We start from the raw sequence: 55,592 nt of genomic DNA, 5'->3' as shown, positions 1-55,592 counted from the left end.
GAGTCGCTCCTCCGCCCGGGCGGCGGCCTCGCCGGGCGATCCTCCGGGCGGCCGGCGCGCGATGGCGGTGTGGGGCATCGGCGTCTCGGTGTACTTCGTCGCCGTCATCTTCCGCACGTCGCTGGGGGTGGCCGGCCTCGACGCCGCCGACCGCTTCCACGTGGGCGCCTCGGCCCTGTCCACCTTCTCGATCCTGCAGCTGCTGGTGTACGCGGGCATGCAGATACCCGTCGGCCTGCTCGTGGACCGGCTCGGCACGAAGAAGGTGCTGGCCATCGGGGCCGTGCTGTTCACGGCCGGGCAGCTCGGCTTCGCGTTCTCCCCGTCGTACGGCATGGCGCTGGCCTCGCGGGCGCTGCTCGGGTGCGGTGACGCGATGACGTTCATCAGCGTGCTGCGGCTGGGCGGCCGGTGGTTCCCGGCCCGGCGCGGCCCGCTCGTCGCGCAGCTCGCGGGTCTGGTGGGCATGACGGGCAACCTGGTCTCCACCCTGGTCCTGGCCCGGCTGCTGCACGGCGTCGGCTGGACGGCGGCGTTCGCGGGCAGCGCGTTCGCGGGCGTCGTGGTGCTCGTGCTGGTGCTGCTGTTCCTGAAGGACCACCCCGAGGGGCACGAGCCGGAGCCCCTGCCGCACCGGGGAGCGGCGTACGTACGCCGTCAGATCGCCGCGGCCTGGCGGGAGCCGGGGACCCGGCTCGGCCTGTGGGTGCACTTCACCACCCAGTTCCCGGCGATGGTGTTCCTGCTGCTGTGGGGGCTGCCGTTCCTGGTCCAGGCGCAGGGACTGTCGCGGGCGGCGGCCGGCGAACTGCTCACCCTGGTGGTGCTGTCCAACATGGCCGTCGGCCTGGTCTACGGCCAGCTCGTCGCCCGCCACCACGGGGCCCGGCTGCCGCTGGCCCTGGGCACGGTGGGCACGACCGCGCTGCTGTGGGCGGCCACGCTCTTCTACCCCGCCCAGCACGCGCCGGGGTGGCTGCTGATCGTGCTGTGCGCGGTGCTGGGCGCGTGCGGACCCGCCTCGATGCTCGGCTTCGACTTCGCCCGCCCGGCGAACCCGCCCGAGCGCCAGGGCACCGCCTCCGGCATCACCAACATGGGCGGCTTCGTCGCCTCCATGACGACCCTGTTCGCGGTGGGTGTGCTGCTGGACGCGACCGGCGACGACTACACGGTCGCCTTCTCGGCCGTGTTCGTGCTGCAGGCCCTGGGTGTCAGCCAGATCCTGCGGCTGCGCAGGCGGGCGGCCCGCCGGGAGCGGGAGCGGCTGGTGGCGAGCCGGGTGGAGACGGTGCACGTGCCGGCCTGACCGCGTACAACCCTGCACGCTCCTCGTGCGTCTTCTGAGCGCCTCCCCCCGCTCATTTTCCGCAGGTGCCTCGGAAGGCATCGCGCACACTCGGAGCGTTCATAGTGACAACCGGCATCAAGGGCGTACGGATCCGCAGAGCCGCAGCCGTGGCGGCCATCACCGGCGCGCTGGTCGCGGGCGGCGCCCTGGCGGCGCCCGCGCAGGCCGCGACCGCGCCCTCGGTCAGCGCCAAGGGCGCGTTCCTGCTCAACAGCGCGACGGGAGCCACGCTGTACAGCAAGTACGCCGACTACAAGCGGCCCATGGCGAGCACCACCAAGATCATGACGGCCCGGGTCGTGCTGAGCACCCCGGACCTCAACCTCGACCGGAAGATCACCATCAAGCAGGCCTACCGGGACTACGTCGCCGCCAAGGGCGCGTCCACCGCGGACCTGAGGACCGGTGACAAGGTCACCGTCCGTCAGCTGCTGCACGCGATGCTGCTGCCGTCCGGCTGCGACGCGGCGATGGCCCTCGCGGACACCTTCGGCTCGGGGACGACCATCTCGGCACGCACCAAGTCGTTCATCAGCAAGATGAACACCAAGGCCGCCGACCTGGGCCTGACGAACACGCACTTCGACACGTTCGACGGCATCTCGACGCAGAACACGAACTACACGACGCCGCGCGACCTGGCCAAGCTCACCCGCAGCGCGATGAAGTACTCGACGTTCGCGGGCATCGTGAAGAAGCAGAAGACGGTGCAGTACGCGACGACCAGCACGGGCGGCACCCGCACCTACACCTGGTACAACACCAACAAGCTGCTGGGCTCCTACAGCGGCGCGATCGGCGTGAAGACCGGCACCAACACCCCGGCCGGCCCCTGTCTGGTGTTCGCCGCGACCCGTAACGACAAGACGGTGATCGGCGTCCTGCTCAACGACCAGTACCGCTACACCGACGCCGCCAAGCTGCTCGACTACGCCTTCGGCACGAGCTCGGCGAGCACGATGCAGCTGCGTACGCTCCCGGCCGGGGCGCAGCGGGACTGACCCTCACCTGTGGATCAGGGTTTCTGACCCGTCCTCCACACGCCGGAGCCGCGCGTCCCGGTCGGGACGCGCGGCTCCTTCGCGTCAAGGTCCGCTGTTGTGGACAGGCGGAGCCTAGGCCCAAGTGATCAGCCGCTTGGGCTGCTCCAGGATCGCCGCCACATCCGCGAGGACCTTGGAGCCCAGCTCCCCGTCCACCAGACGGTGGTCGAAGGACAGGGCCAGGGTCATCACCTGGCGGGGTTTCACCTTGCCCTTGTGGACCCACGGCTGGAGCTTGATCTGGCCGACCGCGAGGATCGCCGACTCGCCGGGGTTGAGGATCGGCGTGCCGGTGTCGACGCCGAAGACGCCGACGTTGGTGATGGTGATGGTGCCGCCCTGCATCGCGGCCGGGGAGGTCTTGCCCTCCCGGGCCGTCGAGACCAGCTCGCCCAGCGCCTCGGCCAGCTGCGGAAGCGTCTTGGCGTGGGCGTCCTTGATGTTCGGCACGATCAGACCGCGCGGGGTCGCCGCCGCGATGCCCAGGTTCACGTAGTGCTTGACCACGATCTCCTGCGCCGCCTCGTCCCAGGACGCGTTGATGTCCGGGTTGCGCTTGATCGCCACCAGCAGGGCCTTGGCGATGAGCAGGAGCGGGTTGACGCGCAGGCCCGCGAACTCCTTGTCCTGCTTCAGCTCCTCGACCAGCTTCATGGTGCGCGTCACGTCCACCGTCACGAACTCCGTGACGTGCGGCGCGGTGAACGCCGAGCCGACCATCGCCGCCGCCGTCGCCTTGCGCACGCCCTTGATCGGGACGCGGGTCTCGCGGGCGGTGTCGTACGACACCGGCGCCGGGGCCGCCTGGGCGGGTGCGGCCGGGGCCGCCGCCTCGGGCCCGGGGGCCTGCGCCGGGGCCGCCGCCGCGTGGACGTCCTCGCGGGTGATGATGCCGTCCGGGCCGGTCGGGGTGACCGTCGCCAGGTCGACGCCGAGGTCCTTGGCCAGCTTGCGCACCGGCGGCTTGGCCAGCGGGCGCGGCTGGGCGAGAGCCGCGGCGGCTCCGTGGCCGTTCAGCTCGGACTGGACCGCCTGCGTCGCCGGGGCCTGGGCGGCCGGGGCGGGCTCGGCGCCCTTGCGGGGGCGGCGCCGGGTCGAGGTCGTCGCCACCCCGTATCCGACCAGGACCGGCTGGCGGCCCGAGCCCTCCGCCTTCGGCGCCTCGGCCTCGGCGGTCTCTGCGGCCTCCGGTGCCGGTGCGGCGGGCGCCTCGGGCGCCGCCCCGCCGCTCACGTCGACCGCGATGATCGGCGTGCCCACGTCCACCGTGGTGCCCTCGGGGAAGTGGAGCTCCCGCACGACACCGTCGTACGGGATGGGCAGCTCCACGGCCGCCTTCGCCGTCTCGACCTCGCAGACCACCTGGCCGTCGGTGACCGTGTCACCCGGCTGGACGTACCACTTGAGGATCTCGGCCTCGGTGAGTCCCTCGCCCACGTCGGGCATCTTGAACTCGCGTACGGACGCGTCCGTCATCGTCGTCACGACCCTCCCTCCTCAGTACGCCAGCGAGCGGTCGACGGCATCCAGCACCCGGTCCAGGTCCGGGAGGTAGGACTCCTCCAGCCGGGCCGGCGGGTACGGCGCGTGGTAGCCGCCCACCCGCAGCACCGGGGCCTCCAGGTGGTAGAAGCAGCGCTCCGTGATCCGGGCGGCGATCTCCGCGCCCGAGCCGAAGAACACCGGGGCCTCGTGGACGACGACCAGACGGCCGGTCTTCTCCACCGAGGTCTGGATCGAGTCGAAGTCCAGGGGGGAGACCGAGCGCAGGTCCAGCACCTCCAGGGACTTGCCCTCCTCGGCCGCCGCGTCCGCGACCTCCTGGCAGAGCTTGACCATCGGGCCGTAGGCGGCCAGCGTCAGGTCCGTGCCCGGGCGGACGACCTGGGCCTTGTGCAGCGGGCCCGGGATCGCCTCGGTGTTGACCTCGGCCCGGTCCCAGTAGCGCCGCTTGGGCTCGAAGAAGATCACCGGGTCGTCGCTCTGGATGGCCTGCTGCATCATCCAGTACGCGTCCGACGCGTTGGACGGGCTGACGATCTTCAGGCCCGCCACGTGCGCGAAGAGCGCCTCGGGCGACTCCGAGTGGTGCTCCACCGCGCCGATGCCGCCGCCGTAGGGGATGCGCACCACGACCGGCAGCTTGACCTTGCCCAGCGAGCGGGCGTGCATCTTCGCCAGCTGCGTGACGATCTGGTCGTACGCCGGGAAGACGAAACCGTCGAACTGGATCTCCACCACCGGCCGGTAGCCGCGCAGGGCCAGGCCGATCGCGGTGCCGACGATGCCGGACTCCGCGAGCGGGGTGTCGATGACCCGGCTCTCGCCGAAGTCCTTCTGCAGGCCGTCGGTCACCCGGAAGACGCCGCCGAGCTTGCCGACGTCCTCGCCCATGATGATGACCTTGGGGTCCGCCTCCAGGGCGCGGCGCAGCGACTCGTTGATCGCCTTGGCCAGAGCCAGCTTCTCCACCGCCATGATCAGACCCCCTCGTCCGCGAACGACGCCTGGTAGGCGGCGAACTGTGCCCGCTCCTCGTCGACGAGCGCGTGTCCGTCCGCGTACGCGTTCTCGAAGATGGCGAACCGGTCCGGGTCGGGCATGGCCCGGACCGCTTCGCGTACTCGCCTGCCCAACGCCTCGGACTCGTCCTCGAGTTCCGCGAAGAATCGCTCGTCCGCGTGGTCCGAGGCCTCCAGGTACCGGCGCAGGCGCAGGATCGGGTCCTTGGCCTCCCAGGCCAGCCGCTCCTCGTCACCGCGGTAGCGGGTGGGGTCGTCGGAGGTGGTGTGGGCGCCCATGCGGTACGTGAACGCCTCGATGAGGGTCGGACCCTCACCGCCGCGCGCCCGCTCCAGCGCCCACTTGGTGACCGCCAGGCACGCCAGGACGTCGTTGCCGTCGACCCGCACCCCGGGGAAGCCGAAGCCCTGCGCGCGCTGGTACAGCGGCACGCGGGACTGCTTCTCGGTGGGCTCGGAGATGGCCCACTGGTTGTTCTGGCAGAAGAACACCACCGGGGCGTTGTAGACCGCGGAGAAGGTGAAGGCCTCCGCCACGTCGCCCTGGCTGGAGGCCCCGTCGCCGAAGTACGCGATCACCGCGCTGTCCGCGCCGTCCTTGGCCACGCCCATCGCGTAGCCGGTGGCGTGCAGCGTCTGCGAGCCGATGACGATCGTGTACAGGTGGAAGTTGTTGCCGTTGGGGTCCCAGCCGCCGTTGTTCACGCCGCGGAACATGCCGAGCAGGTTGGTCGGGTCCACCCCGCGGCACCAGGCGACGCCGTGCTCGCGGTAGGTCGGGAAGACGTAGTCGTCGTCGCGCAGGGCCCGGCCGGAGCCGATCTGGGCGGCCTCCTGGCCGAGCAGCGAGGCCCACAGGCCCAGCTCGCCCTGGCGCTGCAGGGAGGTGGCCTCGGCGTCGAAACGACGGGTGAGCACCATGTCGCGGTACAGGCCGCGCAGCTCTTCGGCCGTGATGCCGGAGACGTACGGGTCGAACGCGGCGCTGTCTGCGTTCTTGACGCGCTTGCCCTCGGGCGTCAGCAGCTGGACGAGGGCGGGCTCGGCGCTCTTCTTCGCGCCGGTGGTCTTGCGGGTGGTGCGCTGGGTGCCGGTGGTGCCGGCCTTGCTTCCGGCGCTGCGTCGCGGTGTGCGCGCGGCAGTGCTCTCCACGGTCACGTGTGCTCCTCCGTCGGTCCGGCCCCGGGGTTGCCGGTAGGCCAGTGCGGCTCACCTGAACTCGACCACCGGGCACGGGGTGGGTGCCACTCGGCCGGGAACAGGCGTGACAGGTGCCCCGGCGAGCGCCCTGCACCCAGCACGTTACCCAGTGCTCCACATATCTGTGAAACCCCCTCTGACCTGCGTTTTTGCTTGGATATCCAAGTAAATCGGAGAGGTCGGGAAGGTGCGCTGGTCACAGCCTTGCAGGAGGCCGGAGCAACGGCACGTTATCCCGGGCACCCCGGGCACGGGAAGAGTTTCGCGACGCCCGTTCGGCCGCATGCCGGCCCGGCGACCAGCGGATGCCGGGCGGTGGAGCGGCACGCGCGCGTGGGGCCGTGCAAGGCCCCACGCGCGCGTGGCGGGTCGACGGGGTGTGGGGGCGTGGCGGCGTGGCTCGGCCCCGGCCGCCGGGCGCGGGGCGTGAGGCGCGTGGGCCGTGGGCTCAGCCCTGGCCGCCGTCGGCGCCGCTGATCGTGCCGCCGTCGACGCCGCCGTTGCCCGCGCCGCCGTTGTCGGTGCCGCCGTCGGACGTACCGCCGTCGGTGGTGTCCGTCGGCTGGCCGGTCGGTTCACCGGTCGGCACGCCCGTCGGCTGGGTCTGGGTCGGCTGGTTCGTGGGCTGGCCCGTCGGGTCGTCGGTCACGCTCGGCGACGGCGTGTACGACGGCCTGTAGGACGGCGTCCAGTGGGAGCCGCCGGTGCCCGCACCGCCACTGGTGTTCGTCTCCGTCCCGGAGGGCTGGTCCGTCTCCTCCTGGCTCGGCGACTCGCTGGGCTTCTTGTCCTCGGTGCTCTGCGAGGCGCTCGGCGACTTGGTGGGCTTCTCCGAGCCTCCGCCGCCGCCGCCGTTCTGCAGCGCCAGCGCCACACCGGCCGCTATGGCGATGACCGCGAGCACGGCCAGCACCCACAGCTTGCCCCGGCCGCTGCCCCGGTTGCCGTGCCCCTCGAAGCCGCCGTCGTCGCCGCCCCCGTACCCGGCGGGCAGGATCGGCTGCGGGATCTGCGTGGTGCCGGAGGCGTCGCCGCCCGGGTGCGGCAGCACCGCCGTACCGGCCAGGCCCGCGGCCGGGGTGTGCCGGCCCTCGTGCATGTCGACCGGGCCGGTGTTCCAGGTGCCGGTGTGGCCGCCCTGGTCGTACAGCATCTGCAGCGCGTACTGGACCAGCCCGCGCATCTCCTCCGCGGTCTGGAAGCGGTCGTCGGGCTCCTTGGCCAGCGCGCGCATGACCAGGCCGTCCAGCTCCGGCGGACAGGAGTCGGAGGTCACGGACGGGGGCGTGGGGATGTCCTGGACGTGCTGGTAGACCACCGACAGCGGGGTCTCGCCGGTGAAGGGGGGCCGCAGCGCGAGGAGTTCGTACAGCAGGCAGCCGGTCGCGTACAGGTCGGAGCGGTGGTCGACGGCCTTGCCGAGCGCCTGCTCCGGGGAGAGGTACTGCGGGGTGCCCATGACCATGCCGGTCTGCGTCATGGTCGTCGACGCCCCGTGCAGGGCGCGGGCGATGCCGAAGTCCATCACCTTCACGGCGCCGTTGTCGGTGATGATGACGTTGGCCGGCTTGATGTCGCGGTGCACGATGCCGTGCTGGTGCGAGTAGGCCAAGGCCTCCAGGACGCCCGAGACGATGATCAGCGCCTGCTCCGGGCCCGGGGCCTCGGCGTTCATCAGCAGGTCGCGGATGGTACGGCCCTCGACCAGCTCCATGACGATGTACGGCACGGACTGGCCGCCCACGACGTCTTCACCGGAGTCGTACACGGCGACGATCGCGTGGTGGTTGAGGCCGGCGACGGACTGCGCCTCGCGCGTGAAGCGGGCCTTGGAGACGGGGTCCTCGGCGAGGTCGGCGCGCAGCAGCTTGACGGCGACGGTGCGCCCGAGGCGGACGTCCTCGGCGGCGAACACCTCGGCCATGCCGCCCCGGCCGAGTCTGTGGGTCAGCCGGTACCGGCCGTCCCCGACCAGCCCGCCGTTGCCCCAGGACTCCGGCGCGTCCGACATACCGCCGCCAGTCGCCTCGGGGTCGGACGGGCCCTGAGCGCGCTGCTGCTGTGCCATCAGTCCTCGCCGTCGTTTCTGCCCGCGGTGCGCGCGGTGTTGTTACGGTCTCCGTCGGCCACGCTACAGCCTCCGCGCAAACCTCCGGTCCGCAACGGGTGCCACGACCGGCACGAGACGGACCGGCCATCCAACCCCGGGCGCACGCTGTCGTGCAACTTCTGTGTACCGGCCGTACGCCCGCTGTAACGCTTCCGCGACGCTTCTTTCGCGTACGGTCACGGAACGGGCACCGCGCTTGACGTGTCAGTGCCCTGGGGCAGACTTGGCCGGGAATAGCTCTTTGGATCAACGGTAATCGTCGGCGCCGGAAAGGCTACGGGGGACGCGGAAGATGAGCCAGGACGGCGCACAGGGCCAGTACACGGGGCGGGCGCTCGCCGGCGGGCGGTATCAGCTGCGCGACCTCCTCGGCCAGGGCGGCATGGCCTCGGTGCACCTCGCCTACGACACCGTGCTCGACCGGCAGGTCGCGATCAAGACGCTGCACACCGAACTCGGCCGGGAGCAGGCCTTCCGCGAGCGGTTCCGCCGCGAGGCCCAGGCCGTGGCCAAGCTCACGCACACCAACATCGTCTCCGTCTTCGACACCGGCGAGGACGAGATGGACGGCATGACGACGCCGTACATCGTCATGGAGTACGTCGAGGGCCGGCCGCTCGGCTCGGTGCTCGACGAGGACGTACGGCAGCACGGGGCGATGCCCGCCGACAAGGCGCTGAAGGTCACCGCGGACGTGCTCGCGGCGCTGGAGATCAGCCACGAGATGGGGCTGGTGCACCGGGACATCAAGCCCGGCAACGTGATGGTGACCAAGCGCGGTGTGGTCAAGGTGATGGACTTCGGCATCGCCCGGGCCATGCAGTCCGGTGTGACGTCGATGACGCAGACCGGCATGGTCGTCGGCACCCCGCAGTACCTCTCGCCGGAGCAGGCGCTCGGCCGGGGCGTGGACGCCCGCTCCGACCTGTACTCGGTCGGCATCATGCTGTTCCAGCTGGTGACCGGGCGGCTGCCGTTCGACGCGGACTCGCCGCTGGCGATCGCGTACGCGCACGTGCAGGAGGAGCCGCCGGTCCCGTCCTCGATCAACCGGTCGCTGCCGCCGGCGGTGGACGCGCTGATCGCCCGCGCGCTGAAGAAGAACCCGAACGAGCGTTTCCCCAGCGCGGAGGCCATGCGCGGGGAGTGCCTGCGGGTGGCAGCGTCCTTCCAGCCGGCCCCGCCGAGCATCGTGCCCGGCGCGCGGACGCCGAGCGGCCAGGGCGTCGGCTCCGCCGTCTTCCCGCCGGTCGACCAGGCCACCCCGGCGCCCACGGGCCCCGTCCAGACGCCGTACCAGCCGGCCCCGGCCCCGACGCCGAACCCGTACGGCACGCCCACGCCGTCCCCGGCGTACGGCTATCCGCAGCAGGGCGGCTACCAGACGCCGGGCCCGGCCGGGTACGCGCCGCAGCAGGGTCCGTCGACGCCGCCGCCGTACCACCTCACGCCGCAGACCGCGACCGGCGGGCCGGGAGGCCCCGGCGGGTCCGGCGGCGGCAAGAGCAACAGGCCGGTGATCATCGGCTCGATCGTGGTGGCCCTGGTGGCGGTCGGCGGGCTGATCGCGGCACTGACGCTGAGCGGCGGCGGTGAGGACGAGGGCGGGGGCGGCGGTACGAGCGCGTCCGCGTCGGCTTCGGCGTCCAAGAAGCCCGGCTACCGCGGGCCGGACACGAACAGGACGATCGAGACGAGCGAGTGCACCGAGCCTCAGGAGTCGTACAACGACCCTGACAAGATCGAGGTCCCGAACTTCAAGTTCAAGTACATCAAGTCGGTCAAGGAGTGCTTCCAGGCCGCCGGCTGGCAGCTGAAGGTGGTGCCCGTCGACGAGAACACCTACGGCGACGGCACCGTCATGGACCAGTTCCCGACCGCCGGCACGGATGTCGACCCCAAGGACATGCCGGAGATCCAGCTGAAGGTGTCCACGGGCAACCCGCCGGCCTGACCGGTTGTCCTGCGTCCTGCTGTCCTGCTGTCCTGCGCGAAGGGCCCGGCGGAGCGTGCTGCCGCCGGGCCCTTCCCCTGCGGAGCCCTACAGGTAGGGGCCGCCCGAACGGCCGCCCGTGCCCCGCTCGTCCTGGCCGTCGTGGGCCAGACCCGGCGGCAGGGCGCGGCGCATCTGCTCCAGCTGGGCGCGTGCCGCCATCTGCTGGGCGAACAGCGTCGTCTGGATACCGTGGAAGAGGCCCTCCAGCCAGCCCACCAGCTGCGCCTGCGCGATCCGCAGTTCGGCGTCGCTGGGGGTCGCCTCGTCCGTGAAGGGCAGGGAGAGCCGCTCCAGTTCCTCCACCAGCTCCGGCGCCAGACCGTCCTCCAGCTCCTTCACCGAGCTGGCGTGGATCTCCTTGAGCCGGACCCGGCTGGCCTCGTCGAGGGGAGCGGCGCGCACCTCCTCCAGCAGCTGCTTGATCATGCTGCCGATCCGCATGACCTTGGCGGGCTGCTCCACCTGCTCCGTGACCGGGGTCTCTCGGGAGTCCTCGTCTCCGTTGCCGCCGCTGAGCGCCATGCCGTCCTGGCCGACGACCAGGATCTGCGGGTTCTCCGACGACCGTTCGTTCCTCGGCATCTCCATGCCGCCATTCTCTCGCACCCGTACGCCTCTCCTGCGTGGTGCCCCCGGCGGAGGCTGATCCACCGTGTACGACGAGGAGGGGGCGGGTGGAGTTCCTCGTGGTCTGCCGGGCCCGGGTGGGCGTCGGGTGCCGCGGCTCAGGGAGGTTCCCGGCCGTCTGCCGGGTGCTGGCGGGCCAGGGGGCGGCGCAGCAGCCGGGCCTCGCAGTGGTCGAGCCAGCGGACCTCGGCCTCGGCGTGGAAGACCAGTTGCTCCAGGACGAGCAGCCGGGCCATCTCCTCCGGGTGCTCCGGTGCCCGGGACAGCGCCTCGGCCCGGTGCCGTACATGGTCGTGCAGGGCCTGTGTGACGTGCCGGCGCTGTGCCTCGACGACCTCCCGTACGTCGATGTCGTCCGCCCCGGCCGCCAGCACCAGTTTGATCGCCAGCTCGTCGCGCGGCGGACTGGCCCGCTGCACGGGCCGTGCGTACCAGGAGCGCAGCTCGGCCCGGCCCGTGTCGGTGAGCGCGTACAGCACCCGGCCCGCCTCGTCCGCGCCGGCCTGGACGACCATGCCGTCCCGTTCCAGGCGGCCGAGGGTCGTGTAGACCTGCCCGATGTTCAGCGGCCAGGTGCCGCCGGTGCGGGCCTCGAACTCGGTGCGCAGCCGCGAGCCGTAGCGGGGACCGCCCGCCAGCAGCGCCAGCAGCCCGTGACGTATCGACATAACCGGATTGTGCAGCCGTTCCATCGGCCGGCCGAATCCGGAATGCCGGAAAGGGGGGCCGGTGTGAGCCTGAGGGGGTCCATCCGACCGAGGGTGCCGGGTCGGCCCGGCCGGCCGGGCCGGGCACCGGGAAGGGTCACCGACGTGACTCCATGGCTATGCATCCCGCGCTCGACGGGGGTGGTGACGGGACTGTGCGCCGCCGTGCTGACGTGCGGCCTCCTCGTCCCGTACGACGCCGAGGCCGCCCCGGCCGCCTCCCCCACGCCCTCCGTCTCGGACACCGGGCCCGACCGGGCCGGGAGCCTGGCGGGCGAGGGGCGGCAGCGGCCCGGGCGGCACGAGCCGCCGTGGCTGCGGGACCGCGGGGACCGGGGGGACGGCGGCCCCCGTCGTGCGGGGGACCGTCACGAGGACAGCCCAGAGGGCGAGGACAGTGCGGCCGGCGACGACGGCGTCGTCGCCCCGGAGACCTCACCGGCCCCGCAGCGCACCGCCGCCTCGTCCTCCGAGCCCCTGCCGCAGCCGGTACGGCGGCCCGCCGGGCAGGCCACCGAGCCGGTGCTGCGACTGCTGCCGCTGGGCAGCGGGTTGGTCCTCATCGGTCTCGGCCTGGCCCTGGCCTTCGCCGCGCTGCGCCTGCGCCGGGGCCTGACCTGAGTGCCGCCGCGCGCCAGGGAGCGCTCAGCCCGGCGTGACGAGCAGCACCTTGCCGACGTGGCCGCTGTCCTCCACCAGCCGGTGGGCTGCGGCCGCGTCCGGCATCGGGAACTCCCGGTCCACGACGGGCCGTACGTGGCCGCCGGCGACCAGCGGCCAGACGTGTTCCCGCACGGCCGCCACGATGGCCGCCTTCTCCTCCAGGGGACGGGCGCGCAGCGAGGTCGCGCTGATGGCGGCGCGCTTGCTCAGCAGGGCGCCGATGTTCAGCTCGCCCTTGACCCCGCCCTGCATGCCGATGATCGCGAGCCGGCCGTTGACGGCGAGGGCGCGGACGTTGCGGTCCAGGTACTTGGCGCCCATGTTGTCGAGGATGACGTCGGCACCGGCACCGTCGGTGGCCTTCTTCACCTCGTCGACGAAGTCCTGCTCGCGGTAGTTGACCAGGATGTCGGCGCCCAGCTCGGCGCACCGCCGGAGCTTCTCGGCGCTGCCCGCGGTGACGGCCACCCGGGCCCCGACGGCCTTGGCCAGCTGGATCGCCATGGTGCCGATGCCGCTGGCTCCGCCGTGCACGAGCAGGGTCTCGCCGGGCCGCAGGTGGGCGATCATGAAGACGTTCGACCAGACGGTGCAGACCACCTCGGGCAGCGCCGCCGCCTGCCTGACGTCCAGGCCCTCGGGGACGGGCAGCAGCTGCCCCGCCGGGACCGCGACCTTCTCGGCGTAGCCGCCGCCCGACAGCAGCGCGCACACCTCGTCGCCGACGGCCCAGCCGGACACTCCCGTACCGAGCGCGGCGATACGGCCGGAGCACTCCAGGCCGGGGTAGGGGGACGCCCCGGGCGGCGGATCGTAGAAGCCCTGGCGCTGGAGGATGTCGGCCCGGTTGACGGCGCCGGCCGCCACCTCGACCAGGACCTCGCCCTCGCCGGGCACGGGATCGGGGACCTCGTTCCAGAGCAGCGCCTCGGGTCCACCGGGTTCGGGAATCGTGATCGCATGCATGCAGGGACGCTACCCCTCACCGCGAGCCGTACGGCCGGTCGGCCGGCGGCCTCGGGCACGTGCGCAGGCCCACGTCCGCTTTCCCCGGGCCGGCTAGGTGCGTGCGCCGGACTCCCGGCCGGGGCGCGCCCCGGTCCTCCGCGCAGGTCAGCCCGCCGCGCGCCTGGGTCCCCGGTCGCGGGCGCCACGGTCCCTGGGCAGATCCCGGGGACATGCGCGGTGCGGGAGCGATGAGTTTGCGCGACCGCAAAGGTCTCCCCATGCGTAGCCCACGCATGCGGAAGGACCCCAGCATGAGCACGCAGACGTCCGGCCTGGCGATCGAGACCGCGGGCCTGGTGAAGACGTTCGGCGAGACCCGGGCCGTCGACGGAGTCGATCTCGCCGTGCCGGCCGGCACGGTCTACGGCGTCCTCGGCCCGAACGGCGCCGGGAAGACGACCACCGTGAAGATGCTCGCCACACTGCTGCGGCCGGACGGCGGACAGGCCCATGTCTTCGGGCACGACGTCGTCCGCGAGGCCGACACGGTGCGCGGCCGGGTCAGCCTGACCGGGCAGTACGCGTCGGTGGACGAGGACCTCACGGGCACCGAGAACCTGGTCCTGCTGGGCCGGCTCCTCGGGCACCACAAGAAGGCCGCCCGGGAGCGTGCCGCGCAGCTGCTGGAGGCCTTCGGCCTCACCGAGGCGGCCGGGAAGCAGGTCAAGCACTACTCGGGCGGGATGCGGCGCCGGATCGACATCGCCGCGTCCATCCTCAACACGCCCGACCTGCTGTTCCTCGACGAGCCGACCACCGGGCTCGACCCGCGCAGCCGCAACCAGGTCTGGGACATCGTGCGGGCGGTGGTCGGGCAGGGCACCACGGTGCTGCTGACCACGCAGTACCTGGACGAGGCCGACCAGCTGGCGTCCCGGATCGCCGTCATCGACCGCGGCAAGGTGATCGCCGAGGGCACCAAGGGCGAATTGAAGGCGTCGGTCGGCGCCGGCTCCGTGCACCTGCGGCTGCGGGACGCCGACCAGCGCTCCCTCGCGGCGCAGCTGCTGCACCGGGCGCTCGGCGCGGACGTGCAGCCGGAGCCCGATCCGGTCGCGCTGACCGCCCGGCTCGGGAGGGCCGCCAGTGACGACACCGCCGCCGAGCAGGCCGCCCGCGCGCTGAACGAACTCGCCCGCGCCGGCGTCACGGTCGACAACTTCTCGCTGGGCCAGCCCAGCCTGGACGAGGTGTTCCTCGCCCTCACCGGACACGACACGCACGACGCGCAGGACGCCCGCGGCGTGCACGACCCGAAGGACGAGGTGGCGGTATGAGCACCGCGACGACCACCGACAGCAGGGAACTCGCCCCGGTCAGCACCGAGTCGCTCGCCGCGCTGCTGATCGCCAGGGAGCGGCCGCCGCGGCCCAGCGCCTGGTCGGCGTCGCTGACCTTCGGCTGGCGGGCCGTGCTGAAGATCAAGCATGTGCCGGAGCAGCTCTTCGACGTCACGGCGTTCCCGATCATGATGGTGCTGATGTACACGTACCTGTTCGGGGGTGCGCTGGCCGGGTCGCCGAAGGAGTACATCCAGTTCCTGCTGCCCGGCATCCTGGTGATGTCGGTCGTGATGATCACGATGTACACCGGCGTCTCGGTCAACACCGACATCGAGAAGGGCGTCTTCGACCGGTTCCGCAGTCTGCCCGTCTGGCGGCCGTCGACCATGGTCGGCTACCTGCTCGGCGACGCCCTGCGCTACACCATCGCCTCCGTGGTGATGCTCACCGTCGGCCTGATCCTCGGCTACCGGCCGGACGGCGGGGTCGGCGGCGTCGCCGCCGGAGTCGCGCTGCTGGTGGTTTTCTCGTTCGCGTTCTCGTGGATCTGGACGATGTTCGGGCTGATGCTGCGCACCGAGAAGTCGGTGATGGGCGTCAGCATGATGGTGATCTTCCCGCTGACCTTCCTGTCCAACGTGTTCGTGGACCCGAGGACCATGCCGGGCTGGCTCCAGGCATTCGTCAACAACAGCCCCATCACCCACCTGTCGTCGGCGGTGCGCGGACTGATGGCGGGTGACTGGCCGGCGGACGAGGTCGCCTGGTCGCTGGGCTGGGCGGCCCTGCTCGTGGTGGTCTTCGGGCCGGTCACGATGCGGCTGTACAACCGCAAGTAAGCCGGCCACGAGGCCACGAGCGGGCCGGGTCACGGAGGTGTGAGGCCGGGGCGGTTGCGGGGCAGCGGGCGGACGTCGGGCGCGACCTGGTTGCCCGGCGTCGCCCGCACGATCGTGATGAGCCGGTCCGTCAGCTGCAGCGTCCCGACGGCCTGATCGTCGTACCCGAGCACCCGGTGCCCCCGTATGACGCTGACGACCAGGTCGTCGACCTCGCGCGGAGTCCTGCCGACCTCGCCCTTGACCACGGGCCGTTCGACGATGTCGAGCCCGCTGCCCTGCTGGATCAGGTCCTCCATCACCATCCCGGCCGCGGGGCTCAGCACCGACAGGCCGAGCAGACGGCCGGCCGCGCTGGCGCTGGTGATGACCGCGTCGGCGCCCGACTGCTTCAGCAGCGGCGCGTTCTCCTCCTCACGGACAGCGGCCACGATCTTCGCGCTCGGGTTGAGCTGCCGGGCCGTCAGCGCCACGAGGACGGCCGTGTCGTCGCGCTGGGTGGCGATGATGATCTGCTTGGCCCGCTGCACCTCGGCCCGCTTGAGCACCTCACTGCGTGTGGCGTCGCCGATGACGCCCGCGTAGCCGTCGGCGGTCGCGGCGTCGATCACCTTGGAGCTGGGGTCGACCACCACGACCTGCTCCTTCTTCAGCCCCGTGGCGCACACGGTGTGGATCGCCGACCTCCCCTTCGTACCGAAGCCGATGACGACGGTGTGATCGCGCAACGTGGACCTCCAGCGGTTCAGGCGCCATTCCTCACGGGTGCGTTCGGTGAGGGCTTCGAGTGTGGTGCCGACCAGGATGATCAGGAACAGCACGCGCAGGGGCGTGATGACGAAGATGTTGACCAGCCGGGCGGTGTCGCCGGCCGGCGTGATGTCGCCGTATCCGGTGGTGGAGAGGGTGACGGTCGCGTAATAGAACGCGTCGAGGAGGCTCACGCCGTCGCCGTTGTTGTCCTTGTAGCCGTCGTGGTCGGCGTAGACGACGAACGCCGTGACGACCAGGACCACCAGGGCCATCGACAGCCGTTTGGCGACCTGGCGGAACGGGTGCTCCACGATTTTCCTCGGGAGCTTCACCCGGTGCAGCACGAGATGCTCGTCGGGTTGGCGGGCGATCGTGTCCTGGCCCGGAAGTTTCACGTGAAACACACTCCGATTCCCCCGGAGGCCCAGGGGAGGTCCAGCAGTTCCGTCTCCTGTCCCGGCTGCGCCCCGCCCGGCGGCACGACGGCCAGTGCGTCGGCCGCCGCCACGCCGCGCAGCATGGCCGGCCCGTTGTAGTGCAGCGGCACGGCCCGGTCGTCGCGCAGGACGACGGGAACCAGCCGGGTGTCGTACGGGTGCCCGTGCGCGCCGTCCTTCAGCGGCAGCGCGTAGGGCTCCGGCGCGGGGCGCGCGGCGAGGATCCGCAGGAGCGGTTCGGCGAGCGTGAGCAGGCCGGAGACGGCGGCCAGGGGGTTGCCGGGCAGGCCGACCAGGTGCTGGTGGTCCTTGGTGCGGGCCAGCAGCATCGGGTGGCCGGGGCGGACCTTGACGCCGTCCACGAGGAGGTCGGCGCCGATGCGGCGCAGTGTGGGGTGGACGTGGTCGACCGGGCCCGCCGCCGTGCCGCCGGTGGTGACGATGACGTCGGCGTCGGATGCGGTGATCGCCCGGTACAGCGCCTCGGCGTCGTCGCCGAGCCTGCGTACGGCCACGACCTCCGCGCCCAGCGCGCGCAGCCAGGGCGGCAGCATCGGGCCGAGCGCGTCGCGGATCAGGCCGTCGTGCGGGAGGCCTTCGGTGAGCAGTTCGTCGCCGAGGACCAGGACGTCGACGCGGGGGCGGGGGACCACCGTGACGGTGTCGTACCCGGCGGCCGCGGCGAGTCCGAGGACGGCCGGGGTGACCAGGGTGCCGAGGGGCAGCAGCTGGTCGCCGGCGCGGCACTCCTGGCCCCGGGGGCGGATGTCCTGGCCGGGCACGACCGCCCGGGTGGCGTGCAGGTGGCCCTTGTCGTCGGTGCGGCCGTGTTCGGTGCGCAGTACAGCGGTGGTGTCCGCAGGGATGCGGGCGCCGGTGGCGATACGGACCGCCTCGCCGTCGGTGAGCGGCTCGTACCCGGCGTGCCCGGCGAGCACGCCGTCGTCCCGTACGTGCCACGGGCCGGGGCCGGCGACGGCCCAGCCGTCCATCGCGGAGGTGTCGAAGGAGGGCAGGTCGGTCAGGGCGGTGAGGGGCGCGGCCAGGGTGTGGCCGAGGGCGGCGTCGAGGGGCAGGGAGAGGGGCGTACGGCCGCCCGCGGCCCGGCTGCTCGCGCGTGCGGCCCGTTCGGCGGCGGCCCGGGCCTCGGGCCAGGGGGTGGCCTGGTGCCGGGCGTCGGGTGGGGTGCCAGGACGCGCGGATTCCGGGGAGGGCACGGACGGACGCCCGCCGGGCATGGCGCCGCCCGAGGGACGGTCGCTCGCGGAGCGGCTGCCTGCGGGGCCGTTGCCGAGGGGGCCGTTGGCTTCCTTCACGAGGGCGAGCGCCTCCTCGACGTCGAGGTCGTCCGTGTCCTCGGGGCCCGTGGCGTTCGGGCCGGGGCGGGTCGAGCGCGTGGTCATCCGGCGTCCGGGCGGGTGTCGGGGGTCGCGTCGGGAGCGACGTCCGGCCCGACGGCACCGGCCTCGGACGCCTCCTGCTCCCAGCGCACGGCCAGCGCCGCCGCCTTGCGGGCCGCGTCGGCGACGGCCTCGTGCCCTCCGCCGGCCTGTGCGGCGGCGTAGCCGACGAGGAAGGTGGTCAGCGGGGCGGCGGGCCGTGCCACACCGTGGGCCGCGTCGCGGGCCAGGTCCAGCAGGACACCGGTGTCGACCTCCAAGTCGATGCCCAGCTCGTCCTTGACTGCGGAAATCCATTCGTCCAACACGTGCCCATGCTCCCTGATACGGGACCGGGCCGTGGCGATGTCGGCCCAGGTGTCGCAGTCGAAGGACGCGACGGGGTCGGAGACGCGGGTCAGGCTCAGCTGTCCGGTGAGGAGCCTCAGCGGGAGACCGGTGACGCCGCCGTGCTCGGTGCCGAGGCGCGCGATCACCTGGCGCAGGCGCCGCGCGCGGTACGCCGCCACGAGCGGCTGGTCACGGCCGCCCGGGTCGGTCAGCAGCACGCCGTCGGCGCCGCTGGTGCCCAGGGTGGCCAGCAGCTGCCGGACGGTGTCCGCGCCGAGGAACGGCAGGTCGGCCGAGAGGACCACGACCTGGTCGGCCGTGGTGTGCGGCAGGCCGGCGTCGAGGGCGGCGAGCGGTCCCCCGCCGGGCGGGTCCTCGCGCACCCACGTCACGGGCCGTGCCGTGGGCCGGGGGTCGGCGACGACGACGGTGGTGCGGGCAGTGGCGCAGGCGGCGAGCACGCGGTCCAGCAGCGCCCTCCCGCCGACCCGCACACCGGGCTTGTCGGCACCGCCGAGCCGCCGCGCTGCCCCGCCGGCGAGCACGACGGCGTCGTACCCGGCGGTGGCGTCCGCCGGCAGGGGCCCGGTGCCGCCGTCCCCCGTCGGCTCGTTGGTGGTCACTCCCCGAGTATGCGTCTCCCGGGGATCACAGGGAACGCGGGGGACCCGGCCGCCCGGACTCCGGGCGGCCCTCCGGGTCACAGGGTCCGCAGCAGTACCGCCGGCTGTTCCACGCAGTCCGCCACGTAGCGCAGGAAGCCGCCCGCCACCCCGCCGTCGCAGACACGGTGGTCGAAGGTGAGGGAGAGCTGGACGACCTGCCGTACGGCGAGCTCGCCCTCGTGCACCCACGGCTTGGGGACGATGCGGCCGACGCCCAGCATGGCCGCCTCGGGGTGGTTGATGATCGGGGTGGAGCCGTCGACCCCGAAGACCCCGTAGTTGTTCAGGGTGAAGGTCCCGCCCGTGAGGTCCGCCGGGGTCAGCGTCCCGGCCCGGGCCGCCTCGGTCAGCCGGGCGAACTCCGCGGTCAGCGACTCGGCGTCCCGCGTGTGCGCGTCCCGCACGACGGGCACCACGAGCCCCCGCTCGGTCTGCGCGGCGAAGCCCAGATGGACGTGGTCGAACCGGACCACCTCCCTGGCCTGCGTGTCGACGGTGGAGTTCAGCTCGGGGAAGCGGGCCAGCGCGGCGGTGCAGATACGGGCCAGCAGGGCGATGAGGGAGATCTTCGGCCCGCCGGCGGCGTTCATCGCGGCCCGGGCCCGCATCAGCTCGGTGGCGTCGGCGTCCACCCAGCAGGTCGCGTCGGGTATCTCGCGGCGGCTGCGGGAGAGCTTGTCGGCGACGGCACCCCGGACGCCCTTGAGGGGCGTGCGGACACCTCCGGCGAGCGCGGCGGCGGGGGCCTGCGGCGCGGTGGCCGGTGCCACGTGGGGGCGGTGGGACGGCTCGGTGGCCGGGGCGGCGGCCACTCGCGCGGGGGACGGTTCGGGCGCCGGCCGGGCTGCCGGGCGGCCCTGCGCGGCGGCGGCCCGCAGCGCGTACTCCACGTCCGCCCGCAGGATCAGCCCGTCCGGGCCGGAGCCGGTCAGCTCCCGCAGGTCGATGCCGTTCTCCCGGGCGAGCCTGCGTACCAGGGGCGAGATCACGGGCACGGGCCCGTCCGCCGGGTCGAGGGGCCGGGTCTGCCCGTTTCCGTCGGCCCCGGCCTGCCCGTCCGTGTCGACTCCGGCCTGCCCGTCCGCGTCGGTCCTGGTCCGCCCGTTCGCACCGGCCGGTGCGGCGAGGGCGGCGGAGGCGAGCGGCCCGGGCCGGACCCGGCGTCGCCGTGCGGGTGCCTCGGAGGTGCCGTATCCCACGAGCACGTTGCCCGAGCCCTCGGCCGGGGACTCGGCGTTCGGCTCCTGCGCGTGCCCGGCCCGGAGGCCCGAGTCCCCGGCGGCGCCACCACCGGAGGCCGGTGCGCCCACGGCGACCGTCAGCAGCGGGGCGCCGACGGGCAGTTCCTCGCCCTCCTGCCCGAAACGGGCCGTGACCACCCCGCCGTAGGGGCAGGGCACCTCCACCATCGCCTTGGCCGTCTCGACCTCGACGACCGGCTGGTCCACGGCGACGACGTCGCCGACCTGCACCAGCCAGCGCACGATCTCCGCCTCGGTCAGCCCCTCACCGAGGTCGGGGAGCTTGAACTCCAGCACCTGTGCCATCAGCTCTCGGCCTCCCACTGCAGGCGCCCCACGGCGTCCAGGATCCGGTCCACACCGGGCAGGTGGTGGCGCTCCAGCATCGGCGGCGGATACGGGATGTCGAACCCGGCCACCCGCAGCACCGGCGCCTCCAGGTAGTGGAAACAGCGCTCCGTGACGCGGGCCGCGATCTCCCCGCCCGGGCCGCCGAAGCCGCCCGACTCGTGGACGACGACCGCGCGTCCCGTCCGCCGCACCGAGGCGCACACCGTCTCGTCGTCGAACGGCACCAGGGACCGCAGATCGACGACTTCGAGGTCCCAGCCCTCGGCCCGGGCCGCCTCCGCCGCCGCCATGCAGACGGGCAGGGACGGCCCGTACGTCAGCAGCGTGGCGCTCCGGCCGGAGCGCCGCACCACCGCGCGGCCTATCGGCTCGACGGGCGTCGGCTCCTCGGGGTTCCAGGCGTCCTTCGACCAGTACAGCCGCTTGGGCTCCAGGAAGACGACGGGGTCGTCGGAGGCGATGGCGGCGCGCAGCAGCCCGTAGGCGTCGGCGACGGTGGCGGGCGTGACGACATGGAGCCCCGGAGTCGCCATGTAGTACGCCTCGGAGGAGTCGCTGTGGTGCTCGACGCCGCCGATGCCGCCGCCGTAGGGGACGCGGACCGTGATCGGCAGGGGCATCTTCCCGCGGGTGCGGTTGCGCATGCGGGACACGTGCGAGAGCAGCTGCTCGAACGCCGGGTAGGCGAACGCGTCGAACTGCATCTCCACCACCGGGCGCAGCCCGTACATCGCCATGCCGACGGCCGTGCCGAGGATGCCGGCCTCCGCGAGCGGGGTGTCGGTGCAGCGGTCCTCGCCGAACTCCTTGGCGAGTCCGTCGGTGACGCGGAAGACGCCGCCGAGGGTGCCGACGTCCTCGCCGAGGACGTGCACGTCCGGGTCGGCGGCCATGGCGTCGCGCAGCGCACGCGTGAGGGCCTGCGCCATGGTGGCCGGCTTGACGGCGACGGTGGTCATCGGGGCGCCCCTTCCGACTCGGCCTCCAGCTCGGCCCGCAGCTGCTCGCGCTGCTCGCGCAGCTGCGCGGTGGGCTCGGCGTAGACGTGGGCGAACAGGTCCATCGGGTCCAGGACCGGGTCCTGGTTCATGTGCTCGCGCAGGGCGGCGGCCATGGTCTCGGCGTCCTGGCGGGCCGCTTCGATGCCCGCCTCGTCGAGCCAGCCGCGCGCGGTCAGCTCGTGCTCCAGCAGCAGGATCGGGTCGTGCCGCCGCCAGGTCTCCACCTCGGCGTCGCCGCGGTAGCGGGTCGCGTCGTCGGCGTTGGTGTGGGCGTCGATCCGGTAGGTGACCGCCTCGACGAGAGTGGGTCCGCCGCCCGCACGCGCGTGCCGTACGGCGTCGGCGAGCACCTCGTGCACGGCGGCGGCGTCGTTGCCGTCTACCAGGCGGCCGGGCATGCCGTAGCCGACGGCCTTGTGGGCCAGGGAGGGGGCCGCGGTCTGCTTGGCGAGCGGGACGGAGATGGCGAAGCCGTTGTTCTGGACGAGGAAGACGACCGGGGCCTGCCAGACGGCGGCGAAGTTCAGCGCCTCGTGGAAGTCGCCCTCGCTGGTGCCGCCGTCACCGACCATGGCGAGGGCTACCACGTCGTCGCCCTTGAGGCGGGCGGCGTGCGCGAGTCCGACGGCGTGCGGCAGCTGGGTGGCGAGCGGGGTGCACAGCGGCGCCACCCGGTGCTCGTAGGGGTCGTACCCGGTGTGCCAGTCGCCGCGCAGGAGGGTGAGCGCCTGGACGGGGTCCACGCCGCGGGCCACGACGGCGAGCGTGTCGCGGTAGCTGGGGAAGAGCCAGTCCTGCTCCTGCAGCACCAGCGCGGCGGCGACCTCGCAGGCCTCCTGGCCGGTGCTGGAGGGGTACACGGCGAGGCGGCCCTGCTTGGTCAGTGCGGTGGCCTGCGCGTTGTACCGGCGGCCGCGCACCAGCTGGGCGTACAGCGTCCGCAGCAGCTCCGGGTCGGCCTTCGCCGCCGCCTCGGTGCCCAGCACGCGGTACGGCTCGGGGTCGGGCAGCAGCGGCGCGGGGTCGGTGCGGGGCTGCCAGGCGGGCGGCGGCGTGGGCCGATACGCGCCACGCTGCTCCATGACCGTCATGACGGCACCTCCTCGGGGGAGCGGCTTCGCAGGCGTGTCGCCTGTGACACGCCTCACCTACCGATTGTTCGGTCGCCGGCACATTTTGGCTATGGGTGCCCTCAGGCTGTGGACAAACGGTTCTCCACAGCCTGAGATGGACGCAGTACGTCCATGCTAGGGAGGCGGGGGCAGGTGGCATCTGAACAAATGGCCGAGGTCGCGCAGGACAGCGCCCCCCTGCCGCCGCCGCGCCCCCTGGACGCCATCGACCAGGACATCCTGCGGATGCTCCAGGCGGACGGCCGCGCCTCGATCCGGTCGGTCGCCGAGCGGGTCCACGTCTCCCGGGCGAACGCGTACGCCCGCATCAACCGGCTCGTGGAGGACGGGGTCATCCGGGGCTTCGGTGCCCGCGTCGACCACGAGCGGGCGGGCCAGGGGACGTCCGCGTACATCACCCTGAAGATCGTCCAGAACTCCTGGCGCACCGTGCGCGAGCAGCTCAGGCAGCTCCCGGGCGCCTCCCACATCGCGCTGGTGGGCGGGGACTTCGACGTGCTGCTGCTGGTGCACACCTCCGACAACCGCGCGCTGCGCGAGCTGGTGCTGACGCGGCTCCAGGCCATCCCCGAGGTGCTCAGCACCCGCACGCTGCTGGTGTTCGAGGAGGAGGACCTGGAGCCGCAGAGCTGAACCGGCCCGGGGACCCGTCCGTCAGCCGGAGGCCATCGCCAGACCCATCAGCACGGCGAGCAGCAGCGGGACCAGCGCGCAGCCGATGCCGGTGCCCGCCGCGGCCATCCGCAACCCGCGCAGGGACCGGCGGTGCGGCAGCAGCCAGGACAGCGCCAGCAGGCCGGCCGCCCAGTAGAGAACGCCCCCGAAGGCGCCGGGTCCGTCCTGGGAGACGAACCAGCTGTACTCCAGCGCCAGGAGCGGCAGACCGGGCAGGGTGGCCACGAGGGGCGCCCGCCACCACGTGCGGTGGGCGGCGGACGGGGGCGGCAGGTCATCGTCGAGCATGCGCCCCACCCCATCACCGCCGGGCGGCCGGGCCATCGGGACGTGTACTCATCCCGCCCACGCGCGCGTACTCACGCCGCGGGCCGGTGTCAGCCGGCCTTGCGCAGCCCCCCGAAGGCCAGCTGCACCACCGCGTCGGCCACTTCGCGCTCGCCCATGCCGCGCACGTCCGGCCGGTACCACTCCACGATCGAGTTGATCATCCCGAAGACCAGCCGGGTCACGAGCCGCGACTCTATGTCGCCGCGTACCTCCCCGTCGGCCGCCGCCGCCTTCAGCAGCTCGGCCACCCGGTGGTCGAACTCGCGCCGCCGCTCCAGCGCCCACCGCTCGGTGTCGGTGTTGCCGCGCACCCGCAGCAGCAGCGTCACGTACGGCAGCTCGGCGATGAGCACCTCCACCATGCGCCGTACGACGTACTCCAGGCGCTCGGCGGCGCTGCCCACGCGCGCGTGCTCCTCGTCGAGGATGGCGAACAGCCCGTCCAGGGCCCGGCTCACGGCGCGGCGCAGCAGCTCCTCCTTGCCGGTGACATGGTGGTAGATCGACGACTTGGAGATGCCGGCCGCCTTGGAGAGGTGCTCCATGGAGGTGCCGTCGTAGCCGCGTTCGTTGAACACCTGGACGGCTACGGACAGCAGCGTCTCCGGGGTGTACGTGTCGCGTCTGGCCGTGGTCATGAGGCGGTGCCCTCCCGCTTGTCGGAGGCGTGCGCGTGGCGGTACAGCGCGAGGGACGGCGCGTAGCGGCCGCAGGGGTCGCGCAGGTGCAGCTCGTCGAGGAGCCCGTAGGCCCAGTCGCGGCCGAGCCGGCGGCTCCACTCGAAGGGGCCCAGCGGGTAGTTGACGCCCAGGCGCATCGCGGTGTCGATGTCCTCCTCGGTGGCCACGCCCTTGGCGACGGCGTCGTGCGCGAGGTCGATGATCCGGGCGACCGTACGGGCGACGATCATGCCGGGGACGTCCCCGATGACGCTGACCTTCTTGCCGAGCGCCTGGAAGAGGCCGGTGGCCTCGGCGAGGGCCTGGGGAGAGGTGTCCTGGGAGGCGGACAGGGCGATGCGGGTGGCCTTGCGGTAGTCCAGGGCGAGGTCGAAGTAGACGACGTCGCGGAACTCCGCCGACGTCTGCCCGTCGGCGAGGACCAGCTGACCGCCGCTCGGCAGCACCAGGCGGGTGCCGTTGTCCTCGTCCTCCTCGCGGACCTGCACGCCCGCCTCGCGGATCATCGCCGGCAGCTCGCCGGCCGGGCCCAGGTCGCCCTCGGCGACGACGTACGCGGGCGGCTTGTGCTGCTCCGCGGTGTGCGGCTCGGGGCGCTCGGCGCCGTCCCGGTAGTCGTACCAGCCCTGCCCGCTCTTGCGGCCGAGCCGGCCCGACTCGACCAGGCGCCGCTGCGCGAGGGAGGGGGCGAAGCGCACGTCGCGGAAGAACGACTCCCACACCGAGTGCGTGACGGACTCGTTGACGTCCTGCCCGATGAGGTCGGTCAGCTCGAAGGCGCCCATCCGGAAGCCGCCGGACTCGCGCAGCACGGCGTCGATGGTGGCCGCGTCGGCGCCCTGGGACTCGTGGACCGCGAAGGCCTCGGCGTAGAAGGGCCGGGCGATGCGGTTGACGATGAAGCCCGGGGTGTCGGCGCACGCGACGGGCGTCTTGCCCCAGGCGCGGGCGGTCTCGTACGCGCGCGTGGCGGAGGTGACGTCGGTGGCGGACCCGGAGACGACCTCGACCAGCGGCATCAGCGGGGCGGGGTTGAAGAAGTGCAGGCCGACGAGGCGGCCGGGGTGGCGCAGGGCGCCGCCGACGGCGGTGACCGACAGGGACGAGGTGTTGGTGGCGAGCAGGCAGTCGTCCGCGACGAGGCCCTCGAGCTCCCGGAACAGCTCCTGTTTGACGTCCAGCCGCTCCAGCACGGCCTCGACGACCAGGGCGCAGTCGGCGAGTTCGGCCAGGGTCGCGGCGGGCAGCAGGCGGGCGCGGGCCGCGTCGCGGTCGGCGGGGGTGAGCCGGTCCTTCTCGACGAGCCGGTCGAGCCGGGCGCCGATCGCGTCGGCCGCCTCCCGCGCGCGGCCGGGGACGGCGTCGTAGAGCCGCACGGGATGGCCCGCGACCAGCGCGACCTGGGCGATGCCCTGGCCCATGGTGCCGGTGCCGACGACGGCCACGGGGCTGCTGAGGTCGAGTGCTGTCATGTGCGCGATCCTCCCGCACGGGGTTTTCCACAGATGCGGCGGACCCCCTTGAACCGACCGATCGTTCGGTTACTCTAACCCTGACCGCCTGTTCCTGCCCATGTTTCTGCCAGGTCATGAACTCGACGACGAGTTCTCAAGACGAGGAGTTGGTCCCGCATGGCCGCCGAACTCACCGCGCACGACCTCATCGCCAAGCACCGGCCCACCCTCGACCAGGCGCTCGAAGCGATCCGCACGCGCGCGTACTGGTCCCCGCACCCCGAGCACCCCAAGGCCTACGGTGAGAACGGCAGCCTGGACGCCGCAGCCGGCAAGGCCGCCTTCGACGCCCTGCTCGGCACCCGCCTCGACCTCGGCCAGCCCGGCACGGACGACTGGGTGGGCGGCGAGGTCTCCCCGTACGGCATCGAGCTGGGCGTGACCTACCCGCACGCGGACATCGACGTGCTGCTGCCCGCCATGAAGGCCGGGCAGCGCGCCTGGCGGGACGCGGGCGCGGAGCTGCGCGCGGCGGTCTGCCTGGAGATCCTCAAGCGGATCAGCGACCGGACGCACGAGTTCGCGCACGCGGTGATGCACACCTCCGGCCAGGCGTTCATGATGGCGTTCCAGGCGGGCGGCCCGCACGCCCAGGACCGCGGCCTGGAGGCGGTGGCGTACGCGTACGCGGAGCAGGTCCGCACCCCGGAGGCGGCGGAGTGGACCAAGCCGCAGGGCAAGCGCGACCCGCTCGCGCTGCGCAAGCAGTTCACGCCCGTGCCGCGCGGCATCGGCCTGGTGATCGGCTGCAACACCTTCCCGACCTGGAACGGCTACCCGGGCCTGTTCGCCTCCCTGGCCACCGGCAACGCGGTGCTCGTCAAGCCCCACCCGCGCGCGGTGCTGCCGCTCGCGCTCACCGTGCAGGTCGCCCGCGAGGTGCTCGCCGAGGCGGGCTTCGATGCGAACCTGGTGGCGCTGGCCGCCGAACGCCCCGGCGAGGGCATCGCCAAGACGCTCGCGGTGCGCCCGGAGATCAGGATCATCGACTACACGGGCTCCACCTCGTTCGGCGACTGGCTGGAGGCCAACGCCCGCCAGGCCGAGGTGTACACGGAGAAGGCCGGCGTCAACACGGTGATCGTGCACTCCACGGACGACTACAAGGGGATGCTGTCCAACCTGGCGTTCTCCCTGTCGCTGTACAGCGGCCAGATGTGCACCACCCCGCAGAACCTGCTCATCCCCCGCGAGGGCATCACCACCGACCAGGGCCCCAGGTCGTACGACGAGGTGGTCGCCGACCTGGCGAAGGCGGTGGACGGTCTCCTCGGCGACGACGCGCGGGCCAACGCCCTGCTCGGCGCCATCGTCAACCCCGACGTCAAGGCCCGCCTGGAGGCCGCCGCCGGCCTCGGCGAGGTCGCCCTGGCCTCCCGCGAGATCGGCAACCCGGAGTTCCCGGACGCGGTGGTGCGCACCCCGGTGATCGTCAAGCTGGACGGCGCCAAGCCGGACGCCGAGGCTGCCTACATGAGCGAGTGCTTCGGGCCGGTGTCCTTCGCCGTCGCGGTCGACTCGGCGCCGGACGCGGTGGAGCTGCTGCGGCGCACCATCCGCGAGAAGGGCGCCATGACAGTCGGCGCGTACACAACCGACCCGGAGGTAGAGGAGGCCGTCCAGGAGGTCTGCCTGGAGGAGGCCGCCCAGCTCTCCTTCAACCTCACCGGCGGGGTGTACGTCAACCAGACGGCCGCCTTCTCCGACTTCCACGGCTCGGGCGGCAACCCGGCGGCGAACGCGGCGCTGTGCGACGGGGCGTTCGTGGCCAACCGCTTCCGGGTGGTGGAGGTCCGCCGGGAGGTCTGAGGGGACGCGGGCACCGGGACGGCGTTGTCACTGCCCGTGCCTGTGTGCCGAGATCCACGACGGTCTCGGCACACAGGCGCGGAACACCGCGGTCCTGCCCTCCGGGCGGCGCTAGGCGGTGGGCGAGGCGCCGCCGGTGGCGCTCCAGTGGTACAGCGTCATGGCCACGCTGGTGGCGAGGTTGTAGCTGGAGACCTGGGGGCGCATCGGCAGGGCCACGAGGTGGTCGGCACGCGCGCGGAGCTCGGCGGACAGACCGCTGCGCTCGGAGCCGAAGGCGAGCAGCGCCTCGTCCGGCAGCTTCAGGCCGCGGATGTCCTCGCCCTCCGGGTCGAGCGCGAACACCGGCCCGGGCGGCAGCTCGGCCACGTCCAGCCGTTCCACCACCGTAGCGAAGTGCAGCCCGGCCCCGCCGCGCACCACCGTGGGGTGCCAGGGGTCCAGCGTGCCGGTGGTGACCACCCCGGTCGCGCCGAAACCGGCGGCCAGCCGGATCACCGCCCCCGCGTTGCCCAGGTTGCGCGGGTTGTCCAGGACCACGACGGGGGCGGTGCGGGGCAGGTGCGTCAGCTTCTCGAGGTGCGCCGCGCGGGAGGGACGTACGGCCAGGGCGGCCACGGCGGTGGGGTGCGGGCGCGGCACGAGGGAGGCGTACGTCGCCTCGGAAACCTCCGTCAGCAGCGCGTCCAGGGTGTCCCGGACGTCCGGGGCCAGCTCGTCGGCGAGGGCCAGCGCGGCCGGCCGGCCGGTGGTGACCGCGACCGGCACCTCGGCGCCGAAGCGCACGGCGTGCTTGAGGGCGTGGAAGCCGTCCAGCAGGACGGCGCGGCCGGCCAGGCGGTGCCAGGAGGTCACGGGGTCGGTCATGCCGTGAAGCCTACGTGCGGGTGGTCGGAGCTCTCCTCGGCCCGCTGCCCGGGCGGTGCCGTACGGCCGCTGCCGCCGCGCCGTACCAGCCGTGCACGCGCGCGTGCCGCCCACCCGCCCAGCCGGCGCAGGAAGGACGTCGGCAGGAACACCGCGTCCGCCGCGATCATCGCCAGGGAGAAGAACGGCAGGCCCAGCACGACGGCGATCACGGCGTGCTCGGTCATCATCACGGCCAGCAGGACGTTCTTGACCCGCCGGTTGAACAGCGTGAACGGGAAGGCCACCTGGACCAGGACCGTCCCGTAGGTCACCAGCAACACCATCGTGCCGCTGGCGGACAGCAGGTCGGCGAGGGCCGGCCAGGGCGAGAAGTACTCCAGGTGCAGGGGGTAGTAGACCGCGGTGCCGTCCTGCCAGCGGGAGCCCTGGATCTTGTACCAGCCGGCCGTGGCGTAGATCAGGCACGCCTCGGCCATGATGACGAACAGGGCGCCGTTGTGGACGATGTTGGCGATCACGTCGAGCAGGATGCGCGGCTGAGCGGTCCGCGCACGGCGGCCGGCCAGCCACCACAGGGCCTGCCCCAGCCACACGCCCCACAGGATCGCCGGTATGAGCCGGTCGCCGTCGAGCCGGCCCGCCAGGGTCACCCCGGCCAGGACCGAGCCGAGGACCGCCCACAGCGCGGGACCGGCCCGGTCGGCGATCCGCTCGCCACGCGCGCGTGCCGCCCGTGCGCGCCGGGCCCGCCGCGCGTCCAGCGACCACACCTGGCCGCAGCGCGTGAACACCAGGTAGACCGACATCAGGTGCAGGACGTTGTCGCCGCCGTCCCCCATGAAGACGCTGCGGTTCTGCAGCGACAGCACGCCGACCATGAACAGCACCGACAGGGTGCGGGTGCGCCAGCCCAGCGCCAGCAGCGCACTGGCCAGGATCGCCAGCGCGTAGACCGCCTCGAACCACAGCCGGCCGCTGGACCACATCAGGGCGGTGAAGGCGCCGTTGCCGCGGATCAGCTGTTCGGCGAGGTCCCAGCTCCAGGGCCCGTCGGGGCCGTACAGCTCCTCGCGGTGCGGCAGTTCGCGCAGCAGGAACAGCAGCCAGGTCCCGGCGAAGCCGATACGGACCACGGCGGTCTGGTACGGGCCGAGCGCGGACTCGGTGACGCGGGCGATCCCGCGCGACAGGCCCAGGGCCAGGCGGTTCACCGCACGCCTCCCTCGGCCTCGGCCTCCGGCACCGGCCACCACGGCAGCTCGCGGTACACCGGAGTCGTCGCGACCTGCTCACGGCTCCACTCGGGCGGGGGCACGTTGGTGGTGCGCGAGCGGAACTGGACGCGTTCGAGGCGACCGCCGGGCCCGGCCGCGTCGTCCCGGTCCAGGCGCAGCACCCCGATCCGGCGCAGATACGCCTCCGCCAGCGCGCCCCGCATCCCGGTCGGGCGGTTGGAGCCGTCGTGCGTGGCGACGAAGAAGTCCCAGGCCCGGCGCAGTTCGTTCTGCTGGGTGTGGCTGGGCAGCAGGTTGCCGTCGATGGCCCGGCCGTCCTGGGCGGACAGGTCGTACCAGCCGGTGGTGCGGGCCTCGCCGCCGGCCGTGCGGATCTCGGCACGGACCTGGACGGAGATGTTCTGCTGCAACGGGTTCGGCGCGAAGAGCTTCCAGTTCTGCTCGAACTCGGGGTAGATCCACTCGTCGATCGTCCTGCCGTGCTGCTTGGTGAGCGTGTTCGGCGGCGCGACGTGCAGGAACGTCATGCCGAGGTGCGCACAGACCCCGACCGCCACGGCCGCGAGAGCGAGGGCGACGCCGATCCGGTAGGGGAGGGACAGGGCTGCTACGCCCGTGCGGGGCTCGGGTGGCGGCGCGAGAGCGTACGGGGTGGGGTTGTCGTGCGGTTCCCCGGGCCGGGACTGCGAACGCTCGCGCGGTTCCTCGGGCCCGGATTGGCTGGGCTCGTGCGGCGGGCCGGGACGGGACGGGGACTGCCGGGACTCGTGCGGCTGGTCGGCGGTGGCCGGCTCGGTGCCGGGGAGGGGGCGCCCGGGGGCTGCCGGGCTCTGCGGCTCGGCCGGCCCGCGCCGGGCGTGCGAGCCGTTGTCGTACGCGTCCATCTCGCCCCGTTCCCGATTCGGCCGGTTCCCCTTTGGGCCGGTTGCCGCTTCCGCCGGCTGCCGATCCCGCCGGTTCCCGATTCCGCTTCCGCTTCAGCCGGTCCCGGTCCCCGGTCCGGGTCCGGTCCGACCCGTTCCGTTTTCCGTCCGGTCCGGCCGACGGCCCGGTCCTCGTTCCACTGCCGGGCACAGGGACGTCGTATCACCGGCGCCGCCCGCGCCACCGCACCCGGCACGGTACTCAGGCCCACCCGCCGGGCACAGCCCCACTGCGACAGCCCAGCGCGTGGCCGTGGCCACACGACGGCGACCGTACGGCCCGACCGGCGGCGCGGGGCAGCCGGACCGGGTTGTCCACAGGGGACTCCGGCAGGTTATCCACAGCGGTTGACACCTTACGGCGGCCGTCACACCATGGAATCGCACGAACCGAACGATCGGTCGGGAGTCTTGCTCCCAGCAGAGCCCAGCTCGAGGGGGACCCATGGCGACAGCAGCCGCGCAGCAGACGGGCCGCAGCCAGGCGTACGGCACACCGGACGGGGCCGGCGACGGCGACACCGCCGCGTACGAGCGCGCCTTCGACGCGGCCCTGGCCGCCGACGAGCGCATCGAGCCGCGCGACTGGATGCCGGACGCCTACCGGGCGACGCTCGTCCGGCAGATCGCCCAGCACGCCCACTCCGAGATCATCGGTATGCAGCCGGAGGCCAACTGGATCACGCGCGCGCCCTCACTGCGCCGCAAGGCCATCCTGATGGCCAAGGTCCAGGACGAGGCCGGGCACGGCCTGTACCTGTACAGCGCCGCCGAGACGCTCGGCGTCAGCCGTGACGAACTGCTCGACAAGCTGCACGCCGGCCGGCAGAAGTACTCCTCGATCTTCAACTACCCCACCCTGACCTGGGCGGACGTCGGCGCGATCGGCTGGCTGGTGGACGGCGCCGCGATCACCAACCAGGTACCGCTGTGCCGCTGCTCGTACGGGCCGTACGCCCGCGCGATGATCCGCATCTGCAAGGAGGAGTCCTTCCACCAGCGCCAGGGCTACGAGCTGCTGCTCGCCCTCAGCCGCGGCACGCCCGAGCAGCACGCGATGGCGCAGGACGCGGTGAACCGCTGGTGGTGGCCGTCGCTGATGATGTTCGGCCCGCCCGACGACGCCTCCCAGCACTCCGCGCAGTCGATGGCCTGGAAGATCAAGCGGCACTCCAACGACGAGCTGCGTCAGCGCTTCGTCGACATCTGTGTCCCGCAGGCCGAGTCCCTCGGCCTGACCCTCCCCGACCCCGAGCTGAAGTGGAACGAGGAGCGGGGGCACTACGACTTCGGCCCGATCGACTGGACGGAGTTCTGGGACGTCCTCAAGGGCAACGGTCCGTGCAACGAGCAGCGGCTGAACCAGCGCCGGCGGGCCCACGAGGAGGGCGCCTGGGTCCGGGAGGCCGCCGCGGCCTACGCCGCCAAGCACACCACCACCAAGCACACCACCGACAAGCACACCACCGCCCGGCACCCCAGCGGCGGAACCACCGGCGAGCGCGAGGAGGCGCGGGCATGAGCACCACCGACTGGCCCCTGTGGGAGGTCTTCGTGCGCTCGCGCCGGGGCCTGTCCCACACCCACGCCGGCAGCCTGCACGCGCCCGACGCGGAGCTCGCCCTGCGCAACGCCCGCGACCTGTACACCCGGCGCGGCGAGGGCGTCTCCCTCTGGGTGGTGCCGTCCGCCGCGATCACCGCCTCCTCGCCCGACGAGAAGGACCCGTTCTTCGAGCCGGCCGCCGACAAGCCGTACCGGCACCCCACGTTCTACGAGATCCCGGAGGGGGTGCAGCACCTGTGACGGCCCAGGAGACGACGACCGTGCCCACCGCGGCGGCCCTCGCGCTCGGCGACGACGCCCTCGTGCTCTCCCACCGGCTGGGCGAGTGGGCGGGCCACGCGCCCGTGCTGGAGGAGGAGGTCGCCCTCGCCAACATCGCCCTCGACCTGCTCGGCCAGGCCCGCGTCCTGCTGTCGCTGGCCGGCGACGAGGACGAGCTGGCCTACCTGCGTGAGGAGCGCGCCTTCCGCAACCTCCAGCTGGTGGAGCAGCCCAACGGCGACTTCGCCCACACCATCGCCCGCCAGCTGTACTTCTCCACCTACCAGCAGTTGCTGTACACGGAACTGGCCGCCGGGGACGGCCCGTTCGCACCGCTGGCGGCGAAGGCCGTCAAGGAGGTCGCCTACCACCGGGACCACGCCGAGCAGTGGACCCTGCGGCTCGGGGACGGCACGGAGGTCAGCCACGAGCGGATGCGGCGGGCGTGCGAGGCGCTGTGGCGCTACACCGGCGAGATGTTCCAGCCGGTCGAGGGGCTCGACGCCGACTGGGCGGAGATGGAGGCCGTCTGGCTGGAGCAGGTCGGGGACGTGCTGCGCCGGGCCACCCTCGCGGTGCCCGAGGGTCCGCGCTCGGGTGCCTGGTCGGCCGGGGCGGGCCGGCAGGGCCTGCACACCGAGCCGTTCGGGCGGATGCTCGCCGAGATGCAGCACCTGCACCGCAGCCACCCGGGGGCGACATGGTGACGGTCACCCCGCTGGAGGCGGAGCTGCTGGAACTCGCCGGGTCGGTACCCGACCCCGAGCTGCCCGTGCTCACCCTGCGCGAGCTGGGGGTCGTGCGCGCGGTGCACCTGCGCGGTGCGGACGCCGTCGAGGTGGAACTGACCCCGACGTACACCGGCTGCCCGGCGATCGAGGCCATGTCCCTGGACATAGAGCGGGTGCTGCGCGAGCACGGCATGCGGGAGGTCAGCGTCCGCACGGTGCTGACACCCGCCTGGTCGACGGACGACATCTCCGAGGAAGGGCGGCGCAAGCTGCGCGCGTTCGGGATCGCTCCGCCGCGCGTGCGGCAGCCGGGTGCCGGCGGCCCGGTGACCGTCTCCCTCGGGCCGACGCGCACCGTGGCCCCCGAGGAGGACCCCGTCCGCTGCCCGCACTGCGGATCCGCCGACACCGAGCTGCTCAGCCGGTTCTCCTCCACCGCGTGCAAGGCGCTGCGGCGCTGCCTGTCGTGCCGTGAACCGTTCGACCACTTCAAGGAGTTGTGATGGCGCGCTTCCACCGGCTCCGGGTGGCCGCGGTCGACCGGCTCACCGACGACTCCGTCGCCCTCACCCTGGCCGTGCCGCCACAGCTGCGGGAGGAGTACCGGCACGCCCCGGGACAGCACCTCGCCCTGCGGCGCACCGTCGACGGCCGGGAGATACGCCGGACGTACTCGATCTGCTCCCCCGCCCCGGACGGCGAGGGACCGCGGGAGTTGCGGGTCGGGGTGCGGTTCGTGGAGGGCGGGGCCTTCTCGACGTACGCGCTGAAGGAGATCGGCGTCGGGGACGAGCTGGAGGTGATGACCCCGGCCGGCCGGTTCACGCTCCAGCCCGCTCCCGGTCTGTACGCGGCGATCGTCGGCGGCAGCGGCATCACCCCGGTGCTGTCGATCGTCGCCACACTGCTGGCGCGCGAGCCGCGGGCCCGGTTCTGCCTGATACGCAGCGACCGGACGACCGCCTCGACGATGTTCCTGGAGGAGGTCGCCGACCTGAAGGACCGCTATCCGGAGCGGTTGCAGCTGGTCACGGTGCTCTCCCGGGAGGAACAGCAGGCGGGGCTGCCGTCCGGGCGGCTCGACCGGGAGCGGCTGACCGGGCTGCTGCCGGCGCTCGTGCCGGTCGAGCAGGTGGACGGCTGGTTCCTGTGCGGGCCGTACGGGCTGGTGCAGGAGGCGGAGCGGGCACTGCGCGGACTGGGCGTGGTGCGGGCGCGTATCCACGAGGAGATCTTCCACGTGGACGCCGGCACCGCCTCCGCGCCGCGGACCCCGGCCCCCTCGCACAGCACGGTCACCGCCCGGCTCGACGGACGCGGCGGGACCTGGCCCGTCCAGGACGGTGAGTCACTGCTGGAGACGGTGCTGCGCAACCGGCCCGACGCGCCGTACGCCTGCAAGGGCGGGGTGTGCGGGACCTGCCGGGCCTTCCTGGTCTCGGGCGAGGTGCGCATGGACCGCAACTTCGCGCTGGAGCAGGAGGAGACCGAGGCGGGGTACGTGCTGGCGTGCCAGTCACATCCGATGACGGAGCGGGTGGAACTGGACTTCGACCGGTAAACCGGCCCCACAGCCGCGCCGGTCCACGACGGTCCGGGCCCTCGGCGAAGGCCAGCAGCCCTCCCTACGGCGGCCCGGCCCCGGCTCCCGGCTACCTACAGGACATGCCCAGGCTGTCCGTCGTCCGTGATCACGGGGCGGCCCGCGGCCTCCCACACCTGCATGCCGCCGTCGACGTTCACCGCGTCGATGCCCTGCTGGACCAGGTACATCGTGACCTGGGCCGACCGGCCGCCAGAGCGGCAGATCACATGGACGCGGCCGTCCTGCGGGGCGGCCTCGGTCAGCTCGCCGTAGCGGGCCACGAACTCGCTGAGGGGGATGTGCAGCGCCCCTTTAGCGTGACCCGCCTTCCACTCGTCGTCCTCGCGGACGTCCAGCAGGAAGTCGCCGTCCTCGAGGTCCGCGACCTGGACCGTGGGCACACCAGCTCCGAAAGTCATGCCTCCGACGCTACCCGAGCAGCGCCGCGAGCTCCGTCTCGCGCTCGGCGATCTGCGTCATCAGCTGCCGGGCGATGTCGTCCAGGAGACCGTCCGGGTCGTCCGGGGCGAGCCGGAGCATCGCGCCGATGGCGCTGTCCTCCAGCTCCTTGGCGACCACGGTGAGCAGCTCCTTGCGCTGGGCCAGCCACTCGAGGCGGGCATAGAGCTCCTCGCTGGGGCTCCGGCGCGGCTTCAGCTCCGGTCCCGCGTCCCACTCCTGCGCCAGCTCGCGCAGCTCGGCCGCGTCGCCGCGGGCGTAGGCGGCGTTGACGCGGGTGAGGAACTCCTCGCGGCGCCGGCGTTCCTTGTCCTCCTGCGCGAGGTCCGGGTGGGCCTTGCGGGCCAGCTCGCGGTACAGCTTGCGGGCCTCCTCGCTGGGACGCACCCGCTGCGGCGGCCGGACCGGCTGGTCGGTGAGCATCGCCGCGGCCTCCGGGAACAGGCCCTCGCCGCCCATCCAGCCGTGCAGCAGCTCCTCGACACCCGGGATCGGCGCGAGGCGGGCCCGCAGCTCCTGGGCCTTGCGGACGTCCTCCGGGTCACCGGTGCGGGCGGCTCTGGCCTCGGCGATCCGCGCGTCCAGTTCCTCGAGCCGGGCGTACATCGGGCCGAGCTTCTGCTCGTGCAGCCGCGAGAAGTTCTCGACCTCGACGCGGAAGGTCTCCACCGCGATCTCGTACTCGATCAACGCCTGCTCGGCGGCCCGCACGGCCTGCTCCAGCCGCTCCTCGGGGCGTGGCTGCTCAGCTTCCGGGGTCGTCACCCGACCAGCGTAGGGCACGCCGCGGGGACCTCCGGGGTCATGGGTCACCCCACCGGTGCCCCAGGGCGCTACACCCCCAGCTCCGCGGCGATCCTCCCCGCCCGCACCGCCGCCACCAGTGCGGCGTGGTCCGCCTCCGTGCGGTCGGCGTACGACACCGCGAACGCGGCGATGGCCTCGTCGAGCTCCTCGTTCTTGCCGCAGTAGCCGGCGACGAGGCGGGGGTCGGCGCTGTGGGAGTGGGCGCGGGCCAGCAGGGCGCCGGTCATGCGGGCGTAGTCGTCGATCTGGTCGGCGGCCAGGGCGGCGGGGTCGACGCTGCCCTTGCGGTTGCGGAACTGGCGGACCTGGAAGGGGCGGCCGTCGACCGTCGTCCAGCCCAGCAGGACGTCGCTCACGACCTGCATGCGCTTTTGGCCCAGCACGATCCGGTGGCCCTCGTGGCCGGTCGGCGGGGCCTCGAAGCCGGCTGTCACCAGGTGCGGCACGAGCGCCGACGGGCGGGCCTCCTTGACCTGGAGCACCAGCGGCTCGCCCCGGTGGTCCAGGAGGAGCACCACGTACGAGCGGGTGCCGACACTGCCCGTGCCGACGACCCGGAACGCCACGTCGTGCACCGCGTGCCGGGCCAGCAGCGGCAGGCGGTCCTCGGGCAGCGTGGTCAGGTACTGCTCCAGGGACGCCGCCACCGCGGCGGCCTGCGCGTCGGGGACGCGCCGCAGCACCGGCGGGGCGTCCAGGAAGCGCCGTCCGCCGTCCTCGGTCGGCTCGGTCGACCGGGCCGCGAAGCGCCCGCTGGTGTTCTGGCGCGCCTTCTCCGAGACCCGTTCCAGCGTGCCGAGCAGGTCGTGGGCGTCGGTGTGGGAGACGAGCTCCTCGTCCGCGATGGCGTTCCACGCGTCGAGGACGGGCAGCTTGGCCAGCAGCCGCATGGTGCGGCGGTAGGCGCCGACGGCGTCGTGTGCCGCCCGGCGGCAGGTGTCCTCGTCCGCGCCGGCCTCCCGGCCGGCGAGCACCAGGGAGGCCGCGAGGCGCTTGAGGTCCCACTCCCAGGGGCCGTGCACCGTCTCGTCGAAGTCGTTGAGGTCGATGACGAGGCGGCCGCGGGCGTCCCCGTAGAGGCCGAAGTTGGCCGCGTGGGCGTCGCCGCAGATCTGGGCCCCGATCCCGGTCATGGGGGTGCGGGCCAGGTCGTACGCCATGAGCCCGGCCGCGCCGCGCAGGAAGGCGAAGGGGGTGGCCGCCATCCTGCCGACCCGGATCGGGGTGAGCTCGGGCAGCCGTCCCCGGTTGGACTCCTCCACCGCGCTCACCGCGTCGGGGCGGGCGGCGTCCAGGTCGAGCGTGGCGTGGGCGCGGCGCGGGACACGCTTGCGCAGGGCCTTGCCCTCGTCCTTGGGCGAGCCCTGGGCGGGCCACTCGGCGAAGCCCGGCACCCGCGGCAGCCGGCGCGCCCTTCCGGCGTCGGCCGGCCCACCGCCTTCCGCGACGCCACCAGTACCTTCACGGTCGGCACCTCCGGGACCGGAACCAGCACCCGCGCCGGCCCCGCCCGGCACCCCACCCACGTCCACCCCGGTCACCGCAACCGCCTCCCCCGCCTCACACCCATGAGCACCACTGAGCAACACCGAGCACCGCCGAGCACGCCGAGCACCACCCACGCACCGCCGAGCCCAGCAGCACTCGACACCCGTCGCCACCCGCACGAACATCAACGCGTGCCGACCGTACAACCGCCGGGCCGCACGGCGTCAGCCCCTGTGGACAACTCCCGGGCTGTGGACAACTCTCTCCCTCACCCCGCCACCGACTCCAGCCTCTCACCGCTCTCCGCCAGCACCCGCCCCGCGCGCTCCGCGGAGATGTCGAGCCGGGCCAGTACCGCCGGCACGGCGACGCTGGGCAGGAAGTGGTCGAACAGCACGACGACCCGGCGTTCCAGGTCCTCCCGCTGGCAGCGCAGCTGGGACAGCAGCTGCACCCCCGAGAAGCTCGCGACCAGCAGTTCCGCCGTCTCCGTCACCTTGACGTGCGGCAGCAGCTCCCCCTGCGCCTTGGCCTCCGAAAGCGTCCGCGTGGTCTGGTCGATCCACATCCGGAATGCCGGAGTCCGGTCCAGGCCCAGCGCCCCCTGGTCGAGGGCCAGTCCGACACTGGCCCGCACCAAAGGCTCCTCGCGCAGCCGCCGGGCCAGGACCAGGCCGGAGTCGACCAGTTCCTGCAGCTTGCTGGCCTGCGGCGGCAGAGAGATGGCGAGCTGTTCCTCGAAGACGCCGAGGGCCAGCTCCTCCTTGGAGCCGAAGTGGAAGTACAGCGCGCCCTTGGTCACGCCCGCTCGCTGCAGGATCTCCCCGATGGTCGCCGAGGTGTAGCCCCGTTCGTCGAAAACGGCCGCGGCCGCCTCCAGGATGGTGCGCCGGGTACGGATCGCGCGCTCCTGTCGCGCCATCGGTGCCTCCTGATCTGCCGTGGATCTGCGTGAAGTCGCTCTGAGGGGTGGGCGCTTGGGCTCGTCTCCAGCGGTGTGATCAACCCTTGGAAATAAACCGGCTCGTCCGTATCTTAATTTCACACCGCACGGAGCCAGGCCGTCGAATCCCGGGGGTTCCTCATGCCGAAGACAGGTGCTTTAAGCACAGCCACAGAGGATCAGACCGGACCTCGGGGGGATCCGGCGCACGGAGCCGACGAGATAGGTCGCGTCCTGAAGGTCACCAGCGAACTCGCCCACCGCTCCCGCGCGTCGGACGTCTTCCCGGTGGAGTGGGTCCGGGTGTCCGACACCCGTTTCCGCGTCACCGCCCGCTGGCCGGGCGACCACCCCTTTTTCGGGCCCGTGGACGACCTCCACCAGGACCCGATGGTGGTGGGAGAAACGTTGCGTCAGACCTCGATGGCGCTCGCCCACGCCGCGTTCGGCGCCCCGCTCGACACGCACTTCGTCATGTGGGACCTGTCGGTCGCCGCCGACCCGTCCGCCCTGCTGGTGTCGGACGCGGCGGAGCCGGTCACGATCGACGTGGTCTGCTCGGAGATACGCCGCCGGGGGCGCGGCCTGCACAGCATGCGGACGACGATGGAGTTCCGCCGGGCCGGACGGCTCGTGGCCCGCGGCACCGGCAGCACCGGCTGTACCTCACCGGCTGCCTACCGCCGCCTGCGCGCGAGCCAGTTGGCCCGCGTCGGCGCCCCGGTTCCGCTGCTGCCGGGCATACCGCCGGAACTGGCCGGTCGCGACCGCGCCAGGGACGTCGTCCTCGCCCCCGCCGACCGCCCCGGCGTCTGGCGGCTGCGTGTGGACACCGGCCACCCGGTCCTCTTCCACCGCCCCAACGACCACGTGCCGGGCATGGTCCTGTTCGAGGCCGCCCGTCAGGCCGCCACCGCGGCGTCCGGCAGGCGGCCCTTCCTGCCGTCCTCGATGACGGCCACCTTCAGCCGGTACGCCGAACTGGACACCCCCTGCCTGCTGGAGACGGAGGTGCTGGCCGAGGAAGCGGATCAGGTGACCGTACGGGTGTCGGGCCGGCAGGACGGCGAGTCCGTCTTCACGGCCACCCTGACGGCCGCTCAGCGGGCCCCGGTACGGTCCCTGTCGTGACCGTCAACCTCCTGATCACGGGCGCGACGGGGTTCATAGGAAGCCGGGTCGCGGCCGCCGCCGCCCGGCGCCCTGAGGTGCGCGTACGGCACCTGTCCCGCCGCCCGCACGCCGAGCACGCCGGCGACGGCGTCGTGCCCGGCGACCTCGCCGATCCGGCGTCCCTGCGCGGCAGTTGCGCGGACACGGACGTGCTCGTCCACTGCGCCTCGCAGATCGGCGGCGACCCCGAGACCGCCGCGGCCGTCAACGACCACGGCACACGCGCCCTCGTGGCGGAGGCGGTGCGCTGCGGCGTCCGCCGCATCGTGTACGTCAGTACGGCCGCCGTGTACGGCAGGGGCCCCTTCCGCGGGCTGCTCCCGGGCGAGGCGCCGCTCGCCCCCGCTTCTGCCACCAGCCGCAGCCGGGCCGCGGCCGAGCGGCACGTCCTCGACGCGGACGGCCTGGTCCTGCGACCGCACCTGGTGTACGGCACGGGCGACCGCTGGGTGATTCCCGGACTGGTGGGGCTGCTGCGCGAGGTGTCCGCGTCGGTGACCGGGTGCACGGCCCGGCAGTCGATGATCGACGTGGAGACGCTCGGCCGGGCCGTGGTGGCCGCCGCACTGTCGCCGTCGCACGGCCCCGGTGTGCACCACGTCAACCACCCCGAGCCCGTCCCCTCCTCCGCGCTGCTCGAGGCCGTGGCCACGCACGTCACGGATGCCGGGGGCGGAGCGGCGGTGGACGTCGCCACCGCCCGCGCCCGGACCGCCGGGTCGCCGCAGGCACGGCATCACCTCGACATGCTCACCGTCGACCACTGGTTCGCGGACGACGGCTTCTGGAAGGACCTCGACTGTGCTCCGGGCACGGGGTTCGCGGACACGTTCCCGAGGTCGGCGCCCTGGTACCGGACGTTCCTCGGGTGCACCGTCGGGAGTTGACGGCTCGGGCCGTCGTGCCCGGTGGGTTCACCGGGCGACGCACAGCGCCCGTCCCGGGGCTGCGCCGGGGGTGTGCCGTACCTCTGCGGGGTGCGGAGGGACACCCCCCGGTACTACACCTGGCTCACGTGCGCAGGTACGCCAGCACCGCCAGCACCCTGCGGTGCGTCCCGTCCGCCGGAGGCAGGTCCAGCTTGGTCAGGATGCTGCTGATGTGCTTGCCGACCGCCGCCTCGGACACCACCAGCTCGCGGGCGATCGCGCCGTTCGACTTGCCCTGCGCGATCAGCGCCAGCACCTCCCGCTCCCGCGGGGTCAGCCGCTCCAGCGGATCCCGGCGCCGGCGCAGCAACTGCCGTACGACCTCGGGATCGACGACCGTGCCGCCGTCCGCCACCTCGCGCAGCGCCTCGACGAACTCCTCCACCTGACCGACGCGGTCCTTCAGCAGATAGCCGACGCCCGTGCCGTCCCCGGAGTCCAGCAACTCGGAGGCGTACGTCCGCTGTACGTACTGGCTGAGGACCAGCACGGGCAACGTGGGCCGCCGCTCGCGCAGCCGTACCGCCGCGTGCAGACCCTCGTCCTGGAAGCCGGGCGGCATGCGCACGTCCGTCACGACGATGTCGGGCTGGTGCTCCTCGACCGCGGCCACCAGCGCCTCGGCGTCTCCTACGGCGGCGGCCACCTCGTGTCCGCAACGGTTGAGCAGGCCGATCAGCCCCTCCCGCAGCAGCACGCTGTCCTCGGCCAGCACTACGCGCAGCGGTCGGTCAACTCGCTTACCGTACAAGGGATCTCCACACGCAGCAGGGTCGGTCCGCCCGGGGGACTGGACAGGGAGAGTCTGCCATTCAGCGCCGACACCCGGTCCGCGAGTCCGGTCAGCCCGCTGCCGGCTCCCGCATCGGCACCGCCCCGGCCGTCGTCGCTCACCTGCAACGCAAGGCGCCCGTCGCGATGCCCGCCGCTGACCCGTGCCCGGTTCGCGCCGCTGTGCTTGGCGACGTTGGCGAGCGCCTCGCACACCACGAAGTACGCGGCGCCCTCCACCGACGCCGGCAGCCGTCCGGGCAGGTCCAGTTCCACGTCGACCGGGACGACGGAGCGGTCGGCGGCATCGGCGACCGCCGCTTCCAGGCCGTAGTCGGCGAGCACCTTGGGATGGATGCCGTGGATGAGCTCGCGCAGCTCCTCCAGGGCCATGCCCGCCTGAGCGTGCGCCTCGGCGAGCTGGTCGGCCAGCGGGCCGGGCGGCGCGTCCAGGCGGGCCAGGCCGAGTGCCATGGTCAGCGCCACCAGGCGCTGCTGCGCCCCGTCGTGCAGATCGCGCTCGATGCGCCGCCGTTCCGCCTCGAAGGCGTCCACCAGCCGCACCCGCGACCGGGTCAGTTCGACCACCTTGGCGTCCAGGTCGGCGTCGCGGGGGGCGATCAGCAGCCGGGTCAGTTCGGCCCGGGCACCCGCGGCCACGCCCAGCACGTAGGCGCCGACCGCCAGCAGAAGCAGTCCCAGCACCGCGACGCCGAACGCCGTCGGCCAGGTGGTGACGGTCCACTGTTTGAGGACCTTCGCCTCCTCGCCACCGCCGATGGTGGCCATCAGCACCGGCGTGGCGACCATGGACACCGGGAAGACCAGGGCGACCGTGACGGCGAGCGCGTCCACCGGCCACAACAGGGCCGAGAACAGCAGGGCGTAGCCGAGCTCGCGCCAGGTGGCCTGCTCGCGCAGCCGGGTCGTCAGCCAGGCCCACAGCCCCCCGGAGGTGACGGGCTGGTGCCGGCCGTGCGCCGGATCGAGGTCGACCAGCCACAGTCTGCGCCGCTCCACCCACGCCACCGGAAGGCCCGCGAGGGCCGTGAGGACCAGCAGCGGCAGCCCGACCAGCACGATGGCGAGCACGCCACCGACCGCGGCGGCGGTCACGATCCCGACCAGGGCGACGACTCCCGTCACCGCGCCGGTCAGCAGGTAGGCGACCGAGCGCCACGGCCACGCCGACGCCAGGAAGCCCGGGCGGGCCATGGCCTGCCACACATTCCGAGGCTGCATGCCGATCACCGTAGAACTCCCGTGCGGGCGGACACCATCGGTCCAGGGGGCGGACCACGGGTAGGGCCGGCCCTACCCCGCCGCGCGGGCGGCGGGTCACGGTCCCCCGGGTGCAGGCTCTTGCCACCGCAGCCTGCTGCCAAGCCGAAGGCATGATCCCGCCAAGGTGTGGCGCAAACATGGCCGAAGCAGCCGCTGCGGGCGCTCGGCGCCTCCCCCCGGCCATGTGCCGTCCGTCCTCCGCGGGCGGCCCCTGTCTGCCGGACGATCTGATCCACCGCCACCCCAGCCGCACGGCGGACCGCCGGCTGACCGACGGGAGTTGACCGGAGCCTCACGGATAGGCCTGGCCCTACCCCAGATCTCGCTCCCGCCGCACTGCGCCGAGGTGCACCGTCACGGTTTCGTGGTGGCCTCAGGAGACGGCAGGGGGGCGTCATGACGACGGCTTGGCTCGCACAGCACCCGAAGTGGGGACAGATGAATCCGAGTGGGGACAGATGAACAACGACGCGATCCAGTTGCGCTCCGTCAGCAGGCGCTACGGGTCGGGAGACAGCGCCGTGACGGCTCTCGACCAGGTCTCCCTCTCCTTCCCCAGGGGCACCTTCACCGCCGTCATGGGCCCTTCGGGCTCCGGCAAGTCGACCCTCCTGCAGTGCGCCGCGGGCCTGGACCGCCCCACGTCGGGGTCGGTCACCGTGGGCGACACAGAGCTGACCAAGCTCAGCGAGACCAAGCTGACCCGCCTGCGCCGCGACCGCATCGGGTTCGTCTTCCAGGCCTTCAACCTGCTGCCGTCGCTGACCGCCGAGCAGAACGTGGCGCTGCCCCTGCGCCTGGCCGGCCGGCGCGTCCCCAGGGCGCAGGTGCGCGAGGTGCTCCAGCAGGTCGGCCTCGGCGATCGGGCGCGGCACCGGCCCACCGAGATGTCCGGCGGCCAGCAGCAGCGGGTCGCCCTGGCCCGGGCCCTGATCACCCGCCCCGAGGTGCTGTTCGGTGACGAGCCGACCGGAGCGCTGGACTCGCAGACCAGCCGTGAGGTGCTGGCGCTGCTGCGCGGCATGGTCGACCGCGAGGGTCAGACCATCATCATGGTCACCCACGACCCGGTGGCCGCCTCCTACGCCGACCGCGTGGTCTTCCTCGTCGACGGGCGGGTCAACGGAGAGCTCGCCGGGGCGAGCGCCGACGACATCGCCACGCGCATGACCAAGCTGGAGGGCGTGCCGTGCTGAGCGTCGCCCTGCGCACCCTGCGCACCCGCTGGGTCACTTTCGCCGGCAGTTTCGTCGCGCTGTCCCTGGGCGTCGCACTGCTCGCCGTGATGGGCCTGGCCCTCGCCTCCTCGCTGGACGGGCCCGAGCGGCAACCGGAGCGGTTCGCGGCCGCGCCGGTCGTGGTCAAGGGGCAGGACACGCTGCGCGTGCCGACCCCGATCGGCGACCACACACAGAGGCTCGCCCAGCCGCGGGCGGTGCCCGCCGCGACCGTCGCGAAGCTGGAGAAGCTCGGCACCGTCGTCGAGGACCGGTCCTTCGCCGTACGGGCGCAGGGCGGTCCGGGCGACCTGGTGGGCCACCCCTGGTCCACGGCCCGGTTCGCCCCGTACGAGATCGAGGCGGGGCGCGCGCCGCGTACGGCCGGTGAGGTCGTCGTCAACGGCGACTGGGCCGCGCCCGGCCAGAGCGTGCGCACCGACCTCGGCACCGTACGGGTCGTCGGCACCGTCGCCGGCCGCGGAGCCCGGTCCTTCGAGAACGCGGTGTTCTACACCGACGCCCAGGCCGCCCGGCTGGCACCGTCGAGCGTGCAGCTGGTGGTGGACGCCGAGGCGTCGGCCGTCCGCCGGGTGGTGGGCGACAGCGCGCAGGTGCTCACCGGCAACGCGCGCCGGTACGCCGACGCCGACCCCGACCGGGACAGCGAGGCGCTGACCGCGATGAACGCCATGTTCGGCACGGCCGGCGGCGTCACCGCCTTCGTGTCGGTGTTCGTGGTGGCCTCCACCTTCGCCTTCGCCGTCGCCCAGCGGCGCCGCGAGTTCGGCCTGCTGCGCACCGCCGGGGCCACGCCGGGCCAGATCCGCCGGATGGTGTTCGCCGAGGCCCTGCTGGTCGGTGTGCTCGCGTCGGCCGCCGGCTGCGTGCTCGGCGCGTACGGGGCGCCGCGGCTGGCCGACTGGGTGGTCGACGGGGAGCTGGCGCCGTCCTGGTTCGCCATCGGCGACTACACCTGGCCGTACCACATGGCCTTCTGGACGGGCCTGCTCGTCGCCCTGTGCGGCGTGGTCGCCGCCTCCTGGCGGGCCGGCCGCACAGGTCCGACGCAGGCGCTGCGTGAGGCGGCCGTGGACACCAGGGCGATGACGTGGGGCCGCCGGCTGTTCGGGGCGGGTCTGCTGCTGACCGCCGTGGTGACGCTCGGCATCGCCCTCGCCGGGAATCCGGGCGACCTGCTGCACCGCAAGACCTATGTGAGCCGGCCGATGCTGCTGATCACCGCGGTCGCGCTGCTCGCGCCGGTCGTGGTGCGCCCGCTGACCCGGCTGCTGGCGTGGCTGCCCGCCCGGCTGCCGGGCGCCGGCGGCATGCTGGTCCGCGAGAACGCGGCCGCCGGCGTGCGCCGTACCGCCGCGACCGCGGCGCCCGTCCTGGTCACGGTGGCCCTCGCGGGCTCGCTGCTGGGCGCCACCGCGACGCTGAACAAGGCGAAGGCCACCGAGTCGCGGGAGCAGACCGCCGCCGCCTTCGTCGTCACCGCCCCGGGCGATGCGGGGTTCGACCCGCAGACGCTCGACCGGCTGCGCGCGGTGCCCGGCGCCGAGGTGTCCGCGACCGCGTCGAGCGCCGTGTACGTCCTGGAGGAAGGCGTGGCGCTCATCAAGTCCGAGGCCCGTGCCGCCGACCCCGAGGCGCTGGCGGCCACCAGGCGACTGCCGCTGGCCGCCGGCAAGGCGACCGATCTCGACGACGGCTCGATCATCGTCAACGAGGAGTGGGAGCGGCACACCGTGGGCGAGCGGGTGCGGGTGTGGCTGGGCGACGGTACGGAGAAGACGCTGCGGATCGCCGCGGTGATGACCACCGGCACCGGCGACAACGGCGTCTACGTCACCCCGGCCAACGCCCCCGGCGCGCCCGTCGACCGGGCCGACGTCGCCCTGGCGGACGGGGCCGACGCCGGTGCGGTGGCCGCCGGGCTGCGCAAGGCGGTGGGCGCCGCGGGCGGGCAGGTCCTCACCAAGGACCAGTGGGTGCGGGCGACCTACCCCGAGACCAACCGCACGACCCGGCTCGGCTTCCTGCTGGTCCTCGGCATCGCCCTGCTGTACACCGGTATCTCCCTGGTCAACACGATGGTCATGGCGACCTCCGACCGGGTGCGCGACCTGGCCGTGCTGCGACTGGCCGGGGCCACCCAGTGGCAGGTGCTGCGGCTGGTGGGCGCCGAGGCGCTGACGGTCGTCGCCGTCGGCGGACTGCTCGGGCTGCTGGTCGCCGGACTCAACCTGGCGGGCATGTGGGGGGCTTTGCGCCTGCTGTCGGTGCGCACCACGATCGAGCTGCCGTGGGAGACCATCGGGGCCACCGTCGGCGCCTGCGCGGTGCTGGCCGTGGTCGCCTCGGTGGCCGCCGCGGTGCCGGCGCTGCGACGCGGGGCGGTACACCTGGCCGGCGTACGCGAGTGATCCCTGTCCCGGCGCCGGACGGTCCGTTCCCCCGGCCCGGCCGACGCCGGCCTCCGCGCCGCGCGGTGCCGCGACCACGCCGTCCCTTATAGGGCGGCCTTATAAGGCACATCGGGATCGCGTCTTGGACGCGCTGCTCGGCCCACTGCTGCAATCGGCCGTATGACGAACCAACCACCGCACCGTCCTCATCCACGGTGACGCCCTCTCGCCGGCACCGCCTGGTTCCTGCCGTTCGGCGGCGCTTCGTTCTGAGCCGATACCGACGGCGGTGACACTGCGAAGACTCTCCGCGCCGTGATCGCGGTAAGTCCCCACCACCCTGGCGGGTCGTGCTCGCTCGCCCCCCTTTGCTGCACCCCACGCACACACCGCCCCGAACCCGTACATCGGCTACGAGGCAGCCACCGGCACCGCCCCGGAGGCCCTCGCCAGCGGGCGCGGGGCGGCAGAACTCGTCACTACCCGTAAGGGAGCAGGAATTCGCCATGCCCCTACCCCTCCCTGCCCAGACGCGGACCGTCCCCGAGGCAGCGGTCCTGGAAGGGCTGCCCCCGGTCCGCGAGGTGAGCGCCGCGGAAGTGGCCGCCCGCATATCCGGCGGCCCCCGTCTCGTCGTCCTCGACGACGATCCCACCGGCACCCAGACGGTGGCCGACGTGCCCGTCCTGACGTCCTGGACGGTGGACGACCTGCGCTGGGCGCTGCGCCAGGACAGCGCCGTCTTCTTCGTCCTCACCAACACCCGCAGCCTGTCCCCCGAGGACGCGGCCGCCCGCAACCGCGAGGTCGTCCGCGCCCTGCACGCGGCGTCGGCGGCCGAGGGCACCGGCTACGTCCTGGCCAGCCGCGGCGACTCGACGCTGCGCGGCCACTTCCCGCTGGAGACCGACGTCCTCGCCGAAGAGCTGACCGAGCTGGACGGCCAGGCTCCGGACGGCGTCGTACTGGTCCCCGCCTACCTCGAGGCGGGCCGGCTGACCGTCGGCTCCCGCCACTGGATGCGGACGGCAGAGGGGCTGCTGCCGGTCGGCGAGAGCGAGTTCGCCCGTGACGCCACCTTCGGCTACCGCAGCTCGTCGCTGCCCGAGTGGGTCGAGGAGAAGACGGGCGGACGCGTGCCCGCCGACGAGGTCCTGCGCGTCACCCTCGACGACCTGCGCGGCGGCGGCCCGGCGCACACGGCGCGGCTGCTGTCCGCGCTGCGCGGCGGACGGGTGGCCGTGGTCGACGCGGTGTGCGACGACGATCTGCGGGTGCTCGCCCTGGCCCTCGCTCAGGCGGAGGAGAACGGCACGCGGCTGCTGTACCGGGTCGGGCCGTCCTTCGTCAGGGCCCGCGCCGGACAGGCCGGGCGGGCACCGCTCACCCCGGCCGAACTGCGCCCGCTGCGCGGCGACGCACCGCACGGCCTCGTCGTCGTGGGGTCTCATGTCGCGCTGACGACACGGCAGTTGGACCGGCTGCGGGAGCGGGGCGGGATCGCCGAGTACGAGCTGGACGTGGCCCTGCTGCTCGACGAGAAGCGGCGTGACGCCCACATCGCCGAGGTCGCGGCCGCGGCCGCCGGCGCGCTGGACTCGGCCGACGCCGTGATCCGCACCTCTCGCGTGCTGGTGACGGGTGCCGACGCGGACGACAGCCTGGCGATCTCCCGCCGGGTCTCCGCCGCGCTCGTGCAGGCCGTGCGCCAGGTCAACGCCACCCGGCGGCCCGCTTTCGTCGTCGCCAAGGGCGGTATCACCTCCAGCGACACCGCCACCCACGGCCTGCGGATCCGCCGTGCCTGGGCCCGGGGCACGCTGCTGCCGGGCATCGTCTCGCTCTGGGAGCCCGTGGACGGCCCCGCCGCCGGCATCCCGTACATCGTCTTCGCCGGGAACGTCGGGGGCCCCGACGCCCTCGCCGACGCCCTCGACCTGCTCAGGAGTGCCTGATGCTGCTGCACGGAACCGATGCCCTGAAGCAGGCCGCGGCCGCCGGTCACGCCCTGCCCGGGTTCGTCGCCTACAACCTGGAGACGGTTCAGGGCATCACGGCCGCCGCCGAGGCTGCCGGACGGCCGGTCATCATCCAGGCGGGCTCCAGTCCCTTCAAGCACGCCGGCCGCGAGGCCCTGATACGGCTGGCGCTGGACGCCGCCGCACGGTCCACGGCACCGCTCGGTGTGCACCTCGACCACAGCCGGGACCTGGACGAGATCACGGCCTGCCTGGAGGCCGGCTACACCTCTGTCATGGTCGACGGCTCCCACCTGCCGTTCGCCGAGAACATCGCCTTGACGAAGGAGGCGGTCCGCCGGGCCCGCAGCCACGGTGCCTGGGTGGAGGCCGAGCTCGGTGCCCTGCCGGGCGACGAGGACGTCTCCACCGACGCCGTCGCGCCTGCCGCGGCGATGACCGACCCGCGGCAGGCGGCTGAATTCGTGGCCGCGACGGGCGTGGACGCGCTCGCCGTCGCCGTCGGCAACGTCCACGGCTTCACCAAGCACCCGGTCCGCCTGGACCTGGAGCGGCTGGCCGCGATCCACGAGGCCGTAACCGTCCCGCTGGTCCTGCACGGCGCCAGCGGTCTGCCCGTCGAGGAGCTGCACGGCGCCCTCGCCCGAGGCGTCGCCAAGGTCAACGTCAACGCGGAACTGCGCCGCGCCTGTCTGGAGGCCACCCGCGTGACCCTCCCGTCCGCGTTGCCCGGCTCCGACGTCGTCTCCCTGTGGGCGGCCTGCCGCGACGCGGTCCGGGACGCCGCCCTGGAGGTCATCGGCCGCCTGAGCCCCCGCGCCGAGGAGACGCACACATGACCTGAACTCAGCCGGCTGGCCCCGAGCCGCACCACCGCGACGGACACCAGACCGTCGTACGCCCGTTCGCACCGCTTCGTCCCGTGCTCTCGTGCCCGCACCGGCACGCGGCCCGATACCTCACCCTGTCGGAGACACCATGTCCACCCCTCCCTCGATCGCCGTGCTGCACACCAGCCTGCTGTTCGTCAGCCCCGATTCGGTCATCAACGAACACCTCGCGGAACTCGCGCCGGACGCCAAGGTCCTGCACTTCGTCGACAGCGACGTGCTCGCTGCCGTGGTGCGCGACGGTGGGATCTCGCCCGCCAGCACGCAGCGCATGGTGCACCTGGCGCAGGCCGCGGAGGCCGCGGGGGCCGATGTCATCTTCTCCGCCTGCTCCTCGGTCGGTCCGGCCATCGATGTGGCCCGACGCCTGGTCTCCGTCCCGATCGTCAAGATCGACGACGCGATGACCGCGTCCGCGGTCGAGACCGCTGACACGGTCGGCGTCCTGGCCACGGTCCCCACGACGCTGCCGCCGACCCGGGCCCTCGTCGAGGAGAAGGCCCGGGCGGCCGGCCGCGACATCACCGTCCAGGAGCGGCTCTGCGAGGGCGCCTTCTCGGTGCTGATGTCCGGTGACCGCGACCGCCACGACGCGATGGTGCTGGACGGGGCACGGGCGCTGGCCACCGAGGTCGACGTGATCGTGCTGGCCCAGGCGTCCATGGCACGGCTGGCTCCCGCGATCGCCGAAGCCGTCGGCAAGCCCGTGCTCTCCAGCCCCCGCAGCGGAGCGGAGGACGCGGTGCGTGTACTGAACGAGCAGACGGCCGAACCTGTGTGAGCAAGAAGCAGGCCGTCAACCACTGCCCCTGGCCGTCCCGGGCCGGAACACAGGAGCCAGCATGCCGAGGTTCGCAGCGAACCTGTCCATGATGTACACCGAGCACGACTTCCTCGACCGCTTCGCCGCGGCCTCGGCTGACGGCTTCCAGGCCGTGGAGTACCTCTTCCCCTACGCGTACGACGCAGCCGAGCTGCGCCGCCGGCTCGACGACCACGGCCTGGAGCAGGTGCTCTTCAACGCACCTCCCGGAGCGTGGGAGTCCGGAGAGCGCGGGATGGCGGCACTGCCCGGACGCGAGGCGCAGGTGCGTTCCGGGGTCGACCGGGCGCTGGAGTACGCGGCGGCGCTGGGCTGCCCGCGGGTGCACCTGATGGCCGGGCTGGTCCGACCGGACGCGCCACCGGCCGAGCGGGCCCAGCACCGTGACACCTACCTGACCAACCTGGCCTGGGCCGCGGAGCGGGCCGCCGCGGCCGGCGTCGACATCCTGATCGAGCCGATCAACGGCCGCGACATGCCCGGGTACTTCCTGAGCACCCAGGCGGAGGCCCACGCCGTGGTGCGGGAAGTGGGGGCCCCGCATCTCAAGGTGCAGCTCGACCTCTACCACTGCCAGATCGTCGAGGGCGACCTCACCACGACCCTGCGCCGCGACCTGCCCACCGGCCGGGTCGGTCATCTGCAGATCGCGGGCGTGCCCGACCGGGGCGAGCCCGACCGGGGTGAGCTCAACGTCCGCCACCTGCTCGACGTGGTCGACGAGCTGGGCTTCGACGGCTGGATCGGCTGCGAGTACCGCCCCCGCGCCGGCACGAGCGAAGGTCTGCGCTGGCTCCACGACCACGGGAGCCACCGAGGGCGACGCCGGAATGCTCCACACGACGGGTCCCAGCCTCCCGCCTGACACAACGTCCGAACTCCGTGCCCGCGACGGACACATCACGCCTGTGCCCCGTGCGGAGCGTCAGAAATACTCGATGGGCCGGAGCAGTCGCACGCTCCACGCCGCCGGTGCAGGCCGGTTCCAGCATCACGCCCGGCACGGTCGATCCGGTTCAGGTCGCGCCTTCGGTGATCGGCACGCCGTCACCACCACCAGCGGCGCAGGACGGACAGCGCCACCCGCATGGTCGCCGGGCGATGAGTTTCGTCTTTGTCAGATCCACCAGAGGAAAAGCATGTCGCTCCTGAAGACCATCGATCCCGACCCCTCCTTCGCCCCCCAGGAGTCCGGCCCGCTGCCGGAACGCCTGATTTCCGGCAACCCGACGTACAAGACCTGGGCCCAGGACTCCGCCCGCGGGGAAACGATCAAAACGGGCGTCTGGGAAGCCACGCCCGGCGAGACGCACTCGATCAAGGGCGAGACCTTCGAGTTCTGCCACATCCTTTCCGGCGTCGTCGAACTCACGCCGGAAGGCGGCGAGCCGGTGGTCTACAAGGCAGGCGACAGCTTCGTCATGAAGCCGGGCTACGTCGGTGTCTGGAAGACGATCGAAACCGTGCGCAAGATCTACCTGACCGTTTCGTAAACCCGGCTCCGCGATGCGGTGGGGGGCGAGGGGACCGGGCGGCTACCGCCCGGCCCCTTGCTGATCTGCTCGCCTTCAGGCGGGGTGCGTGTCGTCGACCACGTATCCGCGCCGCCTGTCCACCACGTTGCGCAGTGGCCGGCCCTCGACGTGCCGGGCGAGGTTGTCGAGGAACACCTCGACGAGCGCCTCCCGCTCGCTGGTGGTCTCGCCCGCCGTGTGCGGGGAGATCATCACGCCGGGCATGTTCCACAGGGGAGACTCGGCGGGCAGCGGTTCCTGGGCGAACACGTCCAGGGCCGCGCCGGCGAGCCGCCCGGCGGCGAGGTGGTCGATCAGCGCCTCCTCGTCGACGAGTCCGCCCCGGCCTACGTTGATCAGCCGCGCCCCCGGCTTCATGGCGGCGAGCACGGAGGCGTCGACCATGCCCCGGGTGTCCTGGGTGAGGGGTGCGGCCAGGACGAGGTAGTCCGCTTCCGTCAGCGCGGAACGCAGGCTCCTCGCACCGTGGACCGTGCCGAAGTCGGGGTCGTCCCTGCGGGCCCTGCGGCCCGCGCCGCACACACGCATCCCCACAGCGCGCAGCAGCCGGGCGATGGCCCGGCCGATCGGCCCCGTCCCCCAGACCAGCACGGTGCGTCCGGTGATGGAGTCACTGGGGCGCGGACGCCACTCGCGGCGCTGCTGGTGCTCCCAGGTGCCGGGGAAGTCCTTGGCGAGGGCGAGGATCAGGCCGAGGACGTACTCGGCGGTCGGCTGCTCGTACACCCCGCGGGCGTTGGTCAGGACAACGCGCGGGTCGTCCACCAGGGCGGGGAACAGGAGGGAGTCAACGCCCGCTGAGGCCGCGTGGACCCAGCGGGGCGCCTTCTCCGGATCGTCGGGCCAGGCCTCGCGGACGGCCGGGGTGTTGGTGACCCAGGTCAGGAGGATGTCGGCGCCGGGGAGGAGGTAGGGCAGTTCCTCCTCGGTGGCGTAGACGGTGTCCGCGAGGCGTTCGATGCGTGCGGTGGCGGGGGGCCGGTTGCCGCGGTGGAGCACGACGAGTCGGTCGCGCATGTCAGGCTCCGACAGGGACGGCCATGTACTTGTACTCCAGGAACTCGTCGATGCCGACGCGTCCGCCTTCGCGTCCCAGGCCGGACTGCTTGACGCCGCCGAAGGGCGCGGCGGGGTTGGAGACCAGTCCGGTGTTGAGGCCGATCATGCCGCTTTCGAGGCGTTCGGCGACGCGCAGGGCGCGGTCGAGGTTCTGGGTGAACAGGTAGGCGGCCAGGCCGAATTCGGTGTCGTTGGCGGCGGCGACGGCCTCGTCCTCGGTCTCGAAGGTACGGATCGCGGCGACGGGGCCGAAGATCTCGGTGTCGATGATCGCGGAGTCGGGGGCGATGCCGGTCAGGACGGTGGGCGGGTAGAAGCAGCCGGGCCCTTCGGGGAGTTCACCGCCGGTCAGGACGGTGGCGCCGCGCTTGACGGCGTCCTGCACCAGGTCGTGGGCCTTGCTGCGGCCGGCCGCGTCGATGAGGGGGCCGACGTCGGTGCCGGGCTGGGTGCCGTCGCCGACCTTCAGAGCGGCCATGCGGGCGGCGAGACGCTGGGCGAACTCGTCGGCGACCGCGGTGTGGACGAAGATGCGGTTGGCGGCGCAGCAGGACTCGCCCATGTTGCGCATCTTGGCGACCATGGTGCCCTCGACGGCCACGTCGAGGTCGGCGTCGTCGAAGACGATGAGGGGGGCGTTGCCGCCCAGTTCCATGCTGGTGCGGATGACGGTGTCGGCGCACTGGGCCAGCAGGATCCGGCCGACCTGGGTGGAGCCGGTGAAGGAGAGCTTGCGGATCTGCCCGCCGCGCAGGAGGGGCTCGACGACGCCGGCGGCGTCGGAGGTGACGACGATGTTGAGGACGCCATCGGGCAGGCCGGCCTCCTTGAGAAGGGCGGCCAGGGCGAGGCTGGTCAGGGGCGTCTGGGGGGCGGGTTTGAGGACGATGGTGCAGCCGGCGGCGATGGCGGGGCCGATCTTGCGGGTGCCCATCGCCAGGGGGAAGTTCCAGGGGGTGATGAGCAGGCAGGGGCCGACGGGCTGACGGCTGACCAGCAGGCGGTTCCGGCCGTCGGGGGAGGTCATCATGCCGCCGTCGATCCGCACGGCTTCCTCGGAGAACCAGCGGAAGAACTCGGCGCCGTAGGCGACTTCGGCACGCGCCTCGGCCAGGGGCTTGCCCATCTCCAGGGTCATCAGCAGCGCGAGGTCCTCGGTGCGGGCGATGATGAGGTCGTAGGCGCGGCGCAGGATCTCGCTGCGCACCCGGGGCGGGGTGGCGGCCCAGGCGGGCTGGGCGGCGACGGCCGCCTCGACGGCACGGCGGCCGTCGGCGGGTGAGGCGTCGGCGACCCGGCACAGTTCCTCGCCGGTGGCCGGGTTGTCGACGGACAGGGTCCGGCCGGACTCGGCGTCCTGCCAGGCACCGCCGATGAACAGCTGCTTGGGGACATCACGGACGACAGACATGGGGGTATCTCCTTGGAGGCGTGGAAGGGGCTGCCGACCGGTCAGCGGATGCGGTCCAGCGTCTTGTAGTAGGCGCCCGCGAAGGGCAGGAACCAGGCGGTGCCGTTGTAGAGGGGGATGCGGGGCGGGGCGATGTCGCGGACGGGGCTGACCTCGGGGTGGCCGTCCATCACCTCGGCCATGACGTGCCCCATGTGCGTGGCCATCTGCACGCCGTGGCCCGCGTATCCCATCGAGTAGTAGACGCCGTCCTCGGTCTGCCCGGCGTGCACGATGCGGTCCATCGCGAAGCCGACGGAGCCGCCCCACACGTACTCGATCTTGGTGCGGGAGAGCTGGGGGAAGAGCTGGCACATCTCACGGAACAGGACCGCTCCGCTCTTCTTGTCCGAGGTGGGGTCGGACGGCGCGAAGCGGGCACGGCCGCCGAACAGCAGCCGGTTGTCCGGGGTGAGCCGGAAGTAGTGGCAGACCTTGTTGGAGTCGACGATGAGGCGGCCCTTGGGGATGATGTCCCGGGCGAGTTCCTCACCGAGCGGCTCGGTGACGATGATGAAGCTGCCCACACACACCTGCTGGCGGCGCAGCCACGGGAAGTTCTTGTCGGTGTAGGCGTCGGTGGCCATCATGACCTGCCCGGCCCGGATGACACCGCGCTCGGTGCTGACCTCGAACCGGCCGGCGGCCGTGCGCCGTACGCCGATGGCCGCGTTGCGCTCGTGGATCTCCACACCGGTGCGCTCGCACGCCTCGGCCATACCGCGCACGAAGCGGCCGACGTGCAGTGCGGCGCTGAACGGGTCGAGCAGGCCGCCGTGGTAGGCGTCGGAGCCGATCTCGGACCGCAGCTCGGCCTTGCCGATCAGCGTGGTCTCGTGTCCGAAGTACTTGGCCAGGTCGCGCTGTTGGGCCTTCTTGCTCTCGAAGTGGGCGGGGCGGGACGCGACACCGAGACGTCCGACGCGGCGGAACTGGCAGTCGATGGACTCCTCGTTCACGAGCCGCTCGACGGTGTCCACCGCCTCGCCGTAGGAGTTGTAGATCTCGCGGGCCCGCTCCAGGCCGTACCGTCGGATGGCCTGGCGTACGCCGATGGTGAACCCCAGGTTCGCCATGCCGCCGTTGCGGGCGGAGGCACCGGAGCCGATCTGGCCCTTCTCGACGAGGGTGACGCGGGCGCCCTTGCGGGCGGAGTGCAGGGCGGTGGACAGACCCGTCAGGCCGGCCCCGATGACCACCAGGTCGGTGTCCTCGGTCAGCGGCTTGCCGGACCGGTCGGGAAACGCCCCGGCGGTTTCTATCCAGTAGGGGATCGTCTTCATGTCGGGTCCTTAGCGGGGAGTTTCGAGTGGGGGCGGCCGGGCGCCACCAGGGGCCCGGCCGACGGCGCTGTCAGCGCTGCGACGGTCGGATGGACGTCGACCTGAGGGCGTTGAAGACGGGGACCGGCAGGGTTCCAGCCGCTTCTACAGGACCCTTTCGAGGAAGGCCTGGGTTCGTTTCTCGCGTGGGTTGCCCAGGACTTCGCGGGCGTCGCCGCGTTCGACGGCGATGCCGCCGTCCATGAAGAG

General features: G+C 72.9%; 51 protein-coding genes and 1 pseudogene (1 of these 52 running past the window's edge). 23 read left to right on the top strand and 29 right to left on the bottom strand.

From position 1 onward, the window contains the following. The 3 genes from AB0K80_RS29480 to AB0K80_RS29470 form a co-directional block, all read left to right on the top strand. On the top strand, nt 1-2 hold a 2-nt sliver of the coding sequence (locus tag AB0K80_RS29480; RefSeq protein ID WP_365674849.1) for a GntR family transcriptional regulator. Its footprint begins 649 nt before the window's first position; just 2 of its 651 coding nucleotides fall inside the window; its start codon lies beyond the left edge, outside the window; only part of the stop codon is in view: it crosses the left edge, with 2 bases visible at nt 1-2. A 59-nt stretch (nt 3-61) separates the two neighbouring features. After that, a complete protein-coding gene (locus AB0K80_RS29475; protein WP_365674946.1) occupies nt 62-1,309 on the top strand; it encodes an MFS transporter in 1,248 nt (415 codons plus the stop codon). Between the two features lie 104 nt (nt 1,310-1,413). Then, a complete protein-coding gene (locus AB0K80_RS29470; RefSeq protein ID WP_365674847.1) occupies nt 1,414-2,352 on the top strand; it encodes a serine hydrolase in 939 nt (312 codons plus the stop codon). A gap of 114 nt (nt 2,353-2,466) precedes the next feature. Here the strand turns inward: AB0K80_RS29470 and AB0K80_RS29465 are convergent, their stop codons facing one another. The 4 genes from AB0K80_RS29465 to AB0K80_RS29450 all read right to left on the bottom strand — a co-directional run bounded on the left by AB0K80_RS29465 (nt 2,467) and on the right by AB0K80_RS29450 (nt 8,184). Beyond that, nucleotides 2,467-3,879: a dihydrolipoamide acetyltransferase family protein gene (locus tag AB0K80_RS29465; protein WP_365674845.1), complete on the bottom strand. Its 1,413-nt coding sequence runs from the start codon at nt 3,877-3,879 to the stop codon at nt 2,467-2,469. A gap of 12 nt (nt 3,880-3,891) precedes the next feature. After that, entirely contained in the window at nt 3,892-4,872 is a 981-nt protein-coding gene (locus AB0K80_RS29460; RefSeq protein WP_365674843.1) for an alpha-ketoacid dehydrogenase subunit beta, read from the bottom strand. Between the two features lie 2 nt (nt 4,873-4,874). Continuing rightward, nucleotides 4,875-6,074, bottom strand: a complete 1,200-nt coding sequence (gene pdhA / locus AB0K80_RS29455) for a pyruvate dehydrogenase (acetyl-transferring) E1 component subunit alpha (RefSeq protein ID WP_365674841.1) — start codon at nt 6,072-6,074, stop codon at nt 4,875-4,877. 490 nt (nt 6,075-6,564) lie between these two features. Next, a complete protein-coding gene (locus AB0K80_RS29450) occupies nt 6,565-8,184 on the bottom strand; it encodes a protein kinase (RefSeq protein ID WP_365674838.1) in 1,620 nt (539 codons plus the stop codon). 334 nt (nt 8,185-8,518) lie between these two features. Between AB0K80_RS29450 and AB0K80_RS29445 the strand changes: the two genes are divergently transcribed. Next, complete coding sequence (locus AB0K80_RS29445) at nt 8,519-10,180, top strand: protein kinase (protein WP_365674836.1); 1,662 nt, start codon at nt 8,519-8,521, stop codon at nt 10,178-10,180. A gap of 87 nt (nt 10,181-10,267) precedes the next feature. Here the strand turns inward: AB0K80_RS29445 and AB0K80_RS29440 are convergent, their stop codons facing one another. Further along, nucleotides 10,268-10,810, bottom strand: a complete 543-nt coding sequence (locus AB0K80_RS29440; RefSeq protein ID WP_365674834.1) for a bacterial proteasome activator family protein — start codon at nt 10,808-10,810, stop codon at nt 10,268-10,270. 137 nt (nt 10,811-10,947) lie between these two features. Continuing rightward, nucleotides 10,948-11,517 carry a PadR family transcriptional regulator gene (locus AB0K80_RS29435; RefSeq protein WP_365674832.1) on the bottom strand — a complete coding sequence of 190 codons (570 nt, stop codon included), beginning with the start codon at nt 11,515-11,517 and terminating at the stop codon, nt 10,948-10,950. 144 nt (nt 11,518-11,661) lie between these two features. Here AB0K80_RS29435 and AB0K80_RS29430 point away from each other — a divergent pair, with 144 nt between their 5' ends. Then, entirely contained in the window at nt 11,662-12,177 is a 516-nt protein-coding gene (locus AB0K80_RS29430) for a hypothetical protein (protein WP_365674830.1), read from the top strand. Between the two features lie 24 nt (nt 12,178-12,201). Here the strand turns inward: AB0K80_RS29430 and AB0K80_RS29425 are convergent, their stop codons facing one another. Next, nucleotides 12,202-13,185 (bottom strand): NAD(P)H-quinone oxidoreductase, encoded by a 984-nt coding sequence (locus AB0K80_RS29425; RefSeq protein ID WP_365674828.1) that lies wholly within the window; start codon nt 13,183-13,185, stop codon nt 12,202-12,204. A 293-nt stretch (nt 13,186-13,478) separates the two neighbouring features. Between AB0K80_RS29425 and AB0K80_RS29420 the strand changes: the two genes are divergently transcribed. Further along, the gene (locus tag AB0K80_RS29420; RefSeq protein ID WP_365674826.1) at nt 13,479-14,504 is read left to right on the top strand and encodes an ATP-binding cassette domain-containing protein; all 1,026 of its coding nucleotides are present in this window, start codon (nt 13,479-13,481) and stop codon (nt 14,502-14,504) included. Further along, nucleotides 14,501-15,349 (top strand): ABC transporter permease, encoded by an 849-nt coding sequence (locus AB0K80_RS29415; RefSeq protein WP_365674824.1) that lies wholly within the window; start codon nt 14,501-14,503, stop codon nt 15,347-15,349. Before AB0K80_RS29420 ends, AB0K80_RS29415 begins: the two co-directional genes overlap by 4 nt. A gap of 29 nt (nt 15,350-15,378) precedes the next feature. Here the strand turns inward: AB0K80_RS29415 and AB0K80_RS29410 are convergent, their stop codons facing one another. The 6 genes from AB0K80_RS29410 to pdhA (AB0K80_RS29385) all read right to left on the bottom strand — a co-directional run bounded on the left by AB0K80_RS29410 (nt 15,379) and on the right by pdhA (AB0K80_RS29385) (nt 22,618). Continuing rightward, the gene (locus AB0K80_RS29410) at nt 15,379-16,497 is read right to left on the bottom strand and encodes a potassium channel family protein (RefSeq protein ID WP_365674822.1); all 1,119 of its coding nucleotides are present in this window, start codon (nt 16,495-16,497) and stop codon (nt 15,379-15,381) included. Continuing rightward, nucleotides 16,494-17,942 carry a molybdopterin molybdotransferase MoeA gene (locus tag AB0K80_RS29405; protein WP_365674821.1) on the bottom strand — a complete coding sequence of 483 codons (1,449 nt, stop codon included), beginning with the start codon at nt 17,940-17,942 and terminating at the stop codon, nt 16,494-16,496. The genes AB0K80_RS29410 and AB0K80_RS29405 overlap by 4 nt, the downstream gene beginning before the upstream one ends. Then, a complete protein-coding gene (locus AB0K80_RS29400) occupies nt 17,939-18,850 on the bottom strand; it encodes an NTP transferase domain-containing protein (RefSeq protein WP_365674944.1) in 912 nt (303 codons plus the stop codon). The genes AB0K80_RS29405 and AB0K80_RS29400 overlap by 4 nt, the downstream gene beginning before the upstream one ends. 119 nt (nt 18,851-18,969) lie before the next feature. Then, nucleotides 18,970-20,481 carry a dihydrolipoamide acetyltransferase family protein gene (locus AB0K80_RS29395; protein ID WP_365674819.1) on the bottom strand — a complete coding sequence of 504 codons (1,512 nt, stop codon included), beginning with the start codon at nt 20,479-20,481 and terminating at the stop codon, nt 18,970-18,972. Then, complete coding sequence (locus tag AB0K80_RS29390) at nt 20,481-21,485, bottom strand: alpha-ketoacid dehydrogenase subunit beta (RefSeq protein WP_365674817.1); 1,005 nt, start codon at nt 21,483-21,485, stop codon at nt 20,481-20,483. Before AB0K80_RS29390 ends, AB0K80_RS29395 begins: the two co-directional genes overlap by 1 nt. Next, a complete protein-coding gene (gene pdhA, locus AB0K80_RS29385; protein WP_365674816.1) occupies nt 21,482-22,618 on the bottom strand; it encodes a pyruvate dehydrogenase (acetyl-transferring) E1 component subunit alpha in 1,137 nt (378 codons plus the stop codon). The genes AB0K80_RS29390 and pdhA (AB0K80_RS29385) overlap by 4 nt, the downstream gene beginning before the upstream one ends. A 189-nt stretch (nt 22,619-22,807) precedes the next feature. Here pdhA (AB0K80_RS29385) and AB0K80_RS29380 point away from each other — a divergent pair, with 189 nt between their 5' ends. Continuing rightward, nucleotides 22,808-23,293 (top strand): Lrp/AsnC family transcriptional regulator, encoded by a 486-nt coding sequence (locus AB0K80_RS29380; protein WP_365674942.1) that lies wholly within the window; start codon nt 22,808-22,810, stop codon nt 23,291-23,293. A 21-nt stretch (nt 23,294-23,314) separates the two neighbouring features. Here the strand turns inward: AB0K80_RS29380 and AB0K80_RS29375 are convergent, their stop codons facing one another. From AB0K80_RS29375 to AB0K80_RS29365, 3 genes are all read right to left on the bottom strand, one after another. Beyond that, nucleotides 23,315-23,623, bottom strand: a complete 309-nt coding sequence (locus tag AB0K80_RS29375) for a hypothetical protein (protein WP_365674814.1) — start codon at nt 23,621-23,623, stop codon at nt 23,315-23,317. A gap of 89 nt (nt 23,624-23,712) precedes the next feature. Beyond that, the gene (locus tag AB0K80_RS29370; RefSeq protein ID WP_365674812.1) at nt 23,713-24,303 is read right to left on the bottom strand and encodes a TetR/AcrR family transcriptional regulator; all 591 of its coding nucleotides are present in this window, start codon (nt 24,301-24,303) and stop codon (nt 23,713-23,715) included. Beyond that, on the bottom strand, nt 24,300-25,817 hold the full coding sequence (locus AB0K80_RS29365; RefSeq protein ID WP_365674810.1) for a 3-hydroxyacyl-CoA dehydrogenase: 1,518 nt from the start codon (nt 25,815-25,817) through the stop codon (nt 24,300-24,302). The genes AB0K80_RS29370 and AB0K80_RS29365 overlap by 4 nt, the downstream gene beginning before the upstream one ends. A 159-nt stretch (nt 25,818-25,976) precedes the next feature. Between AB0K80_RS29365 and paaN the strand changes: the two genes are divergently transcribed. Next, nucleotides 25,977-27,668 carry a phenylacetic acid degradation protein PaaN gene (gene paaN / locus AB0K80_RS29360; RefSeq protein WP_365674808.1) on the top strand — a complete coding sequence of 564 codons (1,692 nt, stop codon included), beginning with the start codon at nt 25,977-25,979 and terminating at the stop codon, nt 27,666-27,668. Nucleotides 27,669-27,779: 111 nt separating this feature from the next. Here paaN and AB0K80_RS29355 read toward each other — a convergent pair whose 3' ends face one another. From AB0K80_RS29355 to AB0K80_RS29345, 3 genes are read right to left on the bottom strand one after another with little or no spacing between them, the layout of a single operon-like run. Beyond that, the gene (locus AB0K80_RS29355) at nt 27,780-28,535 is read right to left on the bottom strand and encodes a TrmH family RNA methyltransferase (RefSeq protein WP_365674806.1); all 756 of its coding nucleotides are present in this window, start codon (nt 28,533-28,535) and stop codon (nt 27,780-27,782) included. Beyond that, nucleotides 28,532-29,749 (bottom strand): HTTM domain-containing protein, encoded by a 1,218-nt coding sequence (locus AB0K80_RS29350; protein ID WP_365674804.1) that lies wholly within the window; start codon nt 29,747-29,749, stop codon nt 28,532-28,534. Before AB0K80_RS29350 ends, AB0K80_RS29355 begins: the two co-directional genes overlap by 4 nt. Next, on the bottom strand, nt 29,746-30,657 hold the full coding sequence (locus AB0K80_RS29345) for a DUF5819 family protein (protein WP_365674802.1): 912 nt from the start codon (nt 30,655-30,657) through the stop codon (nt 29,746-29,748). Before AB0K80_RS29345 ends, AB0K80_RS29350 begins: the two co-directional genes overlap by 4 nt. Nucleotides 30,658-31,141: 484 nt before the next feature. Between AB0K80_RS29345 and paaA the strand changes: the two genes are divergently transcribed. The 5 genes from paaA to paaE are packed head-to-tail and all read left to right on the top strand — an operon-like array spanning nt 31,142 to nt 34,815. After that, on the top strand, nt 31,142-32,218 hold the full coding sequence (gene paaA / locus AB0K80_RS29340) for a 1,2-phenylacetyl-CoA epoxidase subunit PaaA (protein ID WP_365674800.1): 1,077 nt from the start codon (nt 31,142-31,144) through the stop codon (nt 32,216-32,218). Continuing rightward, complete coding sequence (gene paaB / locus AB0K80_RS29335; RefSeq protein ID WP_365674798.1) at nt 32,215-32,502, top strand: 1,2-phenylacetyl-CoA epoxidase subunit PaaB; 288 nt, start codon at nt 32,215-32,217, stop codon at nt 32,500-32,502. Before paaA ends, paaB begins: the two co-directional genes overlap by 4 nt. After that, on the top strand, nt 32,499-33,230 hold the full coding sequence (paaC, locus tag AB0K80_RS29330; RefSeq protein ID WP_365674796.1) for a 1,2-phenylacetyl-CoA epoxidase subunit PaaC: 732 nt from the start codon (nt 32,499-32,501) through the stop codon (nt 33,228-33,230). Before paaB ends, paaC begins: the two co-directional genes overlap by 4 nt. Further along, nucleotides 33,224-33,757: a 1,2-phenylacetyl-CoA epoxidase subunit PaaD gene (paaD, locus tag AB0K80_RS29325; RefSeq protein WP_365674794.1), complete on the top strand. Its 534-nt coding sequence runs from the start codon at nt 33,224-33,226 to the stop codon at nt 33,755-33,757. The genes paaC and paaD overlap by 7 nt, the downstream gene beginning before the upstream one ends. Then, nucleotides 33,757-34,815, top strand: a complete 1,059-nt coding sequence (gene paaE / locus AB0K80_RS29320; protein ID WP_365674792.1) for a 1,2-phenylacetyl-CoA epoxidase subunit PaaE — start codon at nt 33,757-33,759, stop codon at nt 34,813-34,815. The genes paaD and paaE overlap by 1 nt, the downstream gene beginning before the upstream one ends. 95 nt (nt 34,816-34,910) lie before the next feature. Here the strand turns inward: paaE and AB0K80_RS29315 are convergent, their stop codons facing one another. The 4 genes from AB0K80_RS29315 to AB0K80_RS29300 all read right to left on the bottom strand — a co-directional run bounded on the left by AB0K80_RS29315 (nt 34,911) and on the right by AB0K80_RS29300 (nt 38,515). Continuing rightward, entirely contained in the window at nt 34,911-35,240 is a 330-nt protein-coding gene (locus AB0K80_RS29315; RefSeq protein ID WP_365674940.1) for a rhodanese-like domain-containing protein, read from the bottom strand. Between the two features lie 28 nt (nt 35,241-35,268). Beyond that, nucleotides 35,269-36,063, bottom strand: coding sequence for a hypothetical protein (locus AB0K80_RS29310; RefSeq protein ID WP_365674790.1), 795 nt, complete (start codon nt 36,061-36,063; stop codon nt 35,269-35,271). 68 nt (nt 36,064-36,131) lie between these two features. Next, on the bottom strand, nt 36,132-37,508 hold the full coding sequence (locus AB0K80_RS29305; RefSeq protein WP_365674939.1) for a DUF2252 domain-containing protein: 1,377 nt from the start codon (nt 37,506-37,508) through the stop codon (nt 36,132-36,134). A gap of 353 nt (nt 37,509-37,861) precedes the next feature. Next, the gene (locus AB0K80_RS29300) at nt 37,862-38,515 is read right to left on the bottom strand and encodes a ScbR family autoregulator-binding transcription factor (protein ID WP_365674788.1); all 654 of its coding nucleotides are present in this window, start codon (nt 38,513-38,515) and stop codon (nt 37,862-37,864) included. A 162-nt stretch (nt 38,516-38,677) separates the two neighbouring features. Between AB0K80_RS29300 and AB0K80_RS29295 the strand changes: the two genes are divergently transcribed. Both AB0K80_RS29295 and AB0K80_RS29290 read left to right on the top strand, forming a co-directional pair. Then, on the top strand, nt 38,678-39,667 hold the full coding sequence (locus AB0K80_RS29295) for a ScbA/BarX family gamma-butyrolactone biosynthesis protein (protein WP_365674787.1): 990 nt from the start codon (nt 38,678-38,680) through the stop codon (nt 39,665-39,667). Then, nucleotides 39,664-40,596 (top strand): NAD-dependent epimerase/dehydratase family protein, encoded by a 933-nt coding sequence (locus tag AB0K80_RS29290; RefSeq protein ID WP_365674785.1) that lies wholly within the window; start codon nt 39,664-39,666, stop codon nt 40,594-40,596. Before AB0K80_RS29295 ends, AB0K80_RS29290 begins: the two co-directional genes overlap by 4 nt. A 124-nt stretch (nt 40,597-40,720) precedes the next feature. On the opposite strand, the gene AB0K80_RS29285 is transcribed toward AB0K80_RS29290, so the two are convergent. Then, nucleotides 40,721-41,353, bottom strand: a complete 633-nt coding sequence (locus AB0K80_RS29285; RefSeq protein ID WP_365674783.1) for a response regulator transcription factor — start codon at nt 41,351-41,353, stop codon at nt 40,721-40,723. Continuing rightward, nucleotides 41,353-42,624 (bottom strand): sensor domain-containing protein, encoded by a 1,272-nt coding sequence (locus AB0K80_RS29280; RefSeq protein WP_365674938.1) that lies wholly within the window; start codon nt 42,622-42,624, stop codon nt 41,353-41,355. Before AB0K80_RS29280 ends, AB0K80_RS29285 begins: the two co-directional genes overlap by 1 nt. A gap of 527 nt (nt 42,625-43,151) precedes the next feature. Between AB0K80_RS29280 and AB0K80_RS29275 the strand changes: the two genes are divergently transcribed. The 7 genes from AB0K80_RS29275 to AB0K80_RS29245 all read left to right on the top strand — a co-directional run bounded on the left by AB0K80_RS29275 (nt 43,152) and on the right by AB0K80_RS29245 (nt 51,509). Further along, nucleotides 43,152-43,889, top strand: a complete 738-nt coding sequence (locus AB0K80_RS29275; protein ID WP_365674781.1) for an ABC transporter ATP-binding protein — start codon at nt 43,152-43,154, stop codon at nt 43,887-43,889. Beyond that, on the top strand, nt 43,883-46,342 hold the full coding sequence (locus AB0K80_RS29270) for an ABC transporter permease (RefSeq protein ID WP_365674779.1): 2,460 nt from the start codon (nt 43,883-43,885) through the stop codon (nt 46,340-46,342). Before AB0K80_RS29275 ends, AB0K80_RS29270 begins: the two co-directional genes overlap by 7 nt. 488 nt (nt 46,343-46,830) lie before the next feature. Further along, nucleotides 46,831-48,279 carry a four-carbon acid sugar kinase family protein gene (locus AB0K80_RS29265; protein WP_365674777.1) on the top strand — a complete coding sequence of 483 codons (1,449 nt, stop codon included), beginning with the start codon at nt 46,831-46,833 and terminating at the stop codon, nt 48,277-48,279. Next, a complete protein-coding gene (locus AB0K80_RS29260; protein WP_365674776.1) occupies nt 48,279-49,142 on the top strand; it encodes a class II fructose-bisphosphate aldolase in 864 nt (287 codons plus the stop codon). Before AB0K80_RS29265 ends, AB0K80_RS29260 begins: the two co-directional genes overlap by 1 nt. A 139-nt stretch (nt 49,143-49,281) precedes the next feature. Further along, nucleotides 49,282-49,974, top strand: coding sequence for an aspartate/glutamate racemase family protein (locus AB0K80_RS29255; RefSeq protein ID WP_365674774.1), 693 nt, complete (start codon nt 49,282-49,284; stop codon nt 49,972-49,974). A gap of 61 nt (nt 49,975-50,035) precedes the next feature. Continuing rightward, nucleotides 50,036-50,881: a 2-oxo-tetronate isomerase gene (gene otnI, locus AB0K80_RS29250; protein ID WP_365674772.1), complete on the top strand. Its 846-nt coding sequence runs from the start codon at nt 50,036-50,038 to the stop codon at nt 50,879-50,881. Between the two features lie 274 nt (nt 50,882-51,155). Beyond that, nucleotides 51,156-51,509 carry a cupin domain-containing protein gene (locus AB0K80_RS29245; RefSeq protein ID WP_365674770.1) on the top strand — a complete coding sequence of 118 codons (354 nt, stop codon included), beginning with the start codon at nt 51,156-51,158 and terminating at the stop codon, nt 51,507-51,509. 75 nt (nt 51,510-51,584) lie between these two features. On the opposite strand, the gene AB0K80_RS29240 is transcribed toward AB0K80_RS29245, so the two are convergent. From AB0K80_RS29240 to AB0K80_RS29225, 4 genes and pseudogenes are all read right to left on the bottom strand, one after another. Beyond that, nucleotides 51,585-52,568, bottom strand: a complete 984-nt coding sequence (locus AB0K80_RS29240; protein WP_365674768.1) for a D-2-hydroxyacid dehydrogenase — start codon at nt 52,566-52,568, stop codon at nt 51,585-51,587. 1 nt (nt 52,569) lies between these two features. Continuing rightward, the gene (locus AB0K80_RS29235) at nt 52,570-54,021 is read right to left on the bottom strand and encodes an NAD-dependent succinate-semialdehyde dehydrogenase (RefSeq protein WP_365674766.1); all 1,452 of its coding nucleotides are present in this window, start codon (nt 54,019-54,021) and stop codon (nt 52,570-52,572) included. A 41-nt stretch (nt 54,022-54,062) separates the two neighbouring features. Next, nucleotides 54,063-55,343 carry an FAD-binding oxidoreductase gene (locus AB0K80_RS29230; protein ID WP_365674764.1) on the bottom strand — a complete coding sequence of 427 codons (1,281 nt, stop codon included), beginning with the start codon at nt 55,341-55,343 and terminating at the stop codon, nt 54,063-54,065. Between the two features lie 144 nt (nt 55,344-55,487). Next, nucleotides 55,488-55,592: pseudogene (locus tag AB0K80_RS29225) on the bottom strand (ectoine/hydroxyectoine ABC transporter ATP-binding protein EhuA); the annotation flags it as partial.

Origin of the sequence: Streptomyces sp. NPDC052682 (assembly GCF_040678435.1) — a bacterium.
Lineage (GTDB): Bacteria > Actinomycetota > Actinomycetes > Streptomycetales > Streptomycetaceae > Streptomyces.
This window is presented reverse-complemented; position numbering and strand designations above follow the sequence as displayed.

Bases quoted from the DNA above. Each gene is read 5' to 3' on its own strand.
- AB0K80_RS29475 (WP_365674946.1), top strand. From the start codon at position 62: ATGGCGGTGTGGGGCATCGGCGTCTCGGTGTACTTCGTCGCCGTCATC.
- AB0K80_RS29460 (WP_365674843.1), bottom strand. From the start codon at position 4,872: ATGGCGGTGGAGAAGCTGGCTCTGGCCAAGGCGATCAACGAGTCGCTG.
- AB0K80_RS29450 (WP_365674838.1), bottom strand. From the start codon at position 8,184: ATGGCACAGCAGCAGCGCGCTCAGGGCCCGTCCGACCCCGAGGCGACT.
- AB0K80_RS29445 (WP_365674836.1), top strand. From the start codon at position 8,519: ATGAGCCAGGACGGCGCACAGGGCCAGTACACGGGGCGGGCGCTCGCC.
- AB0K80_RS29440 (WP_365674834.1), bottom strand. From the start codon at position 10,810: ATGGAGATGCCGAGGAACGAACGGTCGTCGGAGAACCCGCAGATCCTG.
- AB0K80_RS29435 (WP_365674832.1), bottom strand. From the start codon at position 11,517: ATGTCGATACGTCACGGGCTGCTGGCGCTGCTGGCGGGCGGTCCCCGC.
- AB0K80_RS29425 (WP_365674828.1), bottom strand. From the start codon at position 13,185: ATGCATGCGATCACGATTCCCGAACCCGGTGGACCCGAGGCGCTGCTC.
- AB0K80_RS29420 (WP_365674826.1), top strand. From the start codon at position 13,479: ATGAGCACGCAGACGTCCGGCCTGGCGATCGAGACCGCGGGCCTGGTG.
- AB0K80_RS29415 (WP_365674824.1), top strand. From the start codon at position 14,501: ATGAGCACCGCGACGACCACCGACAGCAGGGAACTCGCCCCGGTCAGC.
- AB0K80_RS29405 (WP_365674821.1), bottom strand. From the start codon at position 17,942: ATGACCACGCGCTCGACCCGCCCCGGCCCGAACGCCACGGGCCCCGAG.
- AB0K80_RS29395 (WP_365674819.1), bottom strand. From the start codon at position 20,481: ATGGCACAGGTGCTGGAGTTCAAGCTCCCCGACCTCGGTGAGGGGCTG.
- AB0K80_RS29390 (WP_365674817.1), bottom strand. From the start codon at position 21,485: ATGACCACCGTCGCCGTCAAGCCGGCCACCATGGCGCAGGCCCTCACG.
- pdhA (WP_365674816.1), bottom strand. From the start codon at position 22,618: ATGACGGTCATGGAGCAGCGTGGCGCGTATCGGCCCACGCCGCCGCCC.
- AB0K80_RS29380 (WP_365674942.1), top strand. From the start codon at position 22,808: ATGGCCGAGGTCGCGCAGGACAGCGCCCCCCTGCCGCCGCCGCGCCCC.
- AB0K80_RS29375 (WP_365674814.1), bottom strand. From the start codon at position 23,623: ATGCTCGACGATGACCTGCCGCCCCCGTCCGCCGCCCACCGCACGTGG.
- AB0K80_RS29370 (WP_365674812.1), bottom strand. From the start codon at position 24,303: ATGACCACGGCCAGACGCGACACGTACACCCCGGAGACGCTGCTGTCC.
- AB0K80_RS29365 (WP_365674810.1), bottom strand. From the start codon at position 25,817: ATGACAGCACTCGACCTCAGCAGCCCCGTGGCCGTCGTCGGCACCGGC.
- paaN (WP_365674808.1), top strand. From the start codon at position 25,977: ATGGCCGCCGAACTCACCGCGCACGACCTCATCGCCAAGCACCGGCCC.
- AB0K80_RS29355 (WP_365674806.1), bottom strand. From the start codon at position 28,535: ATGACCGACCCCGTGACCTCCTGGCACCGCCTGGCCGGCCGCGCCGTC.
- AB0K80_RS29345 (WP_365674802.1), bottom strand. From the start codon at position 30,657: ATGGACGCGTACGACAACGGCTCGCACGCCCGGCGCGGGCCGGCCGAG.
- paaA (WP_365674800.1), top strand. From the start codon at position 31,142: ATGGCGACAGCAGCCGCGCAGCAGACGGGCCGCAGCCAGGCGTACGGC.
- paaB (WP_365674798.1), top strand. From the start codon at position 32,215: ATGAGCACCACCGACTGGCCCCTGTGGGAGGTCTTCGTGCGCTCGCGC.
- paaD (WP_365674794.1), top strand. From the start codon at position 33,224: ATGGTGACGGTCACCCCGCTGGAGGCGGAGCTGCTGGAACTCGCCGGG.
- paaE (WP_365674792.1), top strand. From the start codon at position 33,757: ATGGCGCGCTTCCACCGGCTCCGGGTGGCCGCGGTCGACCGGCTCACC.
- AB0K80_RS29300 (WP_365674788.1), bottom strand. From the start codon at position 38,515: ATGGCGCGACAGGAGCGCGCGATCCGTACCCGGCGCACCATCCTGGAG.
- AB0K80_RS29295 (WP_365674787.1), top strand. From the start codon at position 38,678: ATGCCGAAGACAGGTGCTTTAAGCACAGCCACAGAGGATCAGACCGGA.
- AB0K80_RS29280 (WP_365674938.1), bottom strand. From the start codon at position 42,624: ATGGCCCGCCCGGGCTTCCTGGCGTCGGCGTGGCCGTGGCGCTCGGTC.
- AB0K80_RS29275 (WP_365674781.1), top strand. From the start codon at position 43,152: ATGAACAACGACGCGATCCAGTTGCGCTCCGTCAGCAGGCGCTACGGG.
- AB0K80_RS29265 (WP_365674777.1), top strand. From the start codon at position 46,831: ATGCCCCTACCCCTCCCTGCCCAGACGCGGACCGTCCCCGAGGCAGCG.
- AB0K80_RS29260 (WP_365674776.1), top strand. From the start codon at position 48,279: ATGCTGCTGCACGGAACCGATGCCCTGAAGCAGGCCGCGGCCGCCGGT.
- AB0K80_RS29255 (WP_365674774.1), top strand. From the start codon at position 49,282: ATGTCCACCCCTCCCTCGATCGCCGTGCTGCACACCAGCCTGCTGTTC.
- otnI (WP_365674772.1), top strand. From the start codon at position 50,036: ATGCCGAGGTTCGCAGCGAACCTGTCCATGATGTACACCGAGCACGAC.
- AB0K80_RS29245 (WP_365674770.1), top strand. From the start codon at position 51,156: ATGTCGCTCCTGAAGACCATCGATCCCGACCCCTCCTTCGCCCCCCAG.
- AB0K80_RS29240 (WP_365674768.1), bottom strand. From the start codon at position 52,568: ATGCGCGACCGACTCGTCGTGCTCCACCGCGGCAACCGGCCCCCCGCC.
- AB0K80_RS29235 (WP_365674766.1), bottom strand. From the start codon at position 54,021: ATGTCTGTCGTCCGTGATGTCCCCAAGCAGCTGTTCATCGGCGGTGCC.
- AB0K80_RS29230 (WP_365674764.1), bottom strand. From the start codon at position 55,343: ATGAAGACGATCCCCTACTGGATAGAAACCGCCGGGGCGTTTCCCGAC.